Below are 57,671 nucleotides of genomic sequence, written 5' to 3'. Positions count from 1 at the left end.
ACGATTAAAGGAACAGGTAATCAAGAAACTTCGGTAGTAAGATTTAGAGTTCTAGATCAAAATGGCAATCCTGTAAGCAATCAGGATGTTAGTTTTGCTCTGAATAACAACGCAGGGGGATTATCAATAAACCCTACGCAGGCAACAACAAACGCTGAAGGTTTTGTTCAAACTGTCGTAAATGCGGGCACAGTTGCTACACCAGTTCGAGTGACAGCAACAGTACTGGGCACGTCTCCGCTCGTATTAGGGCAGTCAAGTCAACTTGCTGTTTCAACTGGTATTCCAGATCAAGACAGCTTTACTCTTTCTGCATCGTCATTGAATGTCGAAGGTTGGAACCGGAATGATGCGAGAGTCACTATTACTGCTAGATTAGCCGATAAATTTAACAATCCGGCTCCAGATGGCACTACGGTTTCATTTACTTCTGAGGGCGGTGATATCGGTCCAAACTGTCAAACCGAAAACGGCGAATGTTCTGTCGAATGGATAAGTTCAAATCCTAAACCATTAGGGCAAGTATTCCATGCAAACGGTAGTTTAGCTGATGGTGTGATAGGCATAGAAGGAAGAGTACCTGTCGATGCTTTAAGTGCTGATAATGATGCTTATTTTGGCGGAAATTTCCATAAAGGTGTTTATGGTGGGCGGGTAACGATCACTGCTACTGCAATAGGTGAAGAGTCCTTTACTGACACTGATGGAAGTGGTTGGTTGGATACTGAAGAAGAGGCTCAAAAGTTTCTAAGCGGGAAAGATGTTTCTGGAGAGCCATATGATTTGGCAGATCCATACACTGATCACAATGAAGATGGACTGTTTAACCCTCATCAAGATCACCCTGCTGGCATTATAGAGAGAGCAGGTGGAGATAATGAGTCACTAATCCCGTTTCCTACTTTACCATTGACACAGGATGGTACGTATGATGCCGCTGATGGGAAGTATAACGGTGTATTGTGTAAGTCTGATTTAGTTAATATTTGTGCTGATGGTGTTAATAACCCTAAATCGAGTCCATTACGCAGAAGCCTTGTCATTATAATGTCAGGCAGTAATGCACATGTTACTCCAATTAGCCCAGCAGATATTTCTGATGATATTTCAGGAAACTCAGTCATTGATATTGATGGTAAAGGTACTGGCTCTGTAACATTCACAGTTTCGGATCTTCATAACCAACCAATGCCTGCAGGAACAATTATTAGATTTAGTACTTCAGCAGGTTCGATGGCAAGTGCATCGACATTGGAGTGGCCAGATACTAATGAAAACAGAGGTACAGAGATTACAGCTGTGGTTAAAGGGGCAGATGAACCGGACACAGGTATATTAAGTGTTTCGATTGAGACTCCGAATGGAGCACCTGTTGGCCTCTTTAGTATTGATGTTAATATCTTCTAATTAGTGTTGGAATACATCTAGCCGCTCAAATGAGCGGCTTTTTTATGCCCCTAAATACGCTGAAAAGGATAAATGGATCCTAAATCTAAAATTTGAGTTAATTCATCCAGCGCCGTTCTTGACTCATTCAATAGCTCAATATCAACACAGTCTCTAATTTCTAATCGATCTCGATAATGTTTACTTATCCATTCGGTTAACGTTATGAACAATGCATCATCCAGTAATGTTGATTGATTTACTGCGGATAGTTCATCATTATTTAAGACGACTCGTAAACGCAAACACGCTGGTCCACCACCGTTTTTCATGCTTTGTTTTACGTCAAAGTAGTTAACCTCTTTGATTGAAGTTTCACGAGTCATCAGCTCGCAAAGATAATCATAAACTCGTGGGTTTTCTTTACACTCTATTGGGGCAATCAATCTCATGGCACCATCGTTTGAATCAACCAATTGAGTATTAAATAGGTAGCTCGATACAGCGTCTGAAACTGAGACTTTTGCCAAAGGAACTTTAATTAATTCAAGTGTTCCATTGAGAAGGTTGTTGATAGGTTCAAATATCTTAATTTCATCTAAATAAGCACTTTCATGATAAAAAAGGACGTTGCGATTCCCTACAGCTATGACATCGTTATGGAAAACACCTTCGTCAATTACATCTGGATTCTGTTGAACAAAGAAAACCTCATTTGGGGACAACTGGTGTAATCTAGTAATAGCCTCTGAAGCTTCAAGTTTTTGTCTGGCAGGATAGAGTTTAGGTTTCGGTAAGTTACGATCCTGGATACATTCACCAAAAGTGAATACCTCTAACCCCTTATCACCATAGCTTTGGCAAAGACGAGTGTGATTAGCTGCGCCTTCATCACCAAAATACGTATGAGAGGGTAAAGCTTGATGATGTGTGAAGTATTTATCTGACGGAAACGTTGCCTTCAAAATTTGAGATGTGCTCTCATGTTCAATGCTGCGGTGAAACTTATCGATAAGGTTCGCTGCGGTAAAATGTACCTTATGATTGAAAGTATCGGGACTAGGAGATACTGTTGCCGCATTCGCCGTCCACATGCAAGATGAGCTACAACATGCGTTAAAGAGTATTGGAGCTTGTTTAAAGGATCTTTCAAGAACTTGGCTGTCAGAGCCTGTAAACCCGAGTTTTTTGAGCGTGTAAATGTCAGGACGCTCCTGGGGGGCAAGTATTCCCTGAGTTAACCCCATATCAGCAAGGGCTTTTGCTTTTTTCAATCCTTGAAGTGCTGCGGCTTTAGGGTTGGAAACTTGGTTCGCACTTTTGATTGATGCGACATTCCCAACAGAAAGACCGGAATAGTTATGAGTGGGCCCAACGAGGCCATCAAAGTTTGCTTCAATGTATTTCATCTTAAGCTTGATTGGTCTACAAGTAATATAAATATAGACAAATCAAGCTTAATGAATGCTAACTTTTTGTTCGTTTATTTAGAAATGGCTTCAATTAACATTGCTGAAATGTCACCACCGACCCTTAATGTTTCTTCTGAACTCGAAGCACCACGGCCGGAAGCGTCTGTAAACGGTGCGATTTCCATCATATCAGCACCTGTTATTGGATAAAACTCTGACAGTGTTGCAATGATTTCTTTTGCTTGTTCAGGTGTTAATCCATCCGGCTCAGGTGTGCCAGTGGCAGAAGCAAACTCAGAATCAATGGCGTCAATGTCAAAACTGACATAAAGCTCATCAATCTTTTCATTTTTTAAATGAGTTAAAATTGTTTCAACTGTTTTGGCCGCACCATTTTCAATCACTTCGTGCGCCCAATGTTGTCTTACACCAAACGTATCTTCCCAATGTGATTTCGGTTTACCGCTTGAACGAATACCAATTTGAACTAAGTGGCTGTTATCATTCAAATCATCAAGAATGTGAGTACACCAAGAACCAAAGCACAGATCAATACCTAAGCGTTCAACAAGTAGGTCTGTATGAGCGTCAAAGTGAATGATGGCGACACGTTTACCTTGCTTCTTTTTCGCTTGTAAGTATGCCTTTGTTAAAGGGTAACTGTTTGAGTGATCACCACCAATTCCAAAGATGCCTTTATTCGGGAACTCAGCATAGAAATCGTGCAATACATCTTCAGTAATGCTTAAAGGACTGATTGGATAAGATGACTGAGGATCTTGATATAATGCTTTACGGCAATTTTTAATTGTTGGGTCGTTAAGGTACTTATCATGAAGTAAGTGTGGGATAACACGTATATCACCTAAATCGAAGTAACTAAGAGAATTATGTTGATTTAACAGTGTATTACGAAGGAATAATGGTCCCCAGTTTGCACCTCGTAGGATACCACCCCCGCAATCTGATGCAATTCCCATCACGACTGCTTTTTTATTATCAGTGGGTAATTGAAGAAGCGACGTTTTCCAGTTTTTTTCAACAACACTTGCATCATCATCACCAAAAAGTGCTAAATGTAATGCTTGCTTTCTTTCCTTTGCCGTGTTTACAGTAAATACACCGTTGCCTGCTGGGCATAAGCAGTTTTCGAGTTTAGTAATCAAAGATTGCAAAGAATCAGTCATTTTATACCTATTGTTAATATTATTCGTATTTAAGGTGAATACTTCGAAGATGGCTCAGTAGTATACGTATGAAAATTTGCTTCACAACTGTTCAATATTTGAAACATTCATAAAATTACGCTAATAATTGCATAACTATGTTTTTATGTGTGGTAAATATATGACTATTAAGTTTTAATATCGCAAAAATATTTTTTACAACTTTTTATTAGATGGTTAAAAAGTGAGTTAGCGGCACAAATAAAGGAGGTTATGACTTGAAACTCTCGGCACAACACTCTATATATGTTGCCAATTTTATCTTCATCTGCATTTTGGCGTAAATCACACTATGGGAAAATCGCTAGTTATTGTCGAGTCTCCGGCTAAAGCTAAGACAATTAATAAGTATCTTGGAAAAGACTTTATTGTTAAGTCCAGTGTTGGTCACATTCGTGATCTACCAACATCGTCCTCTGCAAAAACAACTGATAAAGCAGCAAAAACAGCGGCAGAAGTTCGTAAAATGTCAGCTGAAGAGAAGGCTAAGTATAAAAAGCAAAAAGAAAAGAAAGCCTTGGTTGCTCGTATGGGTGTTGACCCAGAAAACGGTTGGAAAGCAAAATATCAAATATTGTCTGGTAAAGAGAAAGTCGTTAACGAGCTACAGAAGTTAGCAGAAAACGCTGATTGCGTTTATCTCGCAACCGATTTGGATAGAGAAGGAGAAGCGATTGCTTGGCATTTACAACAGATAATTGGTGGTGATGAATCTCGCTATCAACGAGTTGTATTTAATGAGATCACCAAATCTGCCATTCAAGATGCCTTCAGTAAACCATCAGAACTCGATACCAATATGGTTAATGCACAACAAGCACGTCGCTTTTTAGACCGTGTTGTTGGTTTTATGGTATCGCCACTTCTTTGGAAAAAAGTTGCACGTGGCTTATCTGCGGGGCGTGTTCAATCTGTAGCAGTGCGTTTAGTTGTTGAGCGTGAAGGTGAAATTAAAGCTTTTGTGCCAGAAGAGTACTGGGATGTATTTGCTGAACTTCAAACTGCAGCTAGTGACAAATTAAAACTTGAAGTTGTTAAGTATAAGGGTGACGCCTTTAAACCTAAGAATGAAGCTGAAGCAAATGTTGCTGTAAGCGCCTTAAATTCTGCAGGGTTTAAAGTTGTTGCTCGTGATGTCCGAGGCACCAGCAGTAAACCGTCTGCACCTTACATCACTTCTACTTTGCAACAAGCAGCCAGTACACGTTTAGGTTTCGGTGTTAAGAAAACCATGATGTTGGCGCAGCGCTTATATGAAGCGGGTCACATCACTTATATGCGTACGGACTCCACGAACTTGAGCCAAGAAGCATTGGATAACGTTCGTGAGATGATTGGTTCTGAGTTTGGTGCAGCCTATTTACCTGAGAATCCAATTCGATACGGGAGTAAGCAAGGCGCTCAAGAAGCCCATGAAGCGATTAGACCTTCAAACGTAAAACTTGAAGCTGCATTCCTAAATGAAATGGAACGTGACGCACAGCGCTTATATGAACTTATTTGGCGTCAATTTGTGGCATGTCAGATGACACCTGCACAATATGATGCAACAAAACTGAAAGTTGAAGCAGGTGATTACCTATTAACAGCTTCAGGAAGAACGCTTAAATTTGATGGTTGGACAAAAGTACAGCCAGCCATCAAGAAAAAGAACGATGAAGAAAGTGATTTACCAATGTTATCTATTGGTGACACATTAAATCTAAATGGTGTAGAACCTAACCAGCACTTTACTAAACCGCCTGCACGTTTCAGTGAAGCCTCATTAGTTAAAGAACTTGAAAAGCGTGGTATTGGTCGTCCATCAACTTACGCAACGATTATTTCTACTATTCAAGATCGTGGCTATGTAAAAATCGAAAATCGCCGTTTCTATGCTGAGAAAATGGGTGAAATTGTCAGTGAGCGCTTAGTTGGTAGCTTCCCTGATCTTATGAGTTATGACTTTACCGCTGATATGGAGCAAACATTAGATGATGTTGCTCATGGTGAGCTTGACTGGAAGAAGGTGTTAGACGGTTTCTATAAGGGCTTTACAGGCAAGATTGAAAAAGCGGAATTAGAGCCTGACGAAGGCGGCATGAAGCCAAACCATATGGTTGAGACAGACATCGAATGCCCAACTTGTGAACGGCATATGGGAATTCGTACTGGGTCAACAGGTGTATTCCTTGGTTGTTCAGGCTATGCTCTTCCACCGAAAGAACGTTGTAAAACTACAATGAACTTAACACCGGGTGATGAAGCTGTCAGTGATATTGCAACATCAGAAACCGATGCTTTGAGAGCGATGAAGCGTTGTCAAATCTGTGGCACTGCGATGGACAGTTACCTCATTGATGAAACTCGTAAATTGCATGTTTGTGGTCAAAACCCAAGCTGTGATGGTTATGAAGTTGAAAAGGGTACATTCAAAATCAAAGGGTATGATGGACCTCTGATTGAATGTGATCGCTGTGGTTCCGATATGGAGCTCAAAAACGGTCGTTTTGGTAAGTACTTTGGCTGTACCAATGAAGAATGTAAGAATACTCGTAAACTGTTGAAGAATGGTGAAGTAGCGCCACCGAAAGAAGATCCTATTTTCTTACCTGAATTGAAATGTACAAAGTCTGATGCTCACTTCGTTCTGCGTGATGGTGCTGCAGGTATATTCTTAGCGGCAAGTACCTTCCCTCGTTCAAGAGAAACACGCGCTCCATTGATTGAAGAGCTAGTTAAATACAAATCATTATTATGGGACAAGTACAGCTATTTAGCTGATGCTCCAACAGAAGATGACCAAGGTAATAAGACCGTTGTTAAATTTAGTCGTAAAACTAAAGAGCAATACGTCGTTGGTGATAAAGAAGGTAAGCCTTCAGGTTTTGTTGCTAAGTTCGTGGACGGTAAATGGAATATTGAATCTAAGGCTAAAGTGCCGAAGAAAAAGTAACGGATACTTTCATAATAAAAAACCTCTCATTTGAGAGGTTTTTTTGATTCAATTCTTAATTTTTTGATCGATATTTCTACTCTACACCTAAATGTTCCAAAAACTGAACCTTCAAGAAAGGTATAAATTTAGCTATTTAATGCATACCCGCCTTGGACATGACCTATGTTGGTAAAGCCTAGTCGTGCTAAGGCTTGTGCAACAACTAAAGAACGGGTTCCACTCCGACAAACAAGAACATAGCGCTTATCTTTATCACTGAGGTGCTGTGCAATGAATTCAACCAAGCGAGTCATCGGTACATTTTCCTCAGCCTTAATGCCATGTTGGAGCATATATTCATGAGGTTCTCTAATATCAACGAGCTTCGCATCATGATCTTTCTCCAATAATATTGAAAGCTCATTTTTATCATATTCAATGATAGGGAGTGATTCGTCTACTTCAACATATGCACCACATTGAATCTCACAACCAGTTTGATCATTTAAATTGCTGTCTAACTCTGACTTTTGTTCACAGAACTCATCAATTGATGACTGCGTGCTTAAAACGTTAGAAAGTAGAACGTTTCTGTTGCATTCAGTCATTAATGTTGTGGTAAATTCGTTGTGATAATCGTGGCTTGCACAAATCAGTGTTGTCGAGGCCAGTAGTCCATTGAGTTTATGTAAGCTGTGATACATCTGCTCCGAGCTGCTTGTACAAAAATTGGTGCGACCTAAACTACCCATAAGAATAGTATCGCCACAAAATGCATATTTGAAATGCGGTTTAGCGGTATCAATTTCTTCAGTAAGTAAATAGCTTACACTGTCATCGGTATGTCCTGGGGTTTTAACTCGTAACAGTGCTTTATTCCCTATTCGGATTGTTGGGTAAGCATCTTTACCGACATAAACTGTATCAAAGTGCTTAGGCCAGCCTAGATGATCAGTCTTAGTTGTCATTTTCAGTTGAGCTTCTAGCTCTGGACGTGATGATTGATGGTCGGCATGACCATGAGTATCTAGAACTGCAGCGATTGTTAACTTTTGGCAATTTACAATGTTGACGATTCTAGAAATCAGCTCAGGAAGTGGATCAATAATTACAGCTGTTTTGGATTGCGCATCTGTATAGAGCCAGCAACAACTATTACCTGATTTAAGCTCTAAAAGCCCATTAACTAATTTCTGGTTTTCAGCGGGCTTTACCATAAGACAACTTTCGCCCAGTGCTTTAGCGGCCATTTTTATTCTTGCACATGCCGCATCACATTTTTCTTGGGTCATTAATGGCCCAAAAGACATTCTTATTGCTGATTCACTTTGCCAACTCGGTAATCCCATGGCGTCCAAAACAAAGCTTCTTGTCACCTTTGAACTACAGGCCGACCCTGAACTCACCCGAATGTTCGCTGCATCGAACAGGTCCATAATCTCTTTACTTGCAAAATGAGGCACAGCAAAGTTCAGTGTGGTAGGTACAGTATTGTCTAACGGGTGGTTGAGCACGACATCTGGAAATGCTTCTTTTAAAGCCGTTAATAGTTGGTTTCTGTAGAGAGTAAGTTGAGCATGATCTGCAAACTTATCTTCAGCATCGCCATTCAGCGTATCAAAAATAACTTTAAGAGCAGCCATTCCTGGCAAGTTTTCCGTACCTGAGCGTAACCCGGACTCTTGACCTCCACCGGCAATAAATGGAGTAAATGGCGCATTTTCTCGAATATAAACTAACCCAACTCCCTTCGGAGCATAGAGTTTATGGCCACTAAACGGCGCATAATCAATCGTAGTAGCTTGTAAATCAAGTTTACGCTTACCTAAAGCTTGAACGCAGTCTACCATCCAAAAGACATCATTGGATGTTGAACGTATGACTTGCTCTAGTTTGTTGAGATCTTGGAACACACCAGTTTCATTGTTCACTGCCATAGTGCAAATCATCAAAGCGTTATCGATTTCTTTTTCGATAAAATTGAGATCGAGTTCACCCCTGTGATTAACAGGAATGGCTTTAATTTCAGCATTTATTTCGAGAAGTTCATTCCAATGCTCGAGCGAGTTTGGTACTGCTTTATGTTCTGTAGCCCCGTAGAGTAAGGTGTAAGACTCGCCGGGTTTGATATTTTTTTTAGCAGCTACCAGTGAAGATAAAATTGCAGTTTGGATTCCCTCTGTAGCACCACTGGTAAAAATGAGTTTACCATTTCCAACACCAAGAAAGCGCATAGCTGACTTCCTGGTTTGCTCCATTAAGTTCTTAGCTCGCAATCCTGTAATATGGCTGCTGCTTGGGTTTCCAAATGTTTCTTCCATTGCCTCGAATGCAGCTTTCGCTGCGGCTGGTAGCACAGGGGTTGTGGCATTTGAGTCAAGATAAATCTGGCTTAACGACTGATTTTTAGTCATAACTAAAACCTTTTTATTTCTTTTTGTTATATGTAATAACTTTTATAACATGCTATCTGGCTTGAGCCGGATAATCAATTTGTTTAATGAAAAACAAGACGAGATTTCAGGGAAAGTTCAGGTTAAAAGGCTTTTATCGAAAGAAAGTAAGAATATAAAAAGCAACTTTAGTTGTATAAATTATTAGGGCGTGTTGATCTTTTGTGATTGTTTTTGGAGCGTTAAATTGATCATTTTATGCAAGCCAGAGCTTTTAATTGACCTTATTAGAAAATGACCTTTCAATTATGATTTAAGCACTTAAAATTATTTTATTAAGACTAAATAAAGCCATATATTGCTCAATAAGCGAACATTAGTGTGAGTGACTATATATGGCTTCTTCAGTTACCGGATCAATTTTAATTCAACATAAAGGCACTTTTCTGAACACCGAAAGAAAAATACCTTTAAAAGTTATAAGGTCAATGACTCAAACTTCAGTACCTGATGTGGAGAGCTCTGAAGGTAGTGAGTTTTTAGTAGTTTCATTGAAAGAAAAGACAAAAGATTCAGCATTAAAGTTTGAGGTAAAAAATTATGTAAAGGTGAATTGGTCGGATAACAAGGTGTGGTGTGGAGACGTAGTTTGTTTATATCATGCAGCTCTTCATAATTTTTTTTCTCTTACTCTAGTGAGTTCACCAGTGCAAGCTAGAGAATTGGCGCTAGAAAAAGTTAATGAGCAAATAAAAGATAGCGGTTATGAGGTTAGGAAAGTCGAAAATAATTCAAAAGAACCAGGAAATCAGGGGGGAGGTTATTTTGCATTATATGATAAGCGGAGTGAAGCGCATCATATGGATTTTAAGGAATCTTTAAAAAGTGATGACGTTATTAGGTTAAGTACATTTACAGGTACAGAGCCAGACTGGGTTTATGCAGATATACTACAAAAGACAATGGAACAAGAGGATATTTTTCCTCTAGCCAGGGATCTGAAGATAGATCAAATCTACAAATACCATGTTTATAGAGCTGAAAGTAAATACTTTGATTCTTATGATGATGCAATTACACGTTTTAAAACAGTTACCGGTATTAAAGGCGAACAGGCAAAGATGTATTTGTATGCACTAATAAAAATGCCTGACGATGAAACGTTATTCAAGAGAGCAATTGACTTTTTAAACGAGAAAACAAAAGTTGCGACTGCACAGTTTTGTTTACTCGATAAGCCTCGTGACCCAAAACGTAAAGCAGTTTGTTTATTTGTTGATGGCGCTCTTCATTCATGTTTGAGAACATATATAAAAAATATATCATTTAAATGCAATCAACAATATATCGACACACATCACCCTACAAATTTCTCTACAAATCAGAATACTACTGTTGAACGTGAGAATGAATGTGTAAGGAGTATGGGGTTCTTAAACAATTGCAGTGATTTACATGATGCAAAGGTGAGTTATGAGACCAATAAGTATGACGCTGGAGACTATGCAGTTGCAGGGGCGCTTGGGCCTGTAGGAGTGGCTTATGTTTGTGCTGATGATAGAAAAGTAACAAGAACAAAAACCGTATCAGGTTTTAAGTTCATTCAATCTGATGCATCAGCAGTCTAAATAGTTGTGACGGTTTGTTTATAATAAATTCATTAGGTTTGGATAAAATTGAGTGTCAAGTTGTGCAATCTGCTCTTGCTCTTCAAGAATACTTATTAAAATATCATCTGATGTCAAAGGGTTTGCTAGGACTACTCTGAAAACGACAATTGATTCTCGTCGATATTTGACAGGGCAGATACGAGTTCTCGAAACAAACGACTTACCTTGCTCTCGCTGATATTTTTGGATGAATTGTGTCAAGCTATCAAGAAGTGAATTAATTTTGTTTACTTTTTCAACGTCTCTTTGTTCAATTGCTTTTTGCAATGCTAACTGAACACTTTGAGGTACGAAGCGATAGGTAAGTAAGCAAAGTTCTGGTTCTGTAACTAACTCGAAATTTGAATTTTGCTTTATTATGCTTGAAAAAAAACGTGCTTTTTCAAGGCTGCTATTAATCAGAATTTCGTAACCTTGGCGACCTATAATTTTCATACATGCATGTACTAATAAAGCCATACCTGGTCTGGAACCTTCAAGAGTTTGCTGGCCTAAATCTTTTGAGCCTTTGCGTAGAATATACTCGGCATGATGCATGATCGATTGAGATAACTTAGGGTTCTTAAACAACACCATTCCTGCGCCCATAGGGACGTACATTTGTTTATGTGCATCAATGGTGACTGAATCAGCCAATTCGATGCCACTAAGTAAATGCCGATACTTATTTGATAGAAGGCTTGCACCTCCCCATGCTGCATCGATATGAAAATGGCAGTCTATCTCATGTGCCAATTGTGAAAGCGCTTTGAGTGGATCAATGTTACCTGTTTCTGTTGTACCAGCCACACCAACAATGGCTAAAACTTTGATGTTCTCTTTGTTCAGTTCGGCAGCTTTTTTCCTCATCAATTCAACATCGACTTTGTTGTTTTCGTCAGTTGGAATAGCAATGATATTGTTACGACCAATGCCTAGCAAGTCAGCTGCTTTAGCTAATGAGTAATGGCCTCGCTCAGAGGTTAAAATAGCGAGGTCACTGTATCCATAAAATTTCAGTGCCGCTGGCAAACCTTCATAATTGACACCTTGAAAACTACCACTCGCTTTCAATAACTGGTTTCTGGCTGTCCATAAGGCCGTAATATTGGCTATGGTTCCACCTGAGCAAAATGCTCCTAGGGAATGTTGGTCATCATGCATCCAGCTATCATAAAACGTTTCATCTTTTTGATAGACAAGATGATGTATCATGCCGAGTACTTGACGCTCTAGGGGAGTGAAAGCTTTAGAGGTTTCAATTTTCACCAGGTTTTGATTTAAACCCGCCATCAGTTTAGTGAGCGGTAAAACAAAATAGGGAAGCGCTGACGTCATATGCCCAATAAAAGTAGGGGCTGCGGTATGAACAGAGTGCGCCACCAAGTTTTGCATTATTTCATCAGTATAATCAGATACAAAAGTCGGTGAATGCGGAATTTGATAATTTTGAAATTGTTGTTCAATCTCATTTAATGGCACTTCTTTAGCAACGATATTATCGCCTAGAAAACCAGCAAGATCTTCTGAGAGTTTTTGCTCAATGATACTGAGTGTTGAATGCTCATCTTCGGGAAATGTAAAAATTCGCTTTAGGCTTTCTTCAGACGCTGTAGCTTTTCTTTTATTCGCTGAATTCATTGATGAAGTGGTTCCAATAAATAGCCGCTTAAAACTCAGTTTAGTTAAGTTCTGGCAAAATCAAAAGGACGACACTTTACTGTAATACTAAACTTCATTCAATAGTGCTTTGATTTACTATTCTGAATTTGTAAAAATGCCGCCAATATTGATTCTTGGAGATTAAATTTTGAATAAAAGCTTTTTAACCAACTTAATTGCTGTCATTGCAGTAATTGTAGGTTACGTAACACACCAGCCATTAATTTGGTCTGTAGGGATATTTGCACTTTCTGGTGCTATCACTAACTGGCTAGCGATTTACATGTTGTTTGAAAAGGTGCCAGGTCTGTACGGCTCTGGTGTTGTTCCTGCACGTTTTGAAGAATTTAAGGTTGGTATAAAAAGCCTCGTAATGGAGCAGTTTTTCACTCAAGAGAACATAGAGCGTTTTGTTGGTAATAATGCTTCTACTTCGAAACTAGATTTTGCGCCCATTGTGAAGAAAATTGACTTATCGCCATCTTTTGATGCACTCCTTAAAACGGTAGAGAACTCTTCGTTTGGAGGTATGCTAGCGATGTTTGGCGGTACAGAGGCTTTAATACCGTTAAAAGAGCCTTTTATCGAGAAACTGCAAGGTTCACTAGTTGAAGTGTCCGAGAGTGAGCAATTCAAACAGTTAGTATTAGAAGAAATTGAGCAGCCGGACAATTTTTCTACTATTCGAGAGCAAGTTGAGACGATCGTCGAGCAAAGATTGAATGAGCTAACACCTAAATTAGTTAAAGAAATCGTGCAAGCGATGATTCAAAAGCATTTAGGCTGGCTTGTTGTTTGGGGTGGTGTGTTTGGTGGTTTAATTGGTTTAGTCGCAGCTTTAATCAAGTAGCGGCATAGGTTTTAGCACCTGCATTTGCAGGTGCTATTTGTATGATATTAACACTCAACGATATTAACAGCTAAACCACCTTGAGCAGTTTCTTTATATTTACTGCGCATATCCATACCCGTGTCCATCATGGTTTTGATTACTTTATCAAGCGTAACCTTACCGTTGCTGTCACCTTTCATGGCCATACGAGAGGCATTAATCGCTTTCATTGCGCCCATTGCATTGCGTTCAATACAAGGTACTTGCACTAAGCCACCTACAGGGTCACATGTTAAACCTAAGTTGTGTTCCATGCCAATTTCAGCCGCATTTTCTACTTGCTCAATTGTTCCGCCTACAATTTCAGTTAATGCACCTGCTGCCATCGAACATGCAACACCAACTTCGCCTTGACAACCCACTTCAGCGCCTGAGATTGAAGCATTTTTCTTGTACAAAATACCAATTGCGGCAGCCGTTAATAAGAACCTTGAGGCAACTTCAACATCTACTTTTTCAACAAAAGTATCGTAGTAACATAAAACGGCAGGAATAATACCTGCTGCGCCATTTGTTGGAGCCGTGACAACACGGTCGCCTGCTGCATTTTGCTCATTTACTGAAAGTGCAAATAAATCAACCCAATCAATAGCACTCAGTGGATCGTTACAAGTTTTACCTTCAGCTTTTAAGCGGCGGTATAGAGCAGGAGCACGGCGACGAAGTTTAAGACCACCTGGAAGAAGTCCTTCTTTGTGATAACCACGTTCAATACAAACCTTCATGGTATCCCAAATATGCCAAAGCTGATCTTTCACTTCTTTTTCTGACGCTAAGCTTAATTCATTTGCCATCATTAAAGATGAAATCGACAGACCGTTCTCTTTACACATATCAAGTAGCTCTTGACCTGTGTGGAAATCGTATGGGGCTGAGTGTATTTGTGCTGCAGGAGAAGCATCTTGCTGATCAATTTCGTCTTCATCAAGAATGAAACCACCACCTACAGAATAATAGGTACGCTCATAGACGCACTTGCCATTAATGAATGCGTATAAGGTCATTGCATTAGCGTGTGCTGGCAAGCTTTTAGTACGATGATAAGTGATACCGTGCTCACGTGTGAAATTAACTGGTCGACCATCTTCAAGAATCAGTTTCTCATCATCAGCAACTTTTTTGAGTATGTCATCAATTTGATCTGTATTAACGGTTTCAGGGTCTTCACCCATTAAACCAAGAATGACAGCTTTACCTGTTCCGTGGCCTTTACCTGTTTGACCTAAAGAGCCAAAAAGATCTGAACGAAGTTCGTCAATATCATTCAGTAAACCTTTATCAGCTACATGCTGCATAAACAGTTTACCTGCTTTCATTGGACCAACGGTGTGGGAGCTCGATGGTCCAATGCCAATCTTAAACATGTCGAAAACACTAATCATATCTGCAAGCCTTAAGTGACCTTATTATTTTAGTTTATACAAAGCTAATAATCTTGCTTAGAGTTAAAACTTTAAAACGGTTTTGGGCTTAATTAATGGTTTATTCACTTTATTGGATGAGGTACGAACAAAAGTGACTAAACGTGCAACCTAAAACGAACTCTAAGCAATTGCTTTATGTCATTTATCATATTTATGAGTGCTAGTATCACACAAAGATCACAATTTTTAACATTAGAATTTCTAATGACGTTGTTTTTGAACTGTAAATTTTCTAGTTTTCAAATAAATGGCTTAAGTACTTTTATTCTGGTTCAGTGCGTGATGACCTCTTTTGAGTCGGTAAATATATTGATATTCAGACAGTCCGGATTATGAGTATTAAAGTGCCCTGTGATAAAAAAGCTCGAACGCTCAGCAAATTGCATGTATTTATATGTACTCGCCTATATTAATCTTTTTCACTTAAGGACTTTTAGAGTCATTGCATTCGATAGTTTGATATGCCTTAATTACTGAAATTTTATCGACTGGAGCCAACTTTGAGCTTTTTGATGATGGATCTTGAAGGCGTGACTTTATCTCAGAAAGAGAGAGTGCAAATTCAGCATCCGATGGTAGGTGGACTGATTCTTTTCACCCGAAATTTTGAGTCTAAAATTCAATTAATAGACCTTGTTAGGTCAATTCGTGAGGTTAAGGCTGAAATCTTGATTGCAGTAGACCATGAAGGGGGACGTGTCCAACGTTTCCGTGATGGTTTTACACATATTCCTGCTATGGGCGATATTCTTCCTGCTTCAAACGGGGATATCGAACTGGCAAAAAGCCGAGCTAAAGAACTTGGATTTTTAATGGCGATTGAACTGCTTGCGTGTGATATTGATTTAAGCTTCGCCCCAGTACTCGATATTGACGATGTCAGTGAAGTAATAGGTAAACGTGGGTTTAGCTCTAAGCCGAGTGAAATTATTGAGTTAGCGAGTGAGTTCATTAATGGAATGAGAGATGCAGGCATGGCGGCGGTTGGGAAACATTTTCCTGGACATGGCAGTGTTAAAGCGGACTCTCACCTTGCAATCCCTAAGGATGAACGTTCTAAAGAAGATATTTTTAATAAGGATATTTTACCATTTAAGTCGTTAATCTCAGCCTCTAAACTTCAAGGCATTATGCCGGCTCATGTTATCTATACCCAAGTAGATCCAAAACCTGCGGGTTTTTCTGAGTATTGGCAGCAGCAAATATTAAGGAAAGAGTTAGGTTTTGACGGGGTGATCTTTTCAGATGACCTAGGAATGGAAGGCGCAAGCTTTGCTGGTGACTTTATTCAACGTGCTGATGCCGCCTTAAAAGCGGGATGCGATATGATTTTGGTGTGTAATAATCCGGATGCTGTTGAGACATTACTTGAAGAATATCAATGGCCAACCAATAAGCCTAAATATTCTGCAGTTGAATTAAAAGCTGACTTTAAAGTTGCTCAGACAGCTTTAGAAAATGAACAGCGTTGGCTCAACGCAAACCAAATTGCCAACAAACTTAATTAAGATTCAATTTGTCCTAAGTTAGCATGAAAAACGGTGCCATTAACTACTGGGTTAGTGGCACAAAAATGTATTGTTTCAGCGATTTCTTTGGGTGCAATCAAACGCTTGAACGTCACTTTCTGAGTTACAGCAAATAATGTGTTTGGATTATTTTCAATATGATGCCTAAACATTTCAGTATCCGTAAACCCTGGGCAGATACAAACTGTGTGAATGCCTTTACCTGCTAAATCTTGACACGTTGCACGCATCATACCTATGACACCGTGTTTTGCTGTTGTGTAAGAAAAAGCGTTACTCACCGCTTTTTCGCTTAATGTTGACCCTAAATAAATGATTGAAGAGCCTGCCGACATAATAGGCACTAACACTTGTGAAAGAATAGAAGGAGAGATGATATTAATGGCTAAACTTTCAGTGAACTTTTGATGTTCAACCGTTTCCAACGAGTCCTTGGTATGAGATGCTGCACAATGAACAAGGACGACTTGCTCCACACCTTCTAGCTCAGATATTAACAGATCTTTTTGCTGCATAATTGAATTTGGATTCGCTAAATCAATGAAAAACTGGATAGCATTTGGAAGTTCTATACTGCTTCTGGATATGTTGATAATCTTAAAACCTTGATTTTGAAATAGTTGGCAAGTCGCTTTACCTATTCCTCGACTTCCCCCTGTAATGACTAGTGCCTTATTCATTATGTTTATTCCTTTGTCCAAGTTGTTGAGCCCGATTGGCCCGCACCGGAAGATACTGTTACCTCAATATACGTAATATCGAAATGTTTTGGTTCAATTTCTGAGATCAGTTTTTCTAATAAGTAATAAGAAAACTCTTCTACGGTCGTATTTCGAATGGGTAAAAGCTGAGTATCAATGATAGGGAAATATAAAACTTCATTATTGAAGGTGACGACATACTGTTTCGTATTTCTATTTATTTGGAGATGTGGTGATAACTTTGGTAATAACACGTACTCGTCCAAAGATTCACATAGCTCTCGGGTTGTGTCTTTAAAATATCGATAACTGGTAGAAATACCTTCTTGTCCCACGCCCAACTCAAGCTCAACTTGAACTGCAAAGTTGTGACCGTGAATTCTTTCTCTTTCAGTCGCTGAGAAGAGAGTGAAGTGTGCAGCTGAAAATTTTAGATATTCTTTAAACAGTTTTATCCGCGTAAAGCGCTTCGCCGAAATATCCATATGAGCCTTTGTGTTTATTTTATAACCTAATCATAGAAAAAAAACACAAGAGCATCAAAGAAATTAAGGATCTTTCCTCTGGGAATGAATTTTTGATGTAGCTCATATTGTTAAATCAAATAATTTGCTAAATTGCGAGACATTCAACAGTAATCGAGTTACCTGTTTATGATCCTGTACTTTCACGGCTTTGATGCAACCAGCCCTGGCAATCATGAAAAAATGTTGCAACTTCAATTTATTGACGACGATGTGCGATTAATCAGTTACAGCACACTTCATCCTAGACATGACATGCAATTCATCTTGAATGAAGTCGCAAAGCATAGAAGACTTTCAGAAGACGCTGATCCGATAATCGTCGGAGTTGGACTCGGTGGCTATTGGGCTGAACGCATCGGCTTTTTAAGTGGTTTAAAGTCAGTGTTAATTAACCCTAATCTAAACCCACAAATTAATATGGTTGGAAAAATTGACCGACCAGAAGAGTACTCAGACATAGCCAGTAAATGTGTACATGAGTTTAGAAGAAAAAATGCTGAGAATTCGTTATGTATTTTGTCTCGTAATGATGAGGTATTGGATAACGAAATGACAGCGAAAGAACTAGGGAGTTATTACGAAGTTGTATGGGATGAGAAGCAAAGGCATAAATTTGCATCCCTTGGTTCTCACCTACAAACTATTAAAGCATTTAAGGTGAGTAAATAACTGAGCATAAGTATCGGTCTATTAACGTTCAGCTTTGGCCGTCTGCTGGATAGCAACTTCTCGATTATATCGCTAGAGACCATATACGGCCTCTAGGGCAATACGACCTAGATCTGAAGGCTAAAGGTATTGATAGACGTACCAATATCTATTGAGTATTTTCAATACCTGTTAGCGAATCTTCTATTTCATGCTCGGTTGGCTTTTCTTCAGGTTGCTTCATTTTCCTGATTTGAATAAACATTCCCATTTGAGGATGATCAAAATAATGAATTTCTCCACTTCTTACTCGTCGGTTCTGAATCATAGGAATGGAGAATAGGAAATGCTGAGCTTGTTTTACATGTTCCACAGGCGCCTTTGTAGCATTAAGCTCTTCTTCACTTGATGTATGTTCAAGTAAGCCTTGCTTACGCAAACGTAAATCAGCTTGAATGTATAAATAATGCTGCAGGTAAATATTTAATTTACCGTCCAATTCCCAGACAGGATTTTGTTTAGGAGGTGTTTCAGCTAAAGATTCATTATCAGAGCTTGTTTGTGTTGTATCGCTTTCAGAGATTACGTCAGAAGGAGTATTCGGATGAAGTTGAGTATTTTCATTTGAATTATGTTCTTCAAGAGTATCCACTTTGACAGGGAATCCGTCTGGCTGAAATTGTTTTTCATAATCTTGACCAGCAAATAAGTGAACGGCTCTAGCATTCCTTCTTGAAAGCATTGGTTGTTGCCAAGTCATATGTAATAGATTATGAACACCACGCTGCCTTTGAATTTTCTTGATGATGCTTTCAAACTGACTTTGTGAGTTGGCTAATAGAGTTGCTCCGTTACCTTTGTAAGCTGTAATTGCCTCAGGCTCACCAATATTAAACGGAACAACTTGAGGGTAACGTTTTTGAATGATGGGATCGTGATCGACACAATCATTCATCAATGAGCGAGAAAGGTCGTGAAGTTGGGCTATAGGATCATCATGCATACAGCTCACTGCAGGACGTAAAATATGCTCTATCAGGGCTATTGGGCTGATTAAATCGACGTTTCCTCTTAAAGCAACGGGCTTTACTTTTTCAGTCCATTGCTCTTGAGACTTTTTACCCTCAAAACTGGTGTTTTGAGGCACTGTGTCTCTTTTGAAAATGTATACTTCAACCTCGAACCAATGGCCTGGATCGACTGCACGAGCTGAAAAAGTCGCTAAAAGTGCAACTAAAGCTAGGCTGGTGGCACGTATCACTTACTCACTCCCAATCTATTTTCGGAAAGCTGTTTCAAAATCAGTTTGACTAAATTGAGTCTGTCATCGCTCGATTCAGCAGGTAAAGAGAATCTTAACTTATTTGGCCCGTCCATTCGATAGATTTGTGGCTGTGATTGCAATAAGCCGATGATAAATTCGGGGTTTACGCTGTGATTCTCTGCAAATTCAATACTGCCGCCTTTCGAATGAATATCGATTTTACTGGCGCCAATACGACTGGCTTTGCGCTTCAGTAACGTCACATCCATTAGGTTCTTCGCTGGTGCAGGGAGTAAACCAAAACGGTCAATCAGCTCAACTTTCATCTCATCAATGGCTTTTTCGCTTTCGCAATTAGCAATGCGTTTATAAAGCGATAAACGCATATTTACGTCGGCAATATAATCTTCTGGAAGTAGGGCTGGAATGCGTAAATCCATCTCACAATGCTTGTTCACAACATGTTCAAGCGATGGCTCTTTACCTTGTTTTAGACTTTCAACTGCAGACTCTAGCAACTCCATGTAAAGCGTGAAACCAATTTTAGTAATATGACCACTTTGTTCATCACCTAATAATTCACCAGCGCCACGAATTTCTAAATCTTGAGTCGCAAGTAAAAATCCTGCACCTAAGTCTTCCAGCGCCTCTATTGCTTCGAGGCGTTTCTTTGCGTCTTTGGTAAGCCGTTTATGATGTGGCGTCATCATATAGGCATAAGCTTGATGATGTGAACGGCCGACACGACCTCGAAGTTGGTGTAATTGTGCTAGTCCGAATTTATCAGCTCTATCGATAATAATGGTATTGGCTGTAGGGACATCAATACCAGTTTCAATAATGGTGGTACAAACTAGAACGTTAAAGCGCTGATGGTAGAAGTCAGACATAACTTTTTCTAGATCTCGTTCTCTCATTTGTCCGTGAGCAGTTACTACTCTGGCTTCAGGTACTAATGATTGAATATCTGCTGCACACTTCTCTATGGTTTCTACACTATTATGTAAAAAGTAAACCTGACCACCTCGCAAAATCTCACGTTGAACAGCTTCTTTTACTGTTGCTTCGTCATATTCTCTTACGAATGTTTTTACAGACAGTCGCTTAGCTGGTGGTGTTGCAATGATGGATAAATCACGCATTCCAGACATGGCCATATTTAAAGTTCGAGGAATGGGCGTTGCCGTGAGCGTAAGAATATCAACATTAGCTCTTAATGATTTTATTTTTTCTTTTTGGCGTACACCAAAACGATGTTCTTCATCAATGACAAGTAGACCTAATTGCTCAAATTGAGCGTCAGCATTGAGCAGTTTATGAGTACCGATTACGACGTCAACTTTACCGTCAGCGAGATCGTCCAGTATTTGTTGCTGTTGTTTAGGCGTTTTAAAGCGCGATAACACCTCTATTCTGAAAGGCCAATCAGCAAATCGGTCTTTAAAGTTCTCGTAATGTTGTTGCGCCAGCAGAGTAGTTGGCACTAACACTACCACTTGTTTACCGTCGTTAACTGCAACAAAAACGGCACGCATAGCCACTTCAGTCTTACCGAAGCCTACATCTCCGCATACAAGTCGGTCCATCGAAATTGGAGAACACATATCTGTGACTACAGCATTAATTGAGGTTTCCTGATCGACAGTTTCTTCAAATGGAAAGCCTTGAGCAAACTGAGCATACTCTTGATAACACAGTTTGCGAGCATCACCTGGACGGGCTTGTCTATGAGCATAAACATCAAGCAATTCAGCAGCAACGTCACGAATACGTTCAATAGCCTTCTTCTTTGCTTTTGCCCAAGTTTCATTGCCCAATTTATTCAGTGATATGTTCTCTTCATTACCGCCGCTATATCGGCTAATAAAATGTAATGAACCAACAGGTACGTATAATTTGTCACCTGAGGCGTACTCTAGCATCAAGTACTCTGCAATTATCCCACCTGTATCAAGGGTTTCTAAACCCTTGTATAAACCTACACCATGCTCTAAATGAACGACAGGTTGTCCAACTTTCAGCTCAGCAAGGTTTTTTATGAGCGTTTCACTGCTGATTTGCTTTTGTTTGTCATGGCGGCGTTTTTGGCTGATTTTATGACCAAAAAGTTCAGTCTCGCAGATAATAGCAATGTCTTTTTTGCCATCTTTTATGATTGCGCCATGACTTAAAGGCGCAACAATGATACCAACGGAATCCGTTGCTGAAAGATAGTCACTTAAGTGTTCAAAGCGATTAGGTTTTACATCAATTTGTTGTAGAAGCTCAATTAACGCTTCGCGTCGTCCTTCAGATTCAGCAATGAATAAAGTGCGATCTGATGAATCTAGAAACTTATGCAGATTGCCTAAAGGTTGTTTGAGTTTGTGATTCGCTGCAACGTTCGGAAGTTTCTGTACTTCTGCTTTTTGGTATTTGGTTGATTTGGTTTCCGCATCAAATTGATACTGTGGCATTGGCTTAAACGCAGAAAAAACTTGTTCTGTCAGTAAATAGAGTTCTGATGGCTTGAGCAGTGGACGGTGTATATCAACATTACGATTTTCAAAGCGTTGTTCTACATCAAGAAGGTACTTTTTGGTGGCAGACTCAATATCACCGATGGTGAGCAGTTGGCTATCTTCATTGAGGTAATCAAATAAAGTTTCACATTGCTCGAAAAACAATGGCAGGTAATTTTCAATACCAGCAGGCATGACTTTTTTACTGACTTGTTGGTAAATCGACTCTGGAGCATTACTGGCTTTCTCAAATCGGGTGCGATAGTTTTTTCTGAAGGTTTCTATTGAAGCATCATCTGTTGGAAACTCTTTGGCCGGTAACATGCGGACGGATTCTATTTCCGTTTCCGAACGTTGAGTCTCTGGATCAAAATATCGAATTGTCTCAACTTCATCATCGAATAGCTCGATTCTAAGCGGCTTTTTAGACCCAGTAGGGTAGATATCAATGATTGAGCCACGAACGGCAAATTCACCGTGTTCATAAACTTGCTCAACGGCATGATAGCCTGTATCAGTAAGCGTTTTTCTCACAGAATCTAAATGGTATTTATCACCTTTATTCAAAATCAGTACATTGTCCGTGATGAACTTTTGAGGTGGCAGTTTTACCAATAATGTGCTGATTGGAACAATGATAACGTTGCTTTTTTTCTCTGTTAAATGATGAAGTGTTTCTAGCCGTTGTGCGACAAGATCTTGGTGCGGTGAGAAATTGTCGTAAGGCAATGTTTCTCTATCAGGAAATAGAGCGACCGAATGCTCAGAATTGGCGAGCAGATAGTTAAGTTCAGCGTCTAAATTGAGTGCGGTAGGGGTGTCGTTGGTTACGATAACCGTCGTGCCTTTATGCTTCTCTGCAATTTGTTTTAGCGTTAATGCCTGCACCAATTGAGTTTGAGTATTTATGTATTGAGTTTTATTGGTTTTATTCGTATCTAAAACAGGTGGTTTAAAAACAGAAAAAACAGGCATAAACGTTAATTACTTCATCATTTGTAAAATTGGCAGTATTGTATAATAAAACAATTAGTAAGTTGAATAATAATGAAAACAGCCGTTGTAGTTGGGGCTACTGGATTAGTTGGTCGTAATTTAGTGGCGCAGTTAGCAAACCACGAAGAGTATTCTAAAGTAATCGCTATTACGCGTCGTCCTGTAGCATATGTTTTTGAGAATGTATTTAATGAAGTGGTCAATTTCGAATGTTTAGACGACTTTGCTAATCTCCTTACTGGAGATGTTTTATTTTCATGTTTAGGAACGACTAAAAAGCAAGCTGGCTCTTACGAAGCACAACGTGTTGTCGATGTAGATTATCAATTGAAAGTTGCTCAATTAGCGGCTAATAATGAGGTGCAACATTATTTACTGGTGTCTTCAAGTGGCGCCAATTCAAAAAGTAATAACCCTTATTTTCAAATGAAAGGCGAGCTTGAAGAATTGGTTCTGGGATTAAACTTTCCAAGAGTAAGTATTTTTCAACCCTCGTTGCTTTTAGGGGAACGAGATCACTTTCGACTTGGGGAAGCGATCGGTTCTTATCTTATGCCAGTGTTAAAATATTTTCCGTTACTGAAACCCTATAGGCCAATTAAAGGTGAAGAAGTGGCTGAGAGAATGTTGCAAGTGAGCTTGTCGACAGAGGCGGGTAAAGAAGTATTCAAGTTAGATGAAGTTTTTCCTGAAGTTTTATAATATAGAGAAACTTAGGGATAAGAGTAAAAAACCATGAAACCTACCTATCAAATTCTTGCCATTTATGCCGGTCGAATTAAGTCGTTTGAAAACTTTGAAACAGCGATGTTTAAATCTCGTTTGGAAGGGCCTCAACAACTCAGATTTACCGGGCTGGAACTGGATGATGTCGCTGATAAAAAGCATCACGGTGGGATGGATCGGGCGCTCCATCAATACCCAGTTGAGCATTACGATTTTTGGCGTAAAACTTTCCCTCAGCAACAAGAATGGTTTGCTCCTGGAATGGGAGAGAATATCAGTTCCGTTGGGATGAACGAGCATAATGTTTGTATTGGCGATCAATACCAATGGGGTGAAGCTGTGATTGAGGTGAGTCAACCTCGGTCTCCCTGTTTTAAACTCAGTAAAAAATGGGATGTTGAAGAGTTTTCAAAAACCATGCAACAAAATAGTCGGTGCGGATGGCTCTATAGAGTGATAAAAGAAGGTACGGTTGATTGTAAGCAGTCGCTCGTGCTCATTCATCGAGAAGCGAATGCTATGACAGTGGCTAAAGCGAGTGAGTACTTTTTTGGGAATCCACTAGACAAATCTGGGCTGCAAGCTTTAGCTGAACAACAAAAACTCGCTCAATCGTGGATGAAAACCGTTCATAAAAGATTAGCTACGAATGAATTAGAAAATTGGAATTTCAGATTGTTTAATCACGCTTAGCTTAATGGCATTAATAACAAATGCTATATAGCTATTAAGTATTTGTTATTAGGTATTATATTTGTTGGTTATTATTTAACCATTTAAAATAAAACAAATTTTTAAGTGGTTAAGACTATGCGTAAATACATTATTTCGAGTATTACTTTACTTCTGCTTGCTCAAATCCATAGTGCTAGTGCTATTACAATCAGTAACAACCAAGACAGTTTGATGTTTGATTATCATCGTTTACAGGGTTCTATCTCTGTTATTACTATGTCAAATGTCCAAAAAGATTATATCCGTCAAGAAATCTATCTTGAAGAGCTTGTTACTGAGATGACAAAAGACATTTCTCAAAACATTAATTTATCTGATGTGAAAGATATTGCCGCAGATTTGAATAACCTAGGAGCCGGCGGTTCTACTGGTGAAGTCATGTATCAAATCCCCTATGAACAGTTGGTTTATTATAAGTCGCCACTTGATTCAAGCGCTGAAATATTGGGACGTAAAGCCGTTGGGACTGCAATATATGAACAATATATCGAGAGCAAAATAGAAACATTAAATGATAAACTTCAATCTGCAAATTTAGGCAGTTTGAGTAAATTTATTTCAGAAAATAAAATCGCTTATCAGCAGCTCGATAGTTTAACCACTCAAGTGTATCAGCATTCGAGTAAATTAAGACAAATAAGTATGAACCTTGGTTTTAAATATGAGCGATATATATTGGCTCATTATTCGAGCTCTCTAAAGAAATTTTATAAATAACCTGAACTCAGGTTAAGTAAACTTTCTAGATGGAGTGAAGTATTTTCTAATAGGTAATAATACTGATGCTCAAACGCTTCAAGTTACTCGTTACGGCAATGGCATTAATGCCTTGCCTTGTTCATGCAGCCAGAATAAATGATTCTTCCGATAGCTTGAAATTTGATGTCGATAGAATTAAAGCATCAATGTCGCAGATAAAGATGAAACATGTCCATGGTGACTTTATTCATCAGGTTATTTACTTGCAAGAACTTACTGACGACATGAGTCGAGATTTAAGCACGAATTTCGACTTATCAGAAGTTAAACGAGTAGCTGATGAGTTGAATGATACAGCGAATTCCAATTCCATTGGCTTTAATTTATTGCAAATTCCAGTTTCTCAGCAAAGCTACTATCACTTACCGACCGATTCTTCATCTGACACCCTTGGGCGTAAAGCTGTAGCAACGGCTATTTTTGAACAATATACTTTGAATCAACTTGAAGCTATCGATAAGGCGTTAATCGCAGCCAATCTGGGATCAATTAGCCAGTTTATTCAGTCGAATGAAACAGCCTACCAACAACTTGTCGACCTAACAGTTCAATTTTATTCTCAGGCTAAAATCGTGAAGAGGGTTGAAATGAACTTTGCATTCAACTACGAGCAAGGTTTGTTAGCGCAGTATTCTCAGCCATTGAAGAAGTTCTATAAATAACAATTGAGATTTTTACCGTTATTAAAATAATCCATGATGTTTCAATAAGCATGAAAAAGCCCAGTTAGACTGGGCTTTTTCATTTTATCAGAGACGGTTACTGAACATTTTCTAGATCAGAAAACTTGTCTTGAAACAGAGCTGAAGAAAGATAACGTTCAGCTGCAGATGGGAGAACGACAACGATAGTCTTATCTTTAAATTCATCTAGTTGAGACAGGCGTTCAGCGACAACCACAGCGGCACCAGATGAAATACCCGCAAGAATACCTTCATCAGTCATTAACTTATGTGCCATCTCAATTGAATCTTCATTGCTAACCGCTTCAACACGATCCACAACAGAAAGGTCTAAGTTACCAGGAATAAAGCCTGCACCAATACCTTGAATTTTGTGAGGGCCCGGCTTAATGTCTTCACCAGCAAGTACTTGAGCTATGACTGGAGAGTCAATAGGTTCTACAGCGACTGAAGTAATCGCTTTGCCTTGGGTGTTTTTGATATAGCGGCTGACACCTGTGATTGTGCCTCCAGTACCGACACCTGCAACAAAGACGTCTATTTCGCCGTCAGTGTCTTCCCAGATCTCTGGTCCTGTTGTTTTTTCATGAATCTCAGGATTAGCAGGATTATCAAACTGCTGAAGCAGAACATATTTTTCAGGGTTTGATTGACGAATTTCTTCGGCTTTATCAATCGCACCTTTCATTCCCTTAGGCCCTTCAGTTAATACTAAGTTGGCACCTAAAGCTTTCAGTAGTTTCCTACGCTCTAAGCTCATGCTGTTAGGCATCGTTAGCGTTAACTTATAACCACGAGCTGCTGCAACATAGGCTAGTGCGATACCAGTGTTACCAGAAGTAGGCTCAATCAATTCTTTATCTTTGGTAAGATTTCCGTTTTTTTCAGCAGCCCAGATCATGTTTGCACCGATACGGCACTTTACACTGAAGCTTGGATTGCGAGATTCAATTTTTGCTAAAATCTTGCCATTACCGATTCTGTTTAAACGAACTAACGGACTACGTCCAATTGTCAGTGAATTATCTTCGAAAATTTTACTCATGGTTATCTAACTCCTGTGATTTCTAGGTAAATCATAGTGATAACAGTATTAAAGGAAAATGATAGTTTTATCTTCTATATTTCGTTTAGTTATAAGTGGGTGGCTTTATGTTTGTCTTTAGTTATACATGTGAAATATAAAAAGAGCATGTAATGCTCTTTTTATATTCTAGATTAATTTGTGTTATGCGTAGTTTAAATTACGAATGCATAGCTTACTTTCATAAATATTCTACGCTCATTCGGTGTCAAAGAATCAATTTGATCATTGGCTCTACTACTATCTGAATAACCCAGATAAAAAACACTTAATGGATTAAGCTTATATCCGTACAACACTTCATTACTGATGCGTTGAGTATTTTTATTACTTGGTCTGAATTCCGCTTTATAGTTTCCTAGATTTCTATCAATATCTCTATATACGCTAGAAAAGCGGATGAAACTTTTTACGCTGAATTGCCAATTTAGCCTTAAGTCCGTTAAATTAGCTGTGAATAGGCGACCTTGTTCTACATTTAAACGCTTGTAGTTATGAGTCAGTTCCATTGATAAATTATCTAGGATGTCCCATTCTAATGAAGGCTGAATTCGTAAATTTTTACCAAGTTGATTGTTGGTGAAATCGATTTCATCACCATAATTTACATTTACTTCGAGAGAAAGGTTTGAAATAGGATCAAACTCTAAATCAAAAAGATAAAAGGTTTCTTCAAATAAGGTTGTATCATCATCAATTGATAACCGAGCATTTTGTTTAATTTGATCAATGTTACCGCCAGTTTGTCTTAAGCCCACTCGACTGCGGTCGAAAACCATAAAACGAACGAAGCTTTGATACTTACCCCAAAATCTAATTTCGGCTTGAGCTTCTTTCTCTAAAAGCTCGTTTTTGTCATTATGTGTGATGTCCCAATCACCAGATACTCTGATTTCATTAAAGAAGCCTTGGTCATAGAACCAGCTGTAGCCACCACCAGTGACAAATTTATTAAAATCAACCCTATCAATGAAGCCTAAATCTGCTCTAAAATCGTCAGAATACGATTCGTAGGTAGTAAAGGCATTCCAATTGCGTGTATCGTGTGAGTAATTCAAACGGTAGTAGTTACCTGTAAAGTCGTCATTAATATTTGTACGTAAATATGACTCACAATCTCTAATGTCACAGTCAATGTTATCTCGCAAAAACTCAGGGTATTCAGTTTGAGATAGCGCAGCTTGAATTCTAAAAGTGTCTTGATTGGTTGGTTGGTATTTTAAATCACCGCTTACTAAATAGTTATGGTAGCCCTCAGATTGTTTAGCCGTAATAAGAGTGCCAATGGCCAGCTTTTCAGTAGCATCGTAGCGGTATCGAGCCGCAATGTTCGTGCTTTTATCATCAAGACTTGCGATTTTAGACCCGAGGTTTCCAGGTATTAAAAAGTTGGTTTCAGAATCCTGAGTAATCAGCAATGCAGAAGTATGTTCATCGACTTTACTGGTGACCTTTACGCCGTAATCTGGTGCAGCAATGTTTCTTGTATGCAAAAGGTTGCGTTGGGTATCAAAGTAGTCTTTATTATCCAAGAAAAATGGGCGTTTTTCAGGAAAATAAAGTGCAAAAGTCGTGTTTACATCCAGTTGTCCCGCATCGGCTTCAACTTGAGAGAAGTCAGGATTTATTGTTGCATTTAATAATGTTGAAGGCGTAATTGACCAACGAAAATCTAAACCTGGCTCAACTTCTGTTTCATTAGTCCATGGTGTGTTGGGATTCAAGTCTCTTTCTGATTGCCTTGAGGCAACCAACGATGGCGTAATTTGAATTCCGCTGCCTTGAGTTACGCCAGATAAACCTGTGGCAGTACCAATTTGGCAAAGGTTACAGTTATTGTTTCGATCAATTTTATTATTAGCGATTCGAACGACTTCGCTGCGAGGATAATAACGAATAAAGTCGATTCCCCATGTTTGCATATCGAGAGAGTCATCAAATGCAAACATAGAAATAGGCAGTTCCATTTCTACATGGAAACCATTATCTGTTTTTTTACCGGCGCTGTACCAGATGCCATCCCAAGCGTCACTTTCCTGACCTGTTAATTCATTCTCAATACTGTCTGCTTGGGCACCATAGGCATTTACGAAAAAGTTATAAGCAAGTTTAGAGTCATTATAGGTATCGAAGCGAATACCAACAGTATCATCTCCCCATGAGCTATCTCTGTCTCTAAGGTTTGCTCGTATTTGTTCAGGGTTTGGATCAAAAGCCTTAAATGCAACAAAGATTGATTCTTTCGTTGCATAAATTTTTGCTTTAGTGGTTACGGGAGCTTCAATATTTTCTCTTGGGCGAGTCTCAAAATTTAGAGTCACTTCAGCAGCGTTTTTCCACTGAGGTTCGTCAATAACACCATCAATGTTTGCAGCCTGAGTTAATGTAGGAATTTGAATGTTTTGTTGGGAAGCTCCAGCGAGAGTAACTGAAGAAAAAAAGCTTGAATAGAAAGCGGTAAATAGCGAAAGAGTTTTTTTCAAACCTGAACTACCTGTTCTTATTAATTGTAATTTTTTTGCGTATTTTGTCAGAAAAACAATGGTATGTGGAAAACTAATTGTGAATAAGTATTACAAGATGTTTCAAAGAGAGGGGTTTTCGAATAATTTAAAATAATGCTAACTTGACATGACTGAAATGTTGAAGCTAAAAGGTGCTATTCCGAACTCCAGTAATAGGAAAGAAGCACCTACTGATTTATGACGAGTTTATTACTCAGGCGCAATCACCGTATTGCGATAAGCTGGACGATATTTATCAACCCACATTGCAGTTGCACCACAAATAGCAACAGGCATCACAATAAAGTTCACAATTGGTATCATTGAAAAGAGTGATACTGTTGCTCCAAAGGTATATGAAGTACCTTTAGTATTTTTAAGTGCAAACTTCATATCCTCAAATTTCACTCTGTGATTGTCAAAAGGATAATCACAATATTGTATAGCCATCATCCAAGCGGTAAAAATAAACCAAACGATTGGAGCAACGGTTTGTCCAACTCCAGGAATGATGAATAACAATAAACATAATATGGCTTTCGGGAGGTAATATTTTAGCTTCTGCCATTCACGACCCAAGATTCTTGGCAAATCCTTGATTAAGTCCATGGTGCCACCAGTGTTCAGTGGCTTTCCAGTCAGTGCTTGTTCGACCTTTTCTGCAAGTAAACCATTAAAAGGGGCTGCCAACCAATTCATCACTGAGCTGAAAATAAATGACATGGTAATTAACAACGAGACAATAGCAATTGGCCATAATAAAAAGTGCAACCAAGATAGAAAATCGGGAAGCTGACCATTTAACCAATCAAAGAGTTGTTCTATTCTGCCAAAAGCAAAATAGAAAGCCACGGCGAAGAGTAAGATATTAATGGTCAATGGAATAAACACAAAGCTTCTCAAACCTGGTCTTTTAATCAGGCTAAAACCTTCAAGAAAATAATTCACGCCACTTTTATTGGTGCTTTTTTGATTCATTATCAAAATACCTAAAATCAACAATAGTTTGATTGTGAATAACTTGCTTTAAAATAACAAGTAAAGTGCAATCTGAAAGATGTAAAAAACGTTACAAAATGCTGCGTGCTTTGCTAGAGTATCAATGATATTCCATAAAAAAATAAACCGTTACAGCCCATAAATGAAATTAAAACAAATAAAGCTGGCTGGATTTAAGTCGTTTGTTGATTCAACAAAAATCCCGTTTGAAAAAGCGCTTACCGGTATTGTCGGGCCTAATGGTTGTGGCAAGTCGAACGTGATCGATGCTGTTCGTTGGGTGCTTGGTGAAAGTAGTGCCAAGCATTTACGAGGTGGAGCCATGACAGATGTGATTTTTAGTGGCTCTAATGCTCGTAAACCCGTATCTGTTGCAAGCGTTGAGCTCAGTTTTGATAATCAAGATGGACGCCTCGCTGGGCAGTACTCCAGTTATCAAGAAATATCGGTAAAACGCCAAGTCAGCCGTGAGGGCGATTCATTCTATTTTTTGAATGGACAGAAGTGTCGTAGAAAAGACATTACAGACTTGTTTATGGGTACAGGCCTTGGACCAAGAAGTTACGCCATTATCGAACAAGGCATGATTTCTCGCCTTATTGAATCTAAGCCTCAAGACTTACGAGTTTTTATTGAAGAAGCTGCGGGCATATCTCGCTACAAAGAGCGTCGCCGAGATACTGAAAATCGCATCCGTCACACTCGTGAAAATTTAGAACGTTTATTCGATATTCGTAATGAACTTGAGACTCAACTCAAAAAGTTAGAATCTCAATCAAAATCTGCGCTTAAGTATCGTGAACAAAAAAAAATAGAAAGAAGACTGCATGCTGAACTGTTAGTTTTAAAGTATCAAGAACACACAACTCAAGTTGATCAAACTACCGTTAAAATTAATCGTTTAGATGTTGAACTTGAAAAGGTTAATGCTGAGATTGAGTCAGTGAAAGGAAAGCATACCAAGCTTTCGATAGAATTAAGTGAGCTCAATGCTAAAGAGCAGAATCAAGTAGAAGCTTTTTATAAAACAGGTACTGAAATAGCAAGACTTGAGCAACAAAGTACTCATCAAAAACAACTTGATAAGAAGCTGTTAGAGCAGCTTGAAAAAGATGAGCAACAAAAGTTAGAGCTTGAGTGTGATTTAAAAATACTGCTGGAAAAGAGTACGCAGTTACGTTCAGAACTCATCAACTCTCAAACTACTCTTGAAGTAATTCAAGAGCAGTTTGAAGAATCTAAGCTAAGCCTAGAAGACGTCCAGAATGAATATACTCTTTCGTCTGATTCCGAGCGTACCCAGCGTCAGCAACTTTCAGAATTAAAGCTTCAACTTCAGCTTCATCAATCTCAACAAACACATAAACAGCAAAATATTTCACATTTAGAGCAACAGTTGCAGCGACTTAATCAACAGCAAGACTCTCTCACTCAAGAACAGGTTGATATCGCTGAAAAGCAGAATGAATTACAAGCAGCTCATCAAAAAATTACGCAATTAGAGCAGAAGCAAGATAAAACTAAACGTAATTTCATTGAGTTAGAGCAACAAGTTTTATCGATTACAGAAGAACAAAAGACAGTTGAAACAGCGATTACAGAGAAATCCAGCCGAATAAACATTATTGAAGAATGGCTGAGCGATCACCAACAGAGTGAATCTCCGATTTGGAAAGTGATAAACGTAAACAAAGGTTGGGAAAAACCAGTTGAATTACTGCTCGGGAATATTCTTAATCATGAATATTTGGATACAACGAGTACCGACGAAATAGGTTTTGTTGATCAGAAAGCTGAATTCAAGAATGCAGTAATTACATCTTCTAAAGTCAATTTAGCTCCTTGGTTCAGCAATGTTGAGTTTGTCGAAACTAAAACACAAGCTTTAGACGCAGTGAAAAGTCATAACCAGATGATGTATTTAACCCAAGATGGTTACATTGTCGGTGACGGCTTTATCCTTGAAAAGCAAAACACAGAATCATCCCAGCTAAGCCTTCAATCTGAAAAGTTAGAGTTATCTGATCAGCTTACAGATTCTAAGGCTCTTATTTTACACATTAACCAACGATTAACTGACTTGCTTGAACGCAAAAATGAAACAAACGATGAATTATTAAATCTGAATCAAGAGTTGCAACAGGTTGAGCTTAAACGAAGCAGTTTGTTATCTTCCATTGCTGCGATATCAGAGCAACAGCAAAAAGATAACTTACGAAAGAAAGAAATTGCACAACAAATAGATCAAATAAAAAAACAGATAGCCGAAGTACAACTTACTGATGAAGTTGAGCAAGAAAAACAGCATCGAATAGAAGTCTCAATTGAAAAACTCGCAAGTTTACTCATCGCTACCGAGCAATTGATGAAGCACAAGCAAGATCAGGTTCAACAAGTCAAAGTAACGCTCAATGGGTTACAACAAAAGCTCAATACTGGTGTCACACAAAATCAAACGATAAATACACAGCTTGCTGTTTGTGAACAACAAATTATCCAAACTAAAAATCGAATTGATGAATGCAATCTTAAATTACGAGAGTTACAAAATTCAATAGAGTCGAAAGATGCAGGGAATGGAGTTCTTTCTCCTCGAGCACTCGAGCGAGAATTAAAAAAGCAGGTTCAACTTCATAGTGAGCAGCAAAGTGAGTTGACTGTGATAAGGCAGCTACAGACTCATATACAAGCTCAAGTAAATGATTTAACTCATCAACAGAAACAATTTGTTAGCCAGCAAGAAAATGTAGTGAAGCAAATTGGTGAGCTAAAGATAACTCGTGAAGGTATTAAAGGCCAAATAAACAGTCAATTAGGGCTATTAAAAGAAGAAAAAGTCGATATTCATTCAGTTGCGGTTGAAATGCCTTCAAATGCTGATATAAATAGCTGGCATGATGAACTTGAAAAAGTTAAACAACGAATTGCTCGTCTTGGTGCCATCAATTTAACTGCGATTGAAGAGTTTGAACAGCAAAAAGATCGCAAAGACTATCTTGATAAGCAAAACGATGATTTAACAGCGGCTTTAGAAAGTCTTGAGTCTGCTATTCGTAAAATTGATAGAGAAACACGGAGCCGTTTTAAAGAGACTTATGAAAAGGTAAATAATGATCTTCAAGTGTTGTTTCCTAAAGTTTTTGGTGGTGGTAGTGCATACTTAGAACTCACAGATGATGACCTTTTAGAAACAGGTATTACCATTATGGCAAGACCGCCAGGTAAAAAGAATAGTACAATTCATTTACTTTCTGGTGGAGAAAAGGCGCTAACCGCATTATCATTGGTGTTTGCAATTTTTAGATTGAATCCAGCACCTTTTTGTATGCTGGATGAAGTAGATGCACCATTAGATGATGCAAATGTTGAACGTTTCTGCCGATTACTTGAAGAAATGTCTCAAACAGTGCAATTTATATATATTAGCCATAATAAGATTACCATGGAGATGGCTGATCAGTTAATTGGTGTAACTATGCATGAGCCAGGCGTTTCTAGAATTGTCGCTGTAGACGTCGATGAAGCTGTGGCGCTTGCAGATGTAGGATAAATTTAAAAGCGATTTATTAAATTCTAGTATCACGCTTTTTGTTAAATAAAGATTTATAAAACAGGGTAACAAATGGAAGACCTTCAACTTGTTTTCTTAATTGTGGGTGGCTTAGCAATTTTAGCTGTACTGATCCACGGTGTATGGTCTATAAGACGACATCAGTCGAATACCATCAAAGATCAGAAGCGACCCGAAATCAAAAGATCTGAAGTCAAACATAGAGATTCAGAAGGATTTGATGCCGATGGTATTGGTGCAGTGCGTGTTCGAAAATTCAGTGAGGCAGAAAAAACAGCTGCAGAACCACAGAAGGTCCCTGAGGCTGAGGTTGTTTCACCTCAGGTTTCAGCTCAAAGAGTTGAACCTGTAATTGATGAAACAGAGCCTGAAGTTGACGTTGAAGTGTCAAAGCCTAAGGTTGAGCAACCTACTCAAGCAAGTTTATTTGAAGAGTCAACTTTTAATGAGCCTGAAGTAAAACTCGAAGAGCCTAAAGTAGAAATCATTGCTGACCCGGTTGTCGAAGAAACCGTCGAGCCTGAAGCCGAGATTGATGAAGAGTTGCCAGATCCCCATGATGTTTTAGTGCTACACGTTATGGCAAAAGAGGGTGACACCCTGAAAGGGGCTGAATTACTGCCTTGTATGTTAAGCCTTAATTTTAAGTTTGGTGAAATGAATATCTTTCATCGACATGAAGACAATGCTGGTACTGGAAATGTCATTTTCTCTGTTGCAGATATGGTTAACCCTGGTACATTTGATCCTGATAATATGGAGCAATTTACGAGTCATGGTATTGTCATGTTTATGCGGTTGCCTTGCCATGGAGAACCGTTACGTAATTTCTCCATCATGCTAAATTCAGCATGCCAAATGGCGGATGATCTCAATGCTGTTGTTTGTGATGGTCAGCGCCAGCCTTGGGGTGATGAAAATAAACAAGATTATATAAGACGAATTAAAGCCTAAATACTCTGTTTTCCAAAGGCCGCATCAGCGGCCTTATTATTCTTTAGATTAGATATGAATACTCCTGAACAACAAATTGCAGAATTAACTGAAACATTGAATCAACATAACATTAATTATTATGTTGATGATGCTCCCACTATCCCTGATGCAGAATATGATCGCCTAATTAACGAGTTAAAAGAGCTGGAAAAGGAGCATCCAGAGTTAATTAAGCCTGACTCACCGACTCAGAGAGTCGGCGGCTTTCCCCTAGATAAATTCGAGCAAGTTACTCACTTAAAACCTATGTTGAGTTTAGATAATGCTTTTGAACAGCAAGATATGGAAGCTTTCAATAAGCGTAACTCAGATAAGGTAGGCAAGATTGAATATTGCTGTGAGCCTAAACTGGATGGCCTTGCGGTGAGCATTCTGTATCGAAACGGTTTACTTGAAAGAGCTGCAACACGTGGTGATGGTACTGTCGGCGAGGATATCACTGAAAACGTTAAAACTATACGTTCAATTCCGCTTCGTTTGAGAGGTGAATTTCCTGAGCTTGTGGAAGTACGTGGTGAAGCATTTATGCCGCGTAAAGCGTTCAATGATTTAAATGAAGCCGCAAAAACAACGGGCGATAAAGTTTTTGTGAATCCTAGAAATGCTGCCGCTGGGAGTTTACGACAGTTAGATAGCCGTATTACTGCTAAGCGTAATTTAGATTTCTATGCCTATTCTCTTGGGGTTGTAGAGCCAATAAATTGGCCATTAGCTGAAACGCATTATGATCAACTGCAACAGTTAAAATCTTGGGGCTTACCAGTAAGTACTGAAGTTAAAATATGTAGCGATGTTACTTTAGTTGAAGACTACTATAAAAATATCATTGATATTCGTGATGATCTTGCGTTTGAAATTGATGGTGTAGTAGTAAAAACCAACAGCATTGCACAGCAAAATCAACTTGGATTTGTGGCAAAAGCACCTCGTTGGGCAATCGCCTATAAATTTCCAGCACAAGAAGAAATGACATTGCTTGAAGGCGTAGACTTCCAAGTTGGACGCACTGGTGCATTAACGCCCGTTGCGCGCTTAAAGCCGATATTTGTTGGTGGTGTAACGGTGTCTAACGCAACATTGCATAATGCTGATGAAATAGAACGTTTAGGTGTAAAAGTCGGTGACACGGTTATCGTGCGCCGCGCAGGCGATGTTATTCCACAAGTTGCTGCTGTGGTAACAGAAAAACGCCCTGCTGATGCCCAAGACATTGAATTCCCGTTAACTTGTCCAATTTGTGAAAGCCAAGTCGAACGTGTTGAGGGTGAAGCTGTTGCCCGTTGTACAGGTGGTTTGTTCTGTGAGGCCCAGCGAAAAGAAGCCATCAAACATTTTGCATCTCGAAAAGCTATGGATATCGATGGTATGGGTGACAAGGTGGTTGAGCAGCTTATTGATAAAGAACTCATCAAAACGCCTGCAGATTTGTTCGGATTGTCGGCATCAGCAATAACTATGCTGGATCGCATGGGTATGAAGTCAGCAACGAATTTGGTAAATGCGCTTCAAGCCGCTAAGCAAACAACATTAGCCAAATTTTTATATTCACTAGGTATTCGCGAAGTCGGGGAGGCTACCGCTTCGAATCTAGCCAGTCACTTTAAACAACTCGATAAGGTTCGACACGCTGATATCGATTCATTGATGGAAGTTGAAGACGTTGGAAACATCGTGGCACATCATATTGTGCGATTCTTTGCTCAAGAGCATAACAATGATGTCGTTGATGCTTTAGTTGCAGCTGGTATTCATTGGTCAAAAATAGAGGAAGTGGCTGAAGAAGTTCAAACCTTAAAAGGACAAACTTGGGTGTTAACTGGTACCTTGACTCAGTTGAGCCGTTCAGATGCTAAAGCTAAGTTACAAGACCTTGGGGCTAAAGTTGCTGGCAGTGTCTCTAAGAAAACGGATTGTGTTGTAGCTGGTGATGCTGCTGGTTCTAAGTTAGTAAAGGCTCAAGAGTTAGGCATTAAAGTGATCGATGAGAATGCCTTAATGAAAGTGATAAACTAAACAAGAAACTATGTCTCTACTACACCAAATTGCAATTGGAACAGGAATGATCATCTTGTGCGTGTTCTTCCATGTTGGTGGTTTGGTGTACCTCTCCCATTTTTTACGAGATTTTTGGCCTGTAAAATCGAAAAGACCTAAGCCGTTATCGGTAATGGGTATTGTCATTGGTAGTATGTTAATCATGATTGCTTTGCATGCCATTGAAGCATGGCTATGGGCGGGTTTATATATCTATATTGGCGAGTTTAACCAATTAAGTGATGCCCTATATTTTTCAATCGTCACTTCAACGACACTTGGTTATGGAGATATTGTACTTTCAGGATCAGGAAGGTTATTAAGTGGCTTTGAATCAATGGGGGGCTTGTTGTTATTTGGTGTAACGACAGCTTTCTTGATCGACGTGATTCGTTACCTAATGAAAGAGCATTTTGATTAACTGATAGTACAGCTATGTCTGAAAATTCTGGAATATAATTAAAAAAACTTAACACATTATTCGAATAGTTTGATGATAATCTTAAGTAAATTTTTCTATTCTTCTGTTTTTCATGGCCTCTGTAACGAGTAATACCAAATTAACGGACCCATATTCTCAATGGTTTAATAATGGTAGTTTCCCTAATGAAGGTGATGTAGTAGGGAGCTTAGATGGTGGTAAGTACTTTTTAGGTTTAATGAAAATATCTGATCACTCTTTTATCGTTACAGGCGTAAAACACTTAAATACTCATCTTATTCTAGCAAGGTTTGGGAAATTGCCTTTAAAGCACAGTATTCCTGGTTTGGTTCTTGGAGCTAAATATGATGCTGCTATATTCAGAGAAGGGCTTTTACTTACATCTTCATCTAATAGCTTAACGGTTAAATATACTTATGACTTTAGAGATGTTCCGGAGCAAACTTATAGAGAGTTTGTGATATTTATGTCTGAGCTGTCTTCATTCATTCCTCATGAACGTTATGAACGCATGCATAAAACTCATCTTGAATGGGTGAAAAAAAATGGAGGCAAATCGGAAAAAGTTAGAACCTATGAACCAGGTTGTTATTGGTTAGCGGATGATGGTAAATATCACTATTGGTTTTTACATCAGCTGAAAAGTGATTTATCTGAATCACCCCTGTATTTAAAACATCGATCTGCTGCGGAGAGTATGAAACAGTCTGCTTCAATGCTTAGTCTTAACAATACGTGTCGAACTACAGCTGCTCAAATATTTTCATATTTCGTTAAGTTGCCTTTTCCACCTACTACTAACTATAGAGACTCTTTTCCAGTAGCTGGTCAATTCAAGTTAGGAAAAGAGCTATCTAATTACCCCCTTCTCTCTCTACCTTCTCATTATTCAAAATACGAAGAAAAAAGCGTGAAATGGAGAGTATTGAGGATGCTGTATAAAAGACTATGTACGTTAAGGGAGGATAATAGTGGTAGGGAAAAGTTTTCCCTTTTAAAAAAGTTGTATGAAGAAATTGAATGCTTAAATCAGACAGATCTAGAAGCGATTAAGCAACGCATAGAAGGTTATTTGCAAACGCATGGAAAAACGATAGATAGAGAAAGGTTTTCCTTTAATTTTTTTGATCAAACACGAACCAGGGCAACGTTAAAATATTTGGATGATGTAATTTCGAAAGCTATTGAAGTTCAAGGTTTTGAATGTGTTGAACAAGAAAGCTATCTAGTAATTAAAGCAGTCTCAGCAAGTTAATACTTACTGAGACTTAAAGTATTGAGGCTACTGAGTTGCTTGAATTGCCGTCAGAGCAATGGTGTAAACAATATCGTCAACCAATGCACCACGAGACAAATCATTCACTGGCTTGCGCATACCTTGCAGCATTGGGCCAATACTAATCAAGTCAGCACTTCTTTGTACCGCTTTGTAAGTCGTGTTACCTGTATTTAAATCAGGGAATACAAATACCGTTGCTTGGCCAGCGACAGGGCTGTCTGGTGCTTTAGAACGAGCTACGTTTTCCATTACAGCAGCATCATACTGAAGTGGACCATCAATCATAAGATCTGGACGTTTTGTTTTAGCAATTTCCGTTGCTTCACGCACTTTTTCTACGTCACTACCTGTTCCAGATGTGCCAGTTGAGTAACTGATCATGGCAACTTTAGGGTCAATGCCAAATGCTTTTGCTGAATCTGCTGATTGAATTGCAATATCTGCAAGTTGCTCAGCGTTTGGATCTGGATTAATTGCACAGTCACCGTATACAAATACTTGGTCAGGCATCAACATAAAGAAGATGGATGATACTAAGCTCGAACCCGGTGCTGTTTTAATTAGCTGTAACGGTGGACGAATCGTATTAGCCGTAGTGTTCACTGCACCAGAAACGATACCGTCAACTTCGTTATTTGAAAGCATCATGGTACCTAATACCATGTTGTCTTTTAACTGTTCTTTTGCAACAACCTCAGTTAAGCCCTTGTGACGACGAAGCTCTAGCATCGGCTCAACATAGTTATCACGAACTGTTATTGGATCTATGATGGTAATGCCTTCGCCGAGGTCAACTTGTTGCTGTTCAGCGGTACGACGAATTTCATCTTCATTGCCTAAAAGTACGCACTTGGCAATGCCACGCTCTGCACAAATAGCTGCAGCTTGTATCGTTCTTGGTTCTTCACCTTCAGGAAGTACAATCGTTTTAGCTGCTGCACGTGCAAGCTCAGTCAGTTTATAACGGAATGCTGGTGGCGATAAACGATGTTCACGCTGTGTGCCTTTAGCAATACTTTCTACCCAGCTTGAATCAATGCTCTCAGCAACGAATTGCTGAACAGATTCGATACGCACAGAGTCATCAACAGGCACTTCATGGTCAAAACGTTGAATATTTAATGATGTCTGCCAAGTATTGGTATCGATCATAAATACTGGAAGTCCAGTTTCAAAAGCTTGGTTACAAAGCTTTAAAATTTCAGGTTCGGGCTCGTAGCTACCAGTCAGTAATAAAGCACCGATTTTAACGCCGTTCATGGCAGCCAAGCAGGCTGAAACAATCACGTCTGAGCGATCACCTGAGGTGACAATCAGTGAACCTGTTTTTAGGTGAGTAACCATATTTGGAATACTGCGAGCACAGAAGGTTACCTTACGAAGGCGACGAGTATGCATATCACCAGCATTTAATATTTTTGCACTCAAATGTTTAGCTAAATCAGATGCTCTTGGTGCTACAAGTTCAACATTGTATGGCACTTTACCCAGAATCTTAACTGGTGATTGCTTCGGCATATCAAAGCTGTCAACAGACGGCTCGTTATTACCGTCAGGATCAAATACTTCGGATAGATCAGGGCGAGTTCGACCTTCTTCATCAACAGGTGCATTAACTTTGTTGATAATGGCGCCGATTAAGCTTTTGTTCTTTTTACCACCCCACGATTGGTGGGTGATCTTTAAACGGCTATTAAACTCAGTAGGAGTATCAGTACCAGGTGTTCCAACAAATACAACATCAGCATCAAGTGCTTTAGCGATTGCTGAGTTAATCTCATCAGCAAATGGATGTTGTCGAGTAGGTACTAAGCCTTCTATAACCAATAGTTCAGTGTTATGAGCACAAGAAGAAGTGCGAGCAATGATTTGCTCCATCAGAATGTCGGTTTGCTCAGAGCTGATAAGTTTTTCCGCATGGCCCATTGAGAAAGGTTCCAGCGGGTTCACCGTAGGTGAAGTACTGAGAATTGTCGTCGAACGCTCAGGGCCATGATCACTTGGTCGCAGTTGAGATATTGGTTTAAAGAATTGCACTTTAATGCCGTGCTGCTCAAGAGCGCGTACCATGCCAAGACTAATTGAGGTTAAACCTACGCTAGTACCCATCGGGACAAGCATAATTTTCCGCGTCATAATGACTCCAAAGTGACAGCGTAAAACAGAAACGCCGCTGTTCAGCGGCGACATAAAGTAACTTATTTATTGATAAGTTTAATTGAATCTTGTGCGATTACCCATTCTTCATTTGTTGGGATGACCATTGCAACTGGGCTACCCTCAGCAGTGATGATACCTTCATTACCAAAACGTGCGGCTTGGTTACGTGCTTTATCAACATTGAAATTGAAGATGCTTAAATGGTTGAGCACTTTTTCACGGATTAAATCAGAGTTCTCACCAATACCACCAGTAAAGATAATCGCATCTAAACGACCCAGTGGAACGGTATAAGAAGCGATGTATTTTGCGAGGCGATAGCAGAAGATTTCGAGCGCTAGTTTTGCACCTTTATGTCCTTCTTCGTAACCTTCTTCGATACCACGACAATCGTTAGTGAGTTCAGATATGCCAAGTAGACCGCTTTGCTTGTTCAGTAAGTTATTTACTTCATCAAGTGTATAGCCAAGTTGGTTCACTAAGTGAAAGATGATTGAAGGGTCTAGGTCGCCAGAACGAGTCCCCATCACTAACCCTTCAAGTGGTGTTAATCCCATTGAGGTATCGACACTCTTACCTTTTTTAATCGCTGTTACTGAAGCGCCATTACCTAGATGAGCACAAATTACATTTGTCTCTGAAATATCTTTATTCAGAACTTTTGCAGCTTCACGGCTAACAAATAAATGGCTTGTGCCATGCATACCATAGCGACGTACGCCATTTTCACGGTAAAGTTTATATGGAAGAGCATAAATGAATGACTCTTCAGGCATTGTCTGATGGAAAGCGGTATCAAAAACTGCAACCTGAGGAAGCTTTGGGAATGAAGCTTGAGCTGCACGAATACCGATTAAATGAGCAGGATTATGAAGTGGTGCAAGAGAAACACACGCTTCGATACCTTTAACTACTTGCTCGTCAATAACGACTGAGTGTGTGAATTTCTCACCACCATGAACTACACGATGGCCGATAGCTTGAATTTGTTCAGCAAGCTCTGGTTGTGCAGCTAGGATTTTATTTACAATAAACTCAATTGCTTCACGATGAGCGGTAAAAGCACCTAAATCAGCTTGTTGCTTTTCACCATTAGTTTTCCACTTAATTCTTGAATTTTCTAAGCCAAAACATTCGGCTAGGCCTGAAATTCTGTCTTCACCTGTTTGGGCGTCCATAACCGCAAACTTTAGTGACGAACTACCGCAATTAAGCACTAAAACAAATTGATTGGACATGGTTAAACCTTCTGCAATTGTGTATTAAATTTAATTCATAAATGGCCCAAAAAGCAGTTTTGGGCTTGAAAACTGGTTTCGATAGCATTCGCTATGCTATGCTCAAATTAGAAGTATTAATTCGGGAGACCTTTCAAACAATGACAATTATAAAAAAATTACGTACTGGTCATCGTTATATGAAAACTTGGCCTATGGTAAAACAACTAGGTTATTTCTTTCCCGAATATCGAGTAGTCAAAGCTACTCAGGTTGCCATTTTTTCAATGCCTTTATTGGCCATTGTCAGCTGTGGCTCTCAGCTTTATTTTTCTGGTTGGGATGCATTACCACAAGCCGTTTGTTATGCATTGTTTTTTCTAAGTTTGCCTCTCCAAGGTCTCATTTGGCTGGGCTGGCGTGCTGAGCACCCTTTACCGTTAACCATTTTTAGTTGGGGACAAGAGCTTTGCTCAAAACTGACTTCAATGGGAGTTCATTGTAAGCCGCTCACTGCGAAAGCTTGTTATTTCGATATCGCTTTGCTTCTAAAAACTGCCTTTGAGCGTCTTGAGCCCGATTATTGGGAACAACTTTAATAAAGTACCTGACCATAAATTATCTTACATTTTCTGGCGTTCATCTTAATTACTCTACTGCGTTCCAACGTCGGTTGCATAGCTACGGCTATGCGCTCTATGTTGCGCCTTGCATAACATTCAATTTGATCGCCATAAATCTGAAAAAACTTATGCTAAGGTACTTAATTCCTAATAGCTCGCATTTATTCCCATATCGGTAAATATTTTTTTCACATCTTCCATTACTTCTCGTGATGGGGGATGTATTTCCGTAAGCTGATAGTCTTCTCCCATCGCTTCCCATTTATGCTTACCTAACTCGTGATAAGGGAGTAACTCAATCTTTTCTACATTGGTCATGGGTTTTACAAATTCAGCTAACTTTTTTGCGGACTCAATATCTTCAGTAAATCCACCAACGACAACATATCGAATCCATGTTTTCTGATTTTTTTTAGTTAAGTATTCTGCAAATTGTAATGTGCGATGATTACTTACTTTAGTCAGTAAGATGTGCTTGTCATCGTCCATTTGTTTAATGTCGAGTAACACGAGGTCGGTATTATCCAACAATCTATCAATGTCTGCTGTGTACTTGCGCACAAAACCGTTAGTATCGAGACATGTGTGTAAATTTTCTTTCTTACAGGCTTCAAATAGATCGGCAACAAACTCAGCTTGCAGAATCGCTTCACCGCCACTGGCAGTTACACCACCGTTACTGGACTCAAGAAAAGGGCGATAAGTTGTGATTTGAGACATAAGCTCGTCGACAGTCACCTCTTTGCCTCCGTCTAAATCCCAAGTATCACGGTTATGACAATATTGGCATCGCATCAAACACCCTTGCATGAAGGTGATAAAACGAATGCCTGGACCGTCTACAGTTCCAAAAGACTCAACTGAATGAATGCGACCATTAATTGCCATGATTTTACCTAGTAAATAGTGCTATTTCTGAAATACAAACGGATGAATTTTAGAAATAACACTGCCAACAAACGAATCTGTTGGCAGTGGCGTTAAGTCTTACAGAGACTTAGTGAAAGTACGTGCGATAACGTCTTGTTGCTGCTCTGTGGTCAGTGAGTTGAATCTCACTGCGTAACCAGAAACACGAATCGTTAGCTGTGGGTACTTGTCAGGATGAACAACGGCATCTTCAAGCATTTCACGGTTCATCACGTTAACGTTTAAATGTTGACCACCTTCGCGGTTATCGTTATGAGCAAAGTAACCATCCATCAATGCTGCCAAGTTCTTACGACGACTATCATCATCTTTACCGAGTGCGTTTGGCACGATAGAGAAAGTATAAGAAATCCCATCTTGCGCATGAGCAAATGGCAGTTTCGCAACAGAAGTCAAAGAAGCAATTGCGCCGTTTTCGTCACGGCCGTGCATTGGGTTTGCTCCCGGAGCAAAAGGTGCGCCCGCTGGACGACCATCAGGAGTATTACCTGTCTTCTTACCATAAACAACGTTTGAAGTGATGGTCAAGATAGACTGTGTTGGGATTGCATCGCGGTACATCTTCTTGTTGCGGATTTTCGCCATAAAGCGTTCAACAAGATCGCAAGCAATGTCATCAACACGAGGATCATTGTTACCAAATTTCGGATAGTCACCGCTGATGTCAAAATCAACAGCAATACCATTTTCATCACGAACAGGTTTTACTTCTGCAAATTTAATAGCTGATAAGCTGTCTGCTGCAATAGAAAGACCAGCGATACCACAAGCCATAGTACGACGAACATCACGATCATGTAGCGCCATTAATGCCGCTTCATAGCTGTATTTGTCGTGCATGAAATGGATTGAGTTAAGCGCAGTCACATATTGTGTCGCTAACCAATCCATTAGGTTATCTAGACGACCCATCACATCATCGTAATTTAATACGGTATCAGTGATAGCGTCTGACTTAGGGGCAACCTGTGCTTTAGATTTTTCATCAACACCACCGTTGATAGCGTAAAGCATAGTTTTAGCTAAGTTAGCACGAGCACCAAAGAACTGCATGTGCTGACCAACAATCATAGGACTCACACAGCAAGCGATTGCGTAATCGTCTGACTCGAAATCAGGACGCATTAAGTCATCGTTTTCGTACTGGATAGAGCTAGTATCGATAGATACTTTCGCACTGTATTTTTTGAAGTTTTCAGGCAGTTTGTCCGACCAAAGTACAGTGATGTTTGGTTCTGGGCTTGGGCCCATAGTGTACAACGTGTTTAGGAAACGGAAGCTAGTTTTAGAAACCAATGTACGACCGTCTAAGCCCATACCAGCAACAGATTCAGTTGCCCAGATTGGGTCACCAGAGAATAGCTCATCATATTCAGGAGTACGTAGGAAACGAACCATACGTAGCTTCATTACGAAATGGTCAACCATTTCTTGAGCTTGTTCTTCAGTGATTACACCATTTCTAATGTCACGCTCAATGTAGATATCTAGGAAAGTAGAAGTTCGACCTAGAGACATTGCAGCACCGTTTTGACTCTTAACTGCTGCTAAGTAACCGAAGTAAGTCCATTGAATTGCTTCTTGTGCGTTTACTGCTGGACGGGAAATGTCGAAGCCATACTTAGCAGCCATTTCTTTCATTTTGCCAAGTGCACGGTGTTGTTCTGCAATTTCTTCACGAAGCTGCATAACTTCAGCTACTTTCTCACCAGCCTCAAATTGAGCTTGTAGTGAGTGGAATTGGCTTAGCTTGTCTTGCATTAAAAAGTCGATACCGTAAAGTGCAATACGACGATAATCACCAATGATACGACCACGGCCATATGCATCTGGTAAACCTGTTAATACACCTGATTTACGGCAAGCTAAAATTTCTGGAGTATAAACATCGAAAACACCTTGGTTGTGTGTTTTACGAAGCTCTGAGTAGACGTATTTTACATCAGCATCTAATTCACGGTCATAAGCTTTACATGAGCCTTCGACCATGCGGATACCACCATTAGGCAGCATTGCACGTTTAAGTGGTGCATCAGTTTGTAAGCCAACAATCGTTTCAAGGTCTTTATTAATGTAACCAGCATCATGAGATGTGATGGTTGAGACCATTTTTGTATCAAAATCAACAGGCGCATGAGTGCTGTTTTCTTGCTTGATACCTTCCATTACCTTAGCCCACAGAGTATTTGTCGACTCAGTAGCACCTGCTAGGAAAGATTCGTCGCCTTCATAAGGCGTATAGTTTTTTTGGATGAAGTCACGGACGTTAACTTCTGATTTCCAATCACCTGAATTCAAGCCTTCCCAAGCTTTACTGAATAATTCTGCATTTTCGGTTGTCATACCACTACCTTCTATTTGGAAATAATGCAAATTGGCCTATGAACTGTAACTTTAAAAAATGAAGCTGAAAGCTACAAGGGCATTGGTCAGCATTTAAAAATAACATTTTGGTTTGTTTCTTACTGTATGAAAAACAGCATAAAACAATTCAAAATAACATTTTGGGTAATTGGTCTTACCAATTGATGGTGATGCTAACATAATTGTCCATTATTAGCATTGTGTCATGTCACATTATCGGTACTTTATTTTGGTTTTTTGTGTGCCAAGTGATGCTTTAAGCGATAAGGTTAAGCAGGAATTCAGAATAATAATAATGATCTGTTAAAAGTAAAAGAATTGACAGTGATATAGCATGTTTTTATGTAATGAAAAATCGCTTTATTCCCTTGCTATGGCAAGAATACACTCACTATTTGATTTAATCATTCTAAGGACAAGCAAAGATTAAAATTTAGACTATAGTTTAGCGATAGTTAAACTTGAAAAAATACTTTTTTGCTAAAAATTTTGGTTAACGTGAAATTTTGTGCTCTGTCTAAGGGTCTTTCACTGATAATTGACACTCTTGCGTATATGGGGACAATCCATGGACTTAACTCAACTTTATAAAAAATTCCTTGGCTTAGTAGGAAGCATTGAAGGGCTTGCGCCGTTAGCTCTAAGAATTTATCTCGCTCCGATTTTACTTCAAGCTGGTTACAACAAATACAGCCACTTCAGTGATACCGTTGCTTGGTTTGGTAATCCTGATTGGGGATTGGGCCTACCATTTCCTGCTGTGATGGCAACACTTGCAGTTGCAACAGAATTAGTTGGTTCAGCTTTACTTCTGATTGGTTTAGCAACTCGTTTAGTTGCAATACCTTTAATGGTCACTATGTTAGTAGCGGCATTTACTGTGCATTGGGAAAATGGCTGGTTAGCAATTGCAGACCCAAGCTCTTGGTTAGCAAATGAGCAAGTTATGGCTTCTGCAGACAAGTTATCTCGTGCGAAAGAAATTTTACAAGAAAATGGTAACTATGATTGGTTAACCTCTTCCGGAAACTTTGTTGTATTGAACAACGGTATTGAGTTTGCGATTACCTACTTCTTAATGTTATTCGCTGTATTTATAATGGGTGGTGGTCGTTACTTTAGCCTTGATTATTACATCGCTAAGAAAAACGGTCTAGCGTAATCCATTACTAAGATAATTAAAAAAGCCGCACAATGTTGCGGCTTTTTTGCATTTCAATTTTGAATGTGTTCATCGTATTTTTGTTCTCAATGAATTGAATCTCTCAATCTGTAACTGTATATTCAACTAAAATAATTCAAATAATGGATATCACTTTGGAAGCTAAAGAATTACTTCTTACCAGACATTCATCTCCACGCTTAATTGAGCCTGGCCCAACTAAAGATCAGTTAGAGTTCATTTTAGATGCGGGGGTTCGAGTTCCAGATCATGCGAGTTTAACACCTTGGGAATTTATCGTGATCGAAGGTGAGGGCACTAAAAAGTTTTCTGATATTTTAGTCAAAGCTGCAAAAAGAAATGACGCACATCGTCAAGCTCTTGATAAAGCAGCAATGATGCCTTTTAGAGCACCGACCATTATTGCTATTGTTGCGACCTACAAGCCACATGCAAAAGTACCTAAGTTAGAGCAAGCAATTTCAGCGGGTTGTGCAGTTATGGCAATGCAACAAGCCTGCTTTACTCTAGGTTTAGGCAGTATTTGGAGAACAGGCGAATATGCCTACAATACAACGGTTAAGCGTGAAATGGCAATTAACGATAATGATGAAATCGTAGGCTTTCTTTATATCGGTATGCCACCAAGCCCTGTACCTGAAAAAGCTTCAAAAAAAGGCGCAGATTTTACGCGTTACCTTTAATCGTTAATTCATTAATTTTTTTACATATTCATTTATCAAAATATTTTAGTGCTAAAGTTAGTTGAGTGAAGACACTAACAGCATTGAAATATTTTGATATGGAGTCATGAATGTCACTGATCACGACTGAGAGGTTATTGATAAGATTTGTTGATGATTCAGATCTCGACTTTATCTTCGAAATAGTCAATTCACCTGGTTACATACAATTTATTGGTGATAACCGAGTCAGAAGTAAAGAACACGCTAAAGCTTATATAATGAATGGCCCTAAAACCAGCTATCAACAATATGGCTTTGGGTTATTTCATGTGAGTTTGAAATCTACAGGTGAGGCTATTGGTCTAGCAGGATTAACTAAACGAGAATACTTGTCCTTTCCTGAATTGGGTTATGCACTGCTTCCTCGTTATTGGGGAAATGGTTATGCTAAAGAAGCTGCTAAAGCCGTGGTTGATTGGGGTTATCAACAAATGAACATTAAAAGGATTATGGCGTTAGTTAAGCACGATAATCCAGGCTCACAATCTGTTTTAAAAAGTGTTGGCTTTAAAAATGTGAGAGATATTGCGGTGCCCGATGAAGATGAGCCAATGCTTTTGATGGGATAAGCTAGTACCCCGATCAGCTGCATAAGACAGTTTCAGTGCCTAATAAAATAGCCGGATGGGGTACTAGAGCCAATATTCTTCATCGGTAGATTTGCTGGTAAAATCAAAGCCATTATTTCTCACTTCTGTCAGAACGAAGTTGATAAACTCTTTAGCCGGTCTGCTCAAATAGGCTCTTGAAGGGTAGACGATATTGTATATTCCTGTTACAGATTCAATCTCTGGCAATACTTTTATTAAATCACCGTTTTCTACTTGTGATTGCACGAAGTCATTAGGTAAACAAGCAATCCCTTTTCCTTCAATTGCGGCCATTTTTGCAAATGCCACACTATTGGTAATCAAGTTTCCTTTGAGCTTAATGTTGCCAAGATTAGAGAAGTCTGACGTATCGTTAATCACTTTACTGCTCATGAAACGATATAAAATACAGTTATGTGTTTCTAAATCTAATGCTGTACTCAAATCTCCATGTTCTTCAATATATGTTGGACTAGCGTAAAAATGGACTTCCCTTTCAAATAAGGGACGTACCACAAGATCTGCATCTTCCGTTTGGATATCAATTCGGAAAGCAACATCTAAGTTGTGCTTCACCATATCAAGCGGCTCTGTTGTCACCAACAGCTCCACATCAATCTGTGGGTGTTTGTCTATAAAAGAAAATATGAGCGAATACAGATGACTTGCTTTAGGGAGCGGTAACATCTGTATTCTTAGTTTGCCTGAAAGCGGAGCTTTATCTGTATTTAAGCCACTGATCAGATTCTCTAACTCAGAAATCATCGAAATAGTCTGCTGGTAAAATCGCTCTCCTGCTGCGGTAGGAACCATTTCTCTGCCGTGGCGATGGAATAGTTTAATAGACAATTCTTCTTCTAAAGACTTTAGTCGACGGCTGATTGTCGATTTAGGAATGCTTAATTGAGCGGCAGTATCGTTAATGCTTTTCTTCTCGACAATCCTGTGGAAAAGTGAGATATCTTCAGTCTTCATTTAATTTTACCTGCATCTAAATTCGTTCCATTTTATGCAACGAATATTCCCATTTAAAACCATATTTTGCAACGGTAGTTCGAAGTATAATTTCCGCAATTTTCTATATGGATCTATTGAAATGTTTAAGCCACGATATATCAGTATCTTAATTGCAAGCATGTTGTTTATGACTGCCTGTAGTCCTAAGCAAGAAGTTGTGACTTCTAGCGAAGTTATTCAGCCAGTAAAGCTATTTACCATTCCTAGTGAAGAAAGCCGTAATGCTAGGACTTATCCTGCAAAAGTGGCGGCAAACAAACAGGCTGATTTGTCATTCAGAATCAGTGGTGTTTTGGAAAAAAGACCGCCATTCGAAGGCGTTCAAGTTAAAAAAGGCCAGTCACTTGCAAAACTGGAAGATAAAGATGCAAAAAATAATCTGTTAAACCGTGAGGCAGATTATGAGCTAGCGAGTGCTGAATTTAAACGTGTGCAAAAGTTACTAAAACAGAAACTAATTTCTCAATCAAATTACGATACAGCTAAAGCCAAGCTAAAATCGGCTAATGCAGCGTTGGCTTCTGCAAAAGATCAACTTAGTTACACTAATCTTTACGCCCCATTTGATGGAATCGTTGCTAAAGTTAGCGTGGATAACTACCAGGTGGTTGGTGCAAATCAAACAGTGTTAACACTGCAAAAAAATGACAGTGTAGATTTAGAAGTGCAAATTCCAGAGTCTTTAGTTGCCAAGTATTCAGTGAATGAACGTTATAAAAAAATAAAGAGCACAGCACAATTTATTGGCGATAAAAATCATACTTATCCCGTCACTCTTAAGGAGTTTACGACTCAAGTCACTCCAGGGACTCAAGCATATGAAGTGGTTTTTAGTCTTGCACAACCAAAAGACTTGAAACTACTTCCAGGTATGACTGCTGAAGTCACTTTTATTTTACCAAATGATGGGCCTGACCATGTTTATCCTGTTGTTCCCCTGTCTGCTGTCGAAAATGCTGATGCGAATGGTGAATCTGTAGCTTGGGTTTTCAGTAATGGGCAGGTAAAAGAGCGAAAAATATCATTAGGAAAAATTACCGATGATGGCATCCAGATCATTAGTGGTTTAAAGGCCGGAGAGCAAATCGTTTCTGCTGGAATCCAACATTTATCGCAAGATATGAAAGTTAAGCCTTTAAAGTGGGAACGTGGAGTCTAGACCATGAATATCGCACAGTTTTCCATTGAGAGAAAAGTAATTAGTTGGATGTTCGTATTGATTTTACTGATTGGTGGTGTAATTTCATTTACGGGATTAGGACAACTAGAATTTCCTGAGTTTACAATTAAACAGGCATTGGTAAATACATCATATCCTGGAGCTTCACCGGAACAAGTTGAAGAAGAAGTTACGTTACCACTTGAAGATGCGATTCAACAATTAGATGCAGTCAAGCATGTAAAATCCATTAATAGTGCTGGATTATCTCAAATTGAAATTGAAGTTTACGATTCATATGGGGCTGACGAATTACCACAAGTTTGGGATGAAGTTCGGCGTAAAGTTAATGATTTAGAAGGTCAGTTCCCTCAAGGGGTTCAAAAGCCTCAAGTCATTGACTATTTTGGTGATGTTTTTGGCTTACTGTACAACTTGACTGGTGAGGGGTATACCTCTAGAGAATTAAAGAACTACGCCGACTTTTTACGTAGAGAAATAGTGCTGGTTGATGGTGTTAAAAAAGTATCGGTCACAGGTAATATCCCTCAACAAATCTTCGTAGAGATATCTCCTGAAAAGTTAGTGAGTTTGGGTCTCAGTCCGTCCTCAATTTTTAGAACGATTCAACAACAAAATGTCGTATCGAATGCAGGAAGTATCCTCATTGATAATAATCGGATTCGGATTCATCCAACAGGTGAATTTAAGAATATTGACGACTTAAGAAACTTACTTGTAAGCCCACCTAATAGTACTAAATTGGTGTACCTAAAAGATATTGCGAAGGTCTATAAAGGTTATAGCGAAACGCCAAGGGTGCTTTATCACAATGAAGGTGAATCAGCGATTTCTGTCGGCATTTCGTTTTCGTCAGGCGTAAATGTTGTTGATGTTGGTAATGCCGTTAAAGCAAGATTAACAGAACTAAAAGATCGCAAGCCATTGGGCATGGAATTACATAAAGTCTACGATCAAGCGCAGGTTGTTGATACTACGGTAACTGGTTTTGTGATTAATTTAGCAGAGTCTGTTGCCATTGTTATCGGTGTACTTTTATTATTTATGGGTATTCGTTCCGGCATTTTAATGGGCCTAATTTTGTTGCTCACTATTCTGGGAACCTTCATTGCAATGAAAGTACTGGGGATTGAACTGCAGATCATTTCCCTTGGAGCTTTAATTATTGCGCTTGGTATGCTGGTGGATAATGCCATTGTGATTACCGAAGGGGTAATTATTGGATTGAAGCGTGGCCAAACAAGACTGCAAGCGGCTAAAGGTATCGTTACCCAGACACAATGGCCATTATTAGGTGCAACGGTTATTGCTATTATTGCCTTTGCTCCAATAGGGCTCTCACAAAATGCTGCAGGTGAATTTTGCCGGTCGTTATTCTACGTATTACTTATTTCATTATCTATTAGTTGGGTTACAGCAATTACGTTAACGCCTTTCTTCTGCAATATAGCATTCAAAGATGGTGAGCAAAAAGAGGATGACGAAACAAACGATCCATATAAAGGCATCGTATTCACGCTATATCGAAATGCACTCTCAGCCGCAATTCATCATCGAGCGGTAACGATTGTTTTGATAGTTGCAGCACTAGGTGGAGCTATTGCAGGCTTCGGCCATATTAAAAACGTATTTTTCCCCGCTTCTAATACTCCCATTTTCTTTGTTGATGTTTGGCTACCTGAAGGTACTGATATCAAAGCAAATGAACATTATATGAAGCAAATTGAAAAGGACGTTCTCAAGAGTGAAGCTGAGAAAACAATTGGTGTTAAAAACGTAACGACTGTGATTGGTCAAGGTGCGCAGCGTTTTGTTTTACCTTATGCTCCAGAAAAAGGGTATGCAGCTTATAGTCAGCTATTGATTGAAATGAAAGATCTTGATTCTCTCAAGCACTATATGCCTAAGTTACAAGACCAACTCAGAAAGAAATACCCAGAAGCAGAGTTTAGGTTTAAGCCCTTAGAAAACGGTCCGTCTCCAGCAGCTAAAATTGAAGCCCGTTTTTATGGTGATGACCCCGTCGTTTTACGTGAGCTTGCAACAAAAGCAGAAGTATTACTCAAGGCTGAACCGACAGCCGATAATATTCGTCATAATTGGCGCAATCAAGTCACTATTATTCGCCCTCAAATAGCAGAAGCTCAAGCTCATGCATTAGGTATTTCTAAAGCAGAAATTGATGATGCGTTACATACAAACTATTCAGGAAAAGTGATTGGTAGCTACCGTGATACTTCCCATATTTACCCGGTTGTTGCCCGCGCTCCACAAGCTGAAAGGCAAGATGCTGATAGCGTTTCAAAAATCCAAGTTTGGAGCAGTAAAACATCTTCGTTTGTTCCTTTGAATCAAGTTGTTTCAGAGTTTAAAACTGAATGGGAAAACCCATTAATTGTCCGTCGTGATAGAAAACGAATGATTGCAGTCATGGCCGACCCTAAACTCGGCATTGATGAAACCGCAGATTCTGTATTCAGAAAAGTGCGCAATAAAGTTGAGCAAATCAAGTTACCTGATGGCTACAAATTAGAGTGGGGTGGCGAGTACGAAAGTGCAGGTGATGCTCAAAAAGCCGTATTCAGTTCAATTCCTATGGGCTACCTAGCCATGTTTCTAATTACGGTGTTGTTGTTTAACTCAGTAAGGCAACCATTAGTGATTTGGTGCACTGTACCGTTATCGCTTATTGGTATTGTTGCTGGGTTACTATTATTTGATGCTCCGTTTAGTTTTATGGCGTTGTTAGGTTTATTGAGTCTGACAGGGATGGTGATTAAAAATGGTATCGTTTTGGTTGATCAAATTAACCTTGAATTGATCAATGGCAAAGAACCCTATGCCGCTGTGATTGATTCATCGGTCAGTCGTGTTCGACCCGTGCTAATGGCTGCAATTACCACCATGCTTGGTATGTTGCCATTGATCAGTGATGCTTTCTTTGGGTCAATGGCGATTACGATTATCTTTGGTTTAGGCTTTGCATCTATCTTAACGCTGTTAATTGTGCCGGTACTTTATACCGTATTCTTTAAAATCAGAGTTCCTGCATAGTAACCTTAAGTAGCAGAGCTAAACTCTAGCTCTGCTATATCTAATGATTCAAAAATTTAGCGACCGGTTAAAATCCGTCTTACTATTAATTCATTGATGTCAAAATGGATAACATAATGAATTATCAGATCTCGAGAGCTGGGCCGGAAGACGTAGAGCAAGTCGCAATATTGTTTGATAAATACCGACAATTTTACGAATATAATAGTGATTTATCTTTGGCTGAGTATTTCATAAGGTCACGAATATCTGAAGAAAGTGCATTAATTTTTATTGCTAAAAATGAATCAGGTGAGTTGTGTGGTTTCTGCCAAGTATTTCCAACATTTTCATCATTACTCGCAAAGAAAGTTTTTGTTTTTAACGACTTGTTTGTGTCTCATAATTTTCGACGTAAAGGAATAGCGAAAGCACTATCGGCGAAGGTTCTCTCGATGGCAAGAATGGAGGGAGTTAATCGAGTAGAGCTGCAAACTCACCATGATAACCTCATTGCGAAAAACCTTTATGAAGGTTTAGGGTTTAAATGTGATGATCAATTCTTATCATATGAGTGCGAAATAATTTAATATTATTAGCATATTAATACGATAAAGAGGTTTTTATGAAAACAGGATTGAAATTACTGCTGGTATTTCTCTTCCCAGCTTTTTCAGTGTTTGCAGCTACTCCAGAGCAAAAGTTAGTGGATGAGGCGTTGTCATGTGCTTCGTACTATCAAATCAGTAGTCATGCTCTGGAACAAATGAATGTGCCTCAGATGAAGAACGTTGCTGAAAGGCTTAAAGGTTCTGAAAAACTAGCGATTAAAATTGCAATAAAATATGATAAGGATGCAGAAGCTAAGCTCCAAAAAGTGATGCAACAACAAATGAGTGTAATGAAGAACTCAACGGGATTAAAAGATATGATCGCTAAGTACAGGCAACAATGTATGACTTTGCTATCAGATCCTGATAAACGTCTCGATTATTGGGAGATGGCGTTAATGTGAAATAATTTTCGCTGATCCTCGTTCTTAATACTGAGTGTAGTGGAAAATTATAGTAAAAGATGAGAAAACTATGATCTTTGGATTGGGTTTAATAGGTGCAGCTATTTGTCTTTATTGCCACATAGTGAGCAATAAAAACTATATATCAGGTGCGAACACAATGCTATCTTCAGAGAAAGATAAATTAGCATTGTTCAACTTTAGTTACATTGTTGTTTTACATGTAATAACAGGGGCTGTATTGGCAGTAGCAGCATTTGACGTTATTTCTAAAATGCATATTTTTGGATTAATGTCATTTATTTCTCTGCTCTACCTTCTTTTCTTCGTATGGCGAAGTTATTTAGGTTTTGTTGTAGGTCAACCTTATAAGAAATTAGATTACCTAGAGATGTTAGGTTTCTTAATAACAGGGCTCTCAGCTGTCGGTGGATTATATTTCGTAAAATAAAACGTTATATTTTATTAGGCACTTCGAACATTCGACGTGCCTTTTTTATTTTATGTTTACCCTGCCATTATTTTTTCTATATCTTCAATTGTCCGTGGTACAGCAGCTGATAGGTTTTCATAGCCCGTATTGGTCACCAAAATATCATCTTCAATTCGTATTCCCATCCCTCGGTAGGACTCGGGAACGTCATAGCAATCTTCAGGGATATAGATCCCTGGTTCAATCGTGAAAACCATATTAGGTTCGAGTTTACGCCAATTTCCTTTTTCGTCATGATAGGGACCAACGTCATGGACATCCATACCTAGCCAGTGACCAGTCTTATGGACAGTAAACTTTTTATAGGCCTGAGTTTCCATGGCGTGTTCGAAAGACATGTCAAGAAAGCCAAGTTCAATAAGCCCTTTGCACATTACTTCCATGCAGGTTTCGTGCAAGGCATTCCAAGGTGTTCCAGGTTTAACTAAAGCAATCGCAGCATCTAATGCTGAAAGAACCAACAGATATATTTGTTTTTGAGCTTGTGTGAACTCACCGTTAATAGGGTAGCTTCTTGTTATATCTGAAGCGTACATATTTAGCTCAGCACCAGCATCAATTAATAGTATTTTCCCTGACTTAATAGGTGCGTTGTTGTCTTCATAATGTAGACACATTGCATTATTACCAGAAGCAACAATATTGGGGTAAGCAACTTCAGTTGAACCAAATGCCGCAATAGATTTCATAAACTGAGCTGATAGTTCTGATTCATTTATCGCAGAAGAGCATGAGCGCATGACATCAATATGTGCTTTAGTGGAAGCTTGGACTGCGGCTTTTATCAAATCAACTTCTTCAATTGCTTTTATCACTCGCATCGGGTGAATAATTTTTGCTAATGGCGTTAGTGTGCGGTACTGCTTAACCACATCAAACGGGCAGTTATGACGCTGAGTATTAAGTAATGGGATAAGTTGAGAAGATATGCGATTAAGTTCATCACTTAAATACACATGTTCAATGTCGGTTAGTTGATTTAACAATTCTTTATCGAAATCAGCTATTTCAAATGCCAGGTCGGCTTGAAAGGATTGAAGAACTCCTTTAACTCCTGCACGCTCACCGAAGTTGACCTCGTGAAGCGGATCTTTAGGTCGGCAAAAAAGGGTAAAGGTTTCCTTGTTATCCTTTTTGGATATCAATGCGAAAGAATCTGGCTCATTAAAACCAGTCAGATAAAAGAAGTCATTGTCTTGTCTAAAATGGTATTTAATGTTTTTACTGCGAACCTTCTGTTGGTATCCGACTAGAATCACTAAGCTGTTTTCGGGCAATTCAGAGAGTAGTGTTTGTCTTCTTTTCTTATATATAGACGACATAAAAAATACATCCTTATAAATTTATAATTCTGTGACCACTATATTTGTATAAAGTATGCTTTTCAAACAATGGGTGACCATTTAAATAGATAGGAGTGTGCAATTAACGATTAGGAATGAAATAATACTCCTAATTGTTTATTTAAAGTTTTCGGATGGAGTTCCCAATTGAATAAGGCAGTATTTCTAGATCGTGATGGTGTAATTAATGTTGATCATGGGTATGTTCACAGAGTTGATGATTTTGAATATATCGAAGGCGTCTTCGAAGCATGCAAAGAACTCAAAGAGCTAGGGTACAAATTGATAGTGGTTACTAATCAATCTGGGATTGCACGTGGTTTATATAGTGAAGATGACTTTCACGCACTCACTGAGTGGATGGATTGGAACTTTGTAGATAAAGGTGTTGAGTTAGATGGTATCTATTACTGTCCGCATCATCCTGTAAAAGGCATTGGAGAATACAAGCAAGATTGCAAGTGTCGAAAGCCAAAATCTGGGATGCTAGAAAGTGCCGCAAGTTTTTTAAAAATTGATTTTGCGAAATCAGTAATGGTAGGCGATAAGCATGATGACATGCTTGCAGCACTAAATGTTAATATTCCAACTCGAGTGGTAGTCAAGACAGGTAAAGGTGAAATTAACTCCACTGCTGCTACAAATGTAATAAATAGTATTGCTGATTTACCAAAGTTATTAAAAAATAGTTAGAAATAAGTACAAAACGGAGCAAAAGTGAACGTTGAGATTAAAATCCATCCAGTTGTGCTGAAAACCTAGTTTTTTTATCAAAAAGCGCTTGCGTAAAATCTCTGACTCCCTATAATGCGCAACCACTGACACGGCACACGCCGAGTTAGAGATTGATTAAATCAAT

Annotated in this window: 43 protein-coding genes (1 of these 43 running past the window's edge); 25 read left to right on the top strand and 18 right to left on the bottom strand. The window is 39.0% G+C overall.

What is annotated here, in order from left to right; all coding sequences use genetic code 11:
- On the top strand, positions 1–1,407 hold the 3' portion of the coding sequence (locus AC1EU2_RS13435) for an Ig-like domain-containing protein (RefSeq protein WP_480298789.1). 1,131 nt of this gene lie to the left of the window's left edge; only the last 1,407 of its 2,538 coding nucleotides appear in the window; the start codon falls outside the window, past its left edge; its stop codon occupies positions 1,405–1,407.
- A 50-nt stretch (positions 1,408–1,457) separates the two neighbouring features.
- Here AC1EU2_RS13435 and astB read toward each other — a convergent pair whose 3' ends face one another.
- The gene (gene astB, locus AC1EU2_RS13430) at positions 1,458–2,795 is read right to left on the bottom strand and encodes an N-succinylarginine dihydrolase (RefSeq protein WP_480298788.1); all 1,338 of its coding nucleotides are present in this window, start codon (positions 2,793–2,795) and stop codon (positions 1,458–1,460) included.
- A 74-nt stretch (positions 2,796–2,869) separates the two neighbouring features.
- Complete coding sequence (locus AC1EU2_RS13425; RefSeq protein ID WP_480298787.1) at positions 2,870–3,985, bottom strand: arginase family protein; 1,116 nt, start codon at positions 3,983–3,985, stop codon at positions 2,870–2,872.
- A 331-nt stretch (positions 3,986–4,316) separates the two neighbouring features.
- Here AC1EU2_RS13425 and topA point away from each other — a divergent pair, with 331 nt between their 5' ends.
- Positions 4,317–6,959, top strand: coding sequence for a type I DNA topoisomerase (topA, locus tag AC1EU2_RS13420; RefSeq protein ID WP_480298786.1), 2,643 nt, complete (start codon positions 4,317–4,319; stop codon positions 6,957–6,959).
- A gap of 128 nt (positions 6,960–7,087) precedes the next feature.
- On the opposite strand, the gene AC1EU2_RS13415 is transcribed toward topA, so the two are convergent.
- Positions 7,088–9,355, bottom strand: coding sequence for an aminotransferase class V-fold PLP-dependent enzyme (locus AC1EU2_RS13415; protein ID WP_480298785.1), 2,268 nt, complete (start codon positions 9,353–9,355; stop codon positions 7,088–7,090).
- Positions 9,356–9,729: 374 nt separating this feature from the next.
- On the opposite strand from AC1EU2_RS13415, the gene AC1EU2_RS13410 reads away from it, so the two are divergent.
- Positions 9,730–10,962 (top strand): hypothetical protein, encoded by a 1,233-nt coding sequence (locus AC1EU2_RS13410; RefSeq protein WP_480298784.1) that lies wholly within the window; start codon positions 9,730–9,732, stop codon positions 10,960–10,962.
- A gap of 18 nt (positions 10,963–10,980) precedes the next feature.
- On the opposite strand, the gene panP is transcribed toward AC1EU2_RS13410, so the two are convergent.
- Entirely contained in the window at positions 10,981–12,624 is a 1,644-nt protein-coding gene (panP, locus tag AC1EU2_RS13405; RefSeq protein ID WP_480298783.1) for a pyridoxal-dependent aspartate 1-decarboxylase PanP, read from the bottom strand.
- Between the two features lie 169 nt (positions 12,625–12,793).
- On the opposite strand from panP, the gene AC1EU2_RS13400 reads away from it, so the two are divergent.
- Positions 12,794–13,495, top strand: a complete 702-nt coding sequence (locus tag AC1EU2_RS13400) for a DUF445 domain-containing protein (protein ID WP_480298782.1) — start codon at positions 12,794–12,796, stop codon at positions 13,493–13,495.
- Positions 13,496–13,542: 47 nt separating this feature from the next.
- Here the strand turns inward: AC1EU2_RS13400 and AC1EU2_RS13395 are convergent, their stop codons facing one another.
- Positions 13,543–14,919 carry an L-serine ammonia-lyase gene (locus tag AC1EU2_RS13395; protein WP_480298781.1) on the bottom strand — a complete coding sequence of 459 codons (1,377 nt, stop codon included), beginning with the start codon at positions 14,917–14,919 and terminating at the stop codon, positions 13,543–13,545.
- Between the two features lie 542 nt (positions 14,920–15,461).
- On the opposite strand from AC1EU2_RS13395, the gene nagZ reads away from it, so the two are divergent.
- A complete protein-coding gene (gene nagZ / locus AC1EU2_RS13390) occupies positions 15,462–16,469 on the top strand; it encodes a beta-N-acetylhexosaminidase (protein WP_480298780.1) in 1,008 nt (335 codons plus the stop codon).
- On the opposite strand, the gene AC1EU2_RS13385 is transcribed toward nagZ, so the two are convergent.
- Both AC1EU2_RS13385 and AC1EU2_RS13380 read right to left on the bottom strand, forming a co-directional pair.
- Positions 16,466–17,170, bottom strand: coding sequence for an SDR family NAD(P)-dependent oxidoreductase (locus AC1EU2_RS13385; protein ID WP_480298779.1), 705 nt, complete (start codon positions 17,168–17,170; stop codon positions 16,466–16,468). The genes nagZ and AC1EU2_RS13385 overlap by 4 nt on opposite strands.
- A 5-nt stretch (positions 17,171–17,175) precedes the next feature.
- Positions 17,176–17,676, bottom strand: a complete 501-nt coding sequence (locus AC1EU2_RS13380) for a 6-pyruvoyl trahydropterin synthase family protein (RefSeq protein ID WP_480298778.1) — start codon at positions 17,674–17,676, stop codon at positions 17,176–17,178.
- 168 nt (positions 17,677–17,844) lie between these two features.
- Between AC1EU2_RS13380 and ycfP the strand changes: the two genes are divergently transcribed.
- Entirely contained in the window at positions 17,845–18,387 is a 543-nt protein-coding gene (gene ycfP / locus AC1EU2_RS13375) for an alpha/beta hydrolase YcfP (RefSeq protein WP_480298777.1), read from the top strand.
- Between the two features lie 148 nt (positions 18,388–18,535).
- On the opposite strand, the gene AC1EU2_RS13370 is transcribed toward ycfP, so the two are convergent.
- Both AC1EU2_RS13370 and mfd read right to left on the bottom strand, forming a co-directional pair.
- Positions 18,536–19,627: a peptidoglycan binding protein CsiV gene (locus tag AC1EU2_RS13370; RefSeq protein ID WP_480298776.1), complete on the bottom strand. Its 1,092-nt coding sequence runs from the start codon at positions 19,625–19,627 to the stop codon at positions 18,536–18,538.
- On the bottom strand, positions 19,624–23,106 hold the full coding sequence (mfd, locus tag AC1EU2_RS13365) for a transcription-repair coupling factor (protein WP_480298775.1): 3,483 nt from the start codon (positions 23,104–23,106) through the stop codon (positions 19,624–19,626). The genes AC1EU2_RS13370 and mfd overlap by 4 nt, the downstream gene beginning before the upstream one ends.
- Before the next feature lie 69 nt (positions 23,107–23,175).
- Between mfd and AC1EU2_RS13360 the strand changes: the two genes are divergently transcribed.
- The 4 genes from AC1EU2_RS13360 (at position 23,176) to AC1EU2_RS13345 (ending at position 26,009) form a co-directional block, all read left to right on the top strand.
- Positions 23,176–23,829: an NAD(P)H-binding protein gene (locus AC1EU2_RS13360; RefSeq protein ID WP_480298891.1), complete on the top strand. Its 654-nt coding sequence runs from the start codon at positions 23,176–23,178 to the stop codon at positions 23,827–23,829.
- Positions 23,830–23,862: 33 nt separating this feature from the next.
- Complete coding sequence (locus AC1EU2_RS13355; RefSeq protein WP_480298774.1) at positions 23,863–24,546, top strand: MOSC domain-containing protein; 684 nt, start codon at positions 23,863–23,865, stop codon at positions 24,544–24,546.
- A gap of 117 nt (positions 24,547–24,663) precedes the next feature.
- The gene (locus tag AC1EU2_RS13350; protein WP_480298773.1) at positions 24,664–25,305 is read left to right on the top strand and encodes a hypothetical protein; all 642 of its coding nucleotides are present in this window, start codon (positions 24,664–24,666) and stop codon (positions 25,303–25,305) included.
- 65 nt (positions 25,306–25,370) lie between these two features.
- The gene (locus AC1EU2_RS13345) at positions 25,371–26,009 is read left to right on the top strand and encodes a hypothetical protein (protein ID WP_480298772.1); all 639 of its coding nucleotides are present in this window, start codon (positions 25,371–25,373) and stop codon (positions 26,007–26,009) included.
- A gap of 97 nt (positions 26,010–26,106) precedes the next feature.
- Here AC1EU2_RS13345 and cysK read toward each other — a convergent pair whose 3' ends face one another.
- From cysK to cysZ, 3 genes are all read right to left on the bottom strand, one after another.
- Positions 26,107–27,075: a cysteine synthase A gene (cysK, locus tag AC1EU2_RS13340; protein ID WP_480298771.1), complete on the bottom strand. Its 969-nt coding sequence runs from the start codon at positions 27,073–27,075 to the stop codon at positions 26,107–26,109.
- A 194-nt stretch (positions 27,076–27,269) separates the two neighbouring features.
- Positions 27,270–29,597, bottom strand: a complete 2,328-nt coding sequence (locus AC1EU2_RS13335) for a carbohydrate binding family 9 domain-containing protein (protein ID WP_480298770.1) — start codon at positions 29,595–29,597, stop codon at positions 27,270–27,272.
- Between the two features lie 231 nt (positions 29,598–29,828).
- Complete coding sequence (gene cysZ, locus AC1EU2_RS13330; RefSeq protein ID WP_480298769.1) at positions 29,829–30,596, bottom strand: sulfate transporter CysZ; 768 nt, start codon at positions 30,594–30,596, stop codon at positions 29,829–29,831.
- A gap of 163 nt (positions 30,597–30,759) precedes the next feature.
- Between cysZ and AC1EU2_RS13325 the strand changes: the two genes are divergently transcribed.
- The 5 genes from AC1EU2_RS13325 (at position 30,760) to AC1EU2_RS13305 (ending at position 38,915) form a co-directional block, all read left to right on the top strand.
- Positions 30,760–34,167, top strand: a complete 3,408-nt coding sequence (locus tag AC1EU2_RS13325; RefSeq protein WP_480298768.1) for a chromosome segregation protein SMC — start codon at positions 30,760–30,762, stop codon at positions 34,165–34,167.
- 72 nt (positions 34,168–34,239) lie between these two features.
- Positions 34,240–35,142: a cell division protein ZipA gene (gene zipA / locus AC1EU2_RS13320; protein ID WP_480298767.1), complete on the top strand. Its 903-nt coding sequence runs from the start codon at positions 34,240–34,242 to the stop codon at positions 35,140–35,142.
- 54 nt (positions 35,143–35,196) lie between these two features.
- Positions 35,197–37,197, top strand: a complete 2,001-nt coding sequence (gene ligA / locus AC1EU2_RS13315) for an NAD-dependent DNA ligase LigA (protein WP_480298766.1) — start codon at positions 35,197–35,199, stop codon at positions 37,195–37,197.
- Between the two features lie 10 nt (positions 37,198–37,207).
- The gene (locus tag AC1EU2_RS13310) at positions 37,208–37,639 is read left to right on the top strand and encodes a potassium channel family protein (RefSeq protein WP_480298765.1); all 432 of its coding nucleotides are present in this window, start codon (positions 37,208–37,210) and stop codon (positions 37,637–37,639) included.
- Positions 37,640–37,751: 112 nt separating this feature from the next.
- Complete coding sequence (locus AC1EU2_RS13305) at positions 37,752–38,915, top strand: hypothetical protein (RefSeq protein ID WP_480298764.1); 1,164 nt, start codon at positions 37,752–37,754, stop codon at positions 38,913–38,915.
- Positions 38,916–38,942: 27 nt separating this feature from the next.
- Here AC1EU2_RS13305 and pta read toward each other — a convergent pair whose 3' ends face one another.
- Together pta and ackA are read right to left on the bottom strand one after the other, a co-directional pair.
- Positions 38,943–41,075: a phosphate acetyltransferase gene (gene pta / locus AC1EU2_RS13300; RefSeq protein WP_480298763.1), complete on the bottom strand. Its 2,133-nt coding sequence runs from the start codon at positions 41,073–41,075 to the stop codon at positions 38,943–38,945.
- 62 nt (positions 41,076–41,137) lie between these two features.
- Positions 41,138–42,337, bottom strand: coding sequence for an acetate kinase (ackA, locus tag AC1EU2_RS13295; protein WP_480298762.1), 1,200 nt, complete (start codon positions 42,335–42,337; stop codon positions 41,138–41,140).
- A gap of 140 nt (positions 42,338–42,477) precedes the next feature.
- Here ackA and yfbV point away from each other — a divergent pair, with 140 nt between their 5' ends.
- Positions 42,478–42,915: a terminus macrodomain insulation protein YfbV gene (yfbV, locus tag AC1EU2_RS13290; RefSeq protein ID WP_129946388.1), complete on the top strand. Its 438-nt coding sequence runs from the start codon at positions 42,478–42,480 to the stop codon at positions 42,913–42,915.
- Positions 42,916–43,086: 171 nt separating this feature from the next.
- Here yfbV and pflA read toward each other — a convergent pair whose 3' ends face one another.
- Positions 43,087–43,827: a pyruvate formate lyase 1-activating protein gene (gene pflA / locus AC1EU2_RS13285; protein ID WP_480298761.1), complete on the bottom strand. Its 741-nt coding sequence runs from the start codon at positions 43,825–43,827 to the stop codon at positions 43,087–43,089.
- A gap of 99 nt (positions 43,828–43,926) precedes the next feature.
- Positions 43,927–46,212 (bottom strand): formate C-acetyltransferase, encoded by a 2,286-nt coding sequence (gene pflB / locus AC1EU2_RS13280; RefSeq protein WP_480298760.1) that lies wholly within the window; start codon positions 46,210–46,212, stop codon positions 43,927–43,929.
- Positions 46,213–46,801: 589 nt separating this feature from the next.
- Between pflB and AC1EU2_RS13275 the strand changes: the two genes are divergently transcribed.
- The 3 genes from AC1EU2_RS13275 (at position 46,802) to AC1EU2_RS13265 (ending at position 48,710) form a co-directional block, all read left to right on the top strand.
- Positions 46,802–47,395, top strand: a complete 594-nt coding sequence (locus tag AC1EU2_RS13275) for an HvfX family Cu-binding RiPP maturation protein (protein ID WP_480298759.1) — start codon at positions 46,802–46,804, stop codon at positions 47,393–47,395.
- Between the two features lie 155 nt (positions 47,396–47,550).
- The gene (locus tag AC1EU2_RS13270) at positions 47,551–48,099 is read left to right on the top strand and encodes an NAD(P)H nitroreductase (RefSeq protein ID WP_480298890.1); all 549 of its coding nucleotides are present in this window, start codon (positions 47,551–47,553) and stop codon (positions 48,097–48,099) included.
- A gap of 110 nt (positions 48,100–48,209) precedes the next feature.
- A complete protein-coding gene (locus AC1EU2_RS13265) occupies positions 48,210–48,710 on the top strand; it encodes a GNAT family N-acetyltransferase (protein ID WP_480298758.1) in 501 nt (166 codons plus the stop codon).
- Between the two features lie 63 nt (positions 48,711–48,773).
- Here AC1EU2_RS13265 and AC1EU2_RS13260 read toward each other — a convergent pair whose 3' ends face one another.
- Complete coding sequence (locus AC1EU2_RS13260; protein WP_480298757.1) at positions 48,774–49,706, bottom strand: LysR family transcriptional regulator; 933 nt, start codon at positions 49,704–49,706, stop codon at positions 48,774–48,776.
- A 121-nt stretch (positions 49,707–49,827) separates the two neighbouring features.
- Here AC1EU2_RS13260 and AC1EU2_RS13255 point away from each other — a divergent pair, with 121 nt between their 5' ends.
- The 5 genes from AC1EU2_RS13255 (at position 49,828) to AC1EU2_RS13235 (ending at position 55,427) form a co-directional block, all read left to right on the top strand.
- Positions 49,828–50,907, top strand: coding sequence for an efflux RND transporter periplasmic adaptor subunit (locus tag AC1EU2_RS13255; RefSeq protein WP_480298756.1), 1,080 nt, complete (start codon positions 49,828–49,830; stop codon positions 50,905–50,907).
- 3 nt (positions 50,908–50,910) lie between these two features.
- Positions 50,911–53,982, top strand: coding sequence for an efflux RND transporter permease subunit (locus AC1EU2_RS13250; protein WP_480298755.1), 3,072 nt, complete (start codon positions 50,911–50,913; stop codon positions 53,980–53,982).
- A 116-nt stretch (positions 53,983–54,098) separates the two neighbouring features.
- On the top strand, positions 54,099–54,551 hold the full coding sequence (locus AC1EU2_RS13245) for an N-acetyltransferase family protein (RefSeq protein ID WP_480298754.1): 453 nt from the start codon (positions 54,099–54,101) through the stop codon (positions 54,549–54,551).
- A 35-nt stretch (positions 54,552–54,586) separates the two neighbouring features.
- Entirely contained in the window at positions 54,587–54,976 is a 390-nt protein-coding gene (locus tag AC1EU2_RS13240) for a hypothetical protein (RefSeq protein ID WP_480298753.1), read from the top strand.
- Positions 54,977–55,046: 70 nt separating this feature from the next.
- A complete protein-coding gene (locus tag AC1EU2_RS13235) occupies positions 55,047–55,427 on the top strand; it encodes a hypothetical protein (RefSeq protein WP_480298752.1) in 381 nt (126 codons plus the stop codon).
- A gap of 56 nt (positions 55,428–55,483) precedes the next feature.
- Here the strand turns inward: AC1EU2_RS13235 and AC1EU2_RS13230 are convergent, their stop codons facing one another.
- A complete protein-coding gene (locus AC1EU2_RS13230; protein WP_480298751.1) occupies positions 55,484–56,791 on the bottom strand; it encodes an aminopeptidase P N-terminal domain-containing protein in 1,308 nt (435 codons plus the stop codon).
- A gap of 168 nt (positions 56,792–56,959) precedes the next feature.
- Here AC1EU2_RS13230 and gmhB point away from each other — a divergent pair, with 168 nt between their 5' ends.
- A complete protein-coding gene (gmhB, locus tag AC1EU2_RS13225; RefSeq protein ID WP_480298750.1) occupies positions 56,960–57,505 on the top strand; it encodes a D-glycero-beta-D-manno-heptose 1,7-bisphosphate 7-phosphatase in 546 nt (181 codons plus the stop codon).
- Positions 57,506–57,671: the final 166 nt, after the last annotated feature.

It is taken from the genome of Parashewanella sp. 2304DJ23-3 (assembly GCF_056591695.1).
The sequence above is the reverse complement of the archived record's forward strand: the minus strand, read 5'-3'. Positions and strand labels throughout refer to the sequence as shown.

What these genes read in the sequence shown, in the direction of transcription:
- AC1EU2_RS13410 (WP_480298784.1), top strand. Translation starts at nt 9,730, where the DNA reads ATGGCTTCTTCAGTTACCGGATCAATTTTAATTCAACATAAAGGCACT.
- cysK (WP_480298771.1), bottom strand. Translation starts at nt 27,075, where the DNA reads ATGAGTAAAATTTTCGAAGATAATTCACTGACAATTGGACGTAGTCCG.
- AC1EU2_RS13345 (WP_480298772.1), top strand. Translation starts at nt 25,371, where the DNA reads ATGCTCAAACGCTTCAAGTTACTCGTTACGGCAATGGCATTAATGCCT.
- pflB (WP_480298760.1), bottom strand. Translation starts at nt 46,212, where the DNA reads ATGACAACCGAAAATGCAGAATTATTCAGTAAAGCTTGGGAAGGCTTG.
- zipA (WP_480298767.1), top strand. Translation starts at nt 34,240, where the DNA reads ATGGAAGACCTTCAACTTGTTTTCTTAATTGTGGGTGGCTTAGCAATT.
- cysZ (WP_480298769.1), bottom strand. Translation starts at nt 30,596, where the DNA reads ATGAATCAAAAAAGCACCAATAAAAGTGGCGTGAATTATTTTCTTGAA.
- AC1EU2_RS13415 (WP_480298785.1), bottom strand. Translation starts at nt 9,355, where the DNA reads ATGACTAAAAATCAGTCGTTAAGCCAGATTTATCTTGACTCAAATGCC.
- AC1EU2_RS13425 (WP_480298787.1), bottom strand. Translation starts at nt 3,985, where the DNA reads ATGACTGATTCTTTGCAATCTTTGATTACTAAACTCGAAAACTGCTTA.
- pta (WP_480298763.1), bottom strand. Translation starts at nt 41,075, where the DNA reads ATGACGCGGAAAATTATGCTTGTCCCGATGGGTACTAGCGTAGGTTTA.
- ycfP (WP_480298777.1), top strand. Translation starts at nt 17,845, where the DNA reads ATGATCCTGTACTTTCACGGCTTTGATGCAACCAGCCCTGGCAATCAT.
- AC1EU2_RS13230 (WP_480298751.1), bottom strand. Translation starts at nt 56,791, where the DNA reads ATGTCGTCTATATATAAGAAAAGAAGACAAACACTACTCTCTGAATTG.
- AC1EU2_RS13240 (WP_480298753.1), top strand. Translation starts at nt 54,587, where the DNA reads ATGAAAACAGGATTGAAATTACTGCTGGTATTTCTCTTCCCAGCTTTT.
- ligA (WP_480298766.1), top strand. Translation starts at nt 35,197, where the DNA reads ATGAATACTCCTGAACAACAAATTGCAGAATTAACTGAAACATTGAAT.
- topA (WP_480298786.1), top strand. Translation starts at nt 4,317, where the DNA reads ATGGGAAAATCGCTAGTTATTGTCGAGTCTCCGGCTAAAGCTAAGACA.
- astB (WP_480298788.1), bottom strand. Translation starts at nt 2,795, where the DNA reads ATGAAATACATTGAAGCAAACTTTGATGGCCTCGTTGGGCCCACTCAT.
- AC1EU2_RS13395 (WP_480298781.1), bottom strand. Translation starts at nt 14,919, where the DNA reads ATGATTAGTGTTTTCGACATGTTTAAGATTGGCATTGGACCATCGAGC.
- mfd (WP_480298775.1), bottom strand. Translation starts at nt 23,106, where the DNA reads ATGCCTGTTTTTTCTGTTTTTAAACCACCTGTTTTAGATACGAATAAA.
- AC1EU2_RS13275 (WP_480298759.1), top strand. Translation starts at nt 46,802, where the DNA reads ATGGACTTAACTCAACTTTATAAAAAATTCCTTGGCTTAGTAGGAAGC.
- AC1EU2_RS13310 (WP_480298765.1), top strand. Translation starts at nt 37,208, where the DNA reads ATGTCTCTACTACACCAAATTGCAATTGGAACAGGAATGATCATCTTG.
- AC1EU2_RS13350 (WP_480298773.1), top strand. Translation starts at nt 24,664, where the DNA reads ATGCGTAAATACATTATTTCGAGTATTACTTTACTTCTGCTTGCTCAA.
- ackA (WP_480298762.1), bottom strand. Translation starts at nt 42,337, where the DNA reads ATGTCCAATCAATTTGTTTTAGTGCTTAATTGCGGTAGTTCGTCACTA.
- panP (WP_480298783.1), bottom strand. Translation starts at nt 12,624, where the DNA reads ATGAATTCAGCGAATAAAAGAAAAGCTACAGCGTCTGAAGAAAGCCTA.
- AC1EU2_RS13260 (WP_480298757.1), bottom strand. Translation starts at nt 49,706, where the DNA reads ATGAAGACTGAAGATATCTCACTTTTCCACAGGATTGTCGAGAAGAAA.
- AC1EU2_RS13245 (WP_480298754.1), top strand. Translation starts at nt 54,099, where the DNA reads ATGAATTATCAGATCTCGAGAGCTGGGCCGGAAGACGTAGAGCAAGTC.
- AC1EU2_RS13325 (WP_480298768.1), top strand. Translation starts at nt 30,760, where the DNA reads ATGAAATTAAAACAAATAAAGCTGGCTGGATTTAAGTCGTTTGTTGAT.
- AC1EU2_RS13265 (WP_480298758.1), top strand. Translation starts at nt 48,210, where the DNA reads ATGTCACTGATCACGACTGAGAGGTTATTGATAAGATTTGTTGATGAT.
- AC1EU2_RS13385 (WP_480298779.1), bottom strand. Translation starts at nt 17,170, where the DNA reads ATGAATAAGGCACTAGTCATTACAGGGGGAAGTCGAGGAATAGGTAAA.
- yfbV (WP_129946388.1), top strand. Translation starts at nt 42,478, where the DNA reads ATGACAATTATAAAAAAATTACGTACTGGTCATCGTTATATGAAAACT.
- AC1EU2_RS13305 (WP_480298764.1), top strand. Translation starts at nt 37,752, where the DNA reads ATGGCCTCTGTAACGAGTAATACCAAATTAACGGACCCATATTCTCAA.
- AC1EU2_RS13380 (WP_480298778.1), bottom strand. Translation starts at nt 17,676, where the DNA reads ATGGATATTTCGGCGAAGCGCTTTACGCGGATAAAACTGTTTAAAGAA.
- AC1EU2_RS13355 (WP_480298774.1), top strand. Translation starts at nt 23,863, where the DNA reads ATGAAACCTACCTATCAAATTCTTGCCATTTATGCCGGTCGAATTAAG.
- pflA (WP_480298761.1), bottom strand. Translation starts at nt 43,827, where the DNA reads ATGGCAATTAATGGTCGCATTCATTCAGTTGAGTCTTTTGGAACTGTA.
- AC1EU2_RS13235 (WP_480298752.1), top strand. Translation starts at nt 55,047, where the DNA reads ATGATCTTTGGATTGGGTTTAATAGGTGCAGCTATTTGTCTTTATTGC.
- AC1EU2_RS13250 (WP_480298755.1), top strand. Translation starts at nt 50,911, where the DNA reads ATGAATATCGCACAGTTTTCCATTGAGAGAAAAGTAATTAGTTGGATG.
- AC1EU2_RS13255 (WP_480298756.1), top strand. Translation starts at nt 49,828, where the DNA reads ATGTTTAAGCCACGATATATCAGTATCTTAATTGCAAGCATGTTGTTT.